Annotated in this window: 54 protein-coding genes (2 of these 54 cut by a window edge); 17 read left to right on the forward strand and 37 right to left on the reverse strand. The window is 62.4% G+C overall.

Annotated elements, in window-relative coordinates:
* The 4 genes from OIM99_RS07620 to OIM99_RS07635 all read right to left on the reverse strand — a co-directional run.
* Positions 1–288 carry the 5' portion of an LLM class flavin-dependent oxidoreductase gene (locus tag OIM99_RS07620; RefSeq protein WP_311849731.1) on the reverse strand. It extends 837 nt beyond the left edge of the window, so the window shows 288 of its 1125 coding nt (coding positions 1–288); the start codon lies at positions 286–288; the stop codon falls past the left edge of the window.
* Between the two features lie 151 nt (positions 289–439).
* A complete protein-coding gene (locus OIM99_RS07625) occupies positions 440–592 on the reverse strand; it encodes a hypothetical protein (RefSeq protein WP_311849732.1) in 153 nt (50 codons plus the stop codon).
* Positions 589–828, reverse strand: a complete 240-nt coding sequence (locus tag OIM99_RS07630; protein ID WP_311849733.1) for a hypothetical protein — start codon at positions 826–828, stop codon at positions 589–591. Before OIM99_RS07630 ends, OIM99_RS07625 begins: the two co-directional genes overlap by 4 nt.
* 73 nt (positions 829–901) lie before the next feature.
* Positions 902–1156 (reverse strand): hypothetical protein, encoded by a 255-nt coding sequence (locus OIM99_RS07635; RefSeq protein ID WP_311849734.1) that lies wholly within the window; start codon positions 1154–1156, stop codon positions 902–904.
* Positions 1157–1406: 250 nt separating this feature from the next.
* Here OIM99_RS07635 and OIM99_RS07640 point away from each other — a divergent pair, with 250 nt between their 5' ends.
* From OIM99_RS07640 to OIM99_RS07650, 3 genes are all read left to right on the forward strand, one after another.
* A complete protein-coding gene (locus OIM99_RS07640; RefSeq protein WP_311849735.1) occupies positions 1407–2141 on the forward strand; it encodes a response regulator transcription factor in 735 nt (244 codons plus the stop codon).
* Positions 2141–3508 carry an ATP-binding protein gene (locus OIM99_RS07645; RefSeq protein WP_311849736.1) on the forward strand — a complete coding sequence of 456 codons (1368 nt, stop codon included), beginning with the start codon at positions 2141–2143 and terminating at the stop codon, positions 3506–3508. The genes OIM99_RS07640 and OIM99_RS07645 overlap by 1 nt, the downstream gene beginning before the upstream one ends.
* An 85-nt stretch (positions 3509–3593) precedes the next feature.
* A complete protein-coding gene (locus tag OIM99_RS07650) occupies positions 3594–3815 on the forward strand; it encodes a hypothetical protein (RefSeq protein ID WP_311849737.1) in 222 nt (73 codons plus the stop codon).
* A 12-nt stretch (positions 3816–3827) separates the two neighbouring features.
* Here the strand turns inward: OIM99_RS07650 and OIM99_RS07655 are convergent, their stop codons facing one another.
* The 7 genes from OIM99_RS07655 to OIM99_RS07685 all read right to left on the reverse strand — a co-directional run bounded on the left by OIM99_RS07655 (position 3828) and on the right by OIM99_RS07685 (position 11311).
* Complete coding sequence (locus OIM99_RS07655; RefSeq protein ID WP_311849738.1) at positions 3828–4877, reverse strand: aromatic ring-hydroxylating dioxygenase subunit alpha; 1050 nt, start codon at positions 4875–4877, stop codon at positions 3828–3830.
* Between the two features lie 176 nt (positions 4878–5053).
* Entirely contained in the window at positions 5054–6433 is a 1380-nt protein-coding gene (locus OIM99_RS07660; RefSeq protein WP_311849739.1) for an MFS transporter, read from the reverse strand.
* A gap of 39 nt (positions 6434–6472) precedes the next feature.
* Positions 6473–6889 carry a Rieske (2Fe-2S) protein gene (locus OIM99_RS07665; protein ID WP_311849740.1) on the reverse strand — a complete coding sequence of 139 codons (417 nt, stop codon included), beginning with the start codon at positions 6887–6889 and terminating at the stop codon, positions 6473–6475.
* On the reverse strand, positions 6886–7992 hold the full coding sequence (locus OIM99_RS07670) for an amidohydrolase family protein (RefSeq protein ID WP_311849741.1): 1107 nt from the start codon (positions 7990–7992) through the stop codon (positions 6886–6888). The genes OIM99_RS07665 and OIM99_RS07670 overlap by 4 nt, the downstream gene beginning before the upstream one ends.
* Positions 7989–9092: an amidohydrolase family protein gene (locus OIM99_RS07675; protein WP_311849742.1), complete on the reverse strand. Its 1104-nt coding sequence runs from the start codon at positions 9090–9092 to the stop codon at positions 7989–7991. Before OIM99_RS07675 ends, OIM99_RS07670 begins: the two co-directional genes overlap by 4 nt.
* Before the next feature lie 171 nt (positions 9093–9263).
* Positions 9264–10172, reverse strand: a complete 909-nt coding sequence (locus OIM99_RS07680) for a LysR family transcriptional regulator (protein ID WP_311849743.1) — start codon at positions 10170–10172, stop codon at positions 9264–9266.
* 164 nt (positions 10173–10336) lie between these two features.
* Positions 10337–11311 carry a tripartite tricarboxylate transporter substrate binding protein gene (locus tag OIM99_RS07685; RefSeq protein ID WP_311849744.1) on the reverse strand — a complete coding sequence of 325 codons (975 nt, stop codon included), beginning with the start codon at positions 11309–11311 and terminating at the stop codon, positions 10337–10339.
* A 168-nt stretch (positions 11312–11479) separates the two neighbouring features.
* Between OIM99_RS07685 and OIM99_RS07690 the strand changes: the two genes are divergently transcribed.
* Positions 11480–12364, forward strand: a complete 885-nt coding sequence (locus OIM99_RS07690; RefSeq protein WP_311849745.1) for a LysR substrate-binding domain-containing protein — start codon at positions 11480–11482, stop codon at positions 12362–12364.
* Here OIM99_RS07690 and OIM99_RS07695 read toward each other — a convergent pair.
* From OIM99_RS07695 to OIM99_RS07745, 11 genes are all read right to left on the reverse strand, one after another.
* The gene (locus OIM99_RS07695; RefSeq protein WP_311849746.1) at positions 12361–13560 is read right to left on the reverse strand and encodes an FAD-dependent monooxygenase; all 1200 of its coding nucleotides are present in this window, start codon (positions 13558–13560) and stop codon (positions 12361–12363) included. The two genes, OIM99_RS07690 and OIM99_RS07695, sit on opposite strands and share 4 nt — an antisense overlap.
* Before the next feature lie 182 nt (positions 13561–13742).
* Positions 13743–14708 carry a small ribosomal subunit Rsm22 family protein gene (locus tag OIM99_RS07700; protein ID WP_311849747.1) on the reverse strand — a complete coding sequence of 322 codons (966 nt, stop codon included), beginning with the start codon at positions 14706–14708 and terminating at the stop codon, positions 13743–13745.
* Positions 14709–14736: 28 nt separating this feature from the next.
* A complete protein-coding gene (locus tag OIM99_RS07705; RefSeq protein ID WP_311849748.1) occupies positions 14737–16473 on the reverse strand; it encodes a tetratricopeptide repeat protein in 1737 nt (578 codons plus the stop codon).
* Between the two features lie 188 nt (positions 16474–16661).
* Complete coding sequence (locus tag OIM99_RS07710) at positions 16662–18281, reverse strand: AMP-binding protein (protein ID WP_311849749.1); 1620 nt, start codon at positions 18279–18281, stop codon at positions 16662–16664.
* Positions 18281–19429: an acyl-CoA dehydrogenase family protein gene (locus OIM99_RS07715; protein ID WP_311849750.1), complete on the reverse strand. Its 1149-nt coding sequence runs from the start codon at positions 19427–19429 to the stop codon at positions 18281–18283. The genes OIM99_RS07710 and OIM99_RS07715 overlap by 1 nt, the downstream gene beginning before the upstream one ends.
* Before the next feature lie 2 nt (positions 19430–19431).
* Positions 19432–20244, reverse strand: coding sequence for an enoyl-CoA hydratase family protein (locus tag OIM99_RS07720; protein ID WP_311849751.1), 813 nt, complete (start codon positions 20242–20244; stop codon positions 19432–19434).
* Positions 20241–20714, reverse strand: a complete 474-nt coding sequence (locus tag OIM99_RS07725; protein WP_311849752.1) for a MarR family transcriptional regulator — start codon at positions 20712–20714, stop codon at positions 20241–20243. The genes OIM99_RS07720 and OIM99_RS07725 overlap by 4 nt, the downstream gene beginning before the upstream one ends.
* On the reverse strand, positions 20708–21466 hold the full coding sequence (locus OIM99_RS07730) for an SDR family NAD(P)-dependent oxidoreductase (protein WP_311849753.1): 759 nt from the start codon (positions 21464–21466) through the stop codon (positions 20708–20710). The genes OIM99_RS07725 and OIM99_RS07730 overlap by 7 nt, the downstream gene beginning before the upstream one ends.
* Before the next feature lie 22 nt (positions 21467–21488).
* Positions 21489–21881, reverse strand: a complete 393-nt coding sequence (locus OIM99_RS07735) for a RidA family protein (RefSeq protein ID WP_311849754.1) — start codon at positions 21879–21881, stop codon at positions 21489–21491.
* 11 nt (positions 21882–21892) lie between these two features.
* Positions 21893–24226, reverse strand: coding sequence for a bifunctional salicylyl-CoA 5-hydroxylase/oxidoreductase (locus tag OIM99_RS07740; RefSeq protein ID WP_311849755.1), 2334 nt, complete (start codon positions 24224–24226; stop codon positions 21893–21895).
* Positions 24227–24256: 30 nt separating this feature from the next.
* Complete coding sequence (locus OIM99_RS07745) at positions 24257–24487, reverse strand: hypothetical protein (protein ID WP_311849756.1); 231 nt, start codon at positions 24485–24487, stop codon at positions 24257–24259.
* Between the two features lie 16 nt (positions 24488–24503).
* Here OIM99_RS07745 and OIM99_RS07750 point away from each other — a divergent pair, with 16 nt between their 5' ends.
* Positions 24504–25085 carry an invasion associated locus B family protein gene (locus OIM99_RS07750; RefSeq protein ID WP_311849757.1) on the forward strand — a complete coding sequence of 194 codons (582 nt, stop codon included), beginning with the start codon at positions 24504–24506 and terminating at the stop codon, positions 25083–25085.
* Positions 25086–25094: 9 nt separating this feature from the next.
* On the opposite strand, the gene OIM99_RS07755 is transcribed toward OIM99_RS07750, so the two are convergent.
* A complete protein-coding gene (locus OIM99_RS07755) occupies positions 25095–25871 on the reverse strand; it encodes a cyclase family protein (protein ID WP_311849758.1) in 777 nt (258 codons plus the stop codon).
* 291 nt (positions 25872–26162) lie between these two features.
* On the opposite strand from OIM99_RS07755, the gene OIM99_RS07760 reads away from it, so the two are divergent.
* The 3 genes from OIM99_RS07760 to OIM99_RS07770 all read left to right on the forward strand — a co-directional run bounded on the left by OIM99_RS07760 (position 26163) and on the right by OIM99_RS07770 (position 29527).
* Entirely contained in the window at positions 26163–27392 is a 1230-nt protein-coding gene (locus OIM99_RS07760; RefSeq protein ID WP_311849759.1) for a VOC family protein, read from the forward strand.
* Positions 27393–27444: 52 nt separating this feature from the next.
* Positions 27445–28353, forward strand: coding sequence for a fumarylacetoacetate hydrolase family protein (locus OIM99_RS07765; protein WP_311849760.1), 909 nt, complete (start codon positions 27445–27447; stop codon positions 28351–28353).
* A gap of 163 nt (positions 28354–28516) precedes the next feature.
* Entirely contained in the window at positions 28517–29527 is a 1011-nt protein-coding gene (locus OIM99_RS07770; protein ID WP_311849761.1) for an amidohydrolase family protein, read from the forward strand.
* Here the strand turns inward: OIM99_RS07770 and OIM99_RS07775 are convergent, their stop codons facing one another.
* The 10 genes from OIM99_RS07775 to OIM99_RS07820 all read right to left on the reverse strand — a co-directional run bounded on the left by OIM99_RS07775 (position 29528) and on the right by OIM99_RS07820 (position 43957).
* Entirely contained in the window at positions 29528–29797 is a 270-nt protein-coding gene (locus tag OIM99_RS07775) for a hypothetical protein (protein ID WP_311849762.1), read from the reverse strand. It lies immediately after the preceding gene.
* 145 nt (positions 29798–29942) lie between these two features.
* On the reverse strand, positions 29943–31103 hold the full coding sequence (gene bcsN / locus OIM99_RS07780; protein ID WP_311849763.1) for a cellulose biosynthesis protein BcsN: 1161 nt from the start codon (positions 31101–31103) through the stop codon (positions 29943–29945).
* Position 31104: 1 nt separating this feature from the next.
* Positions 31105–33750 (reverse strand): hypothetical protein, encoded by a 2646-nt coding sequence (locus OIM99_RS07785; RefSeq protein ID WP_311849764.1) that lies wholly within the window; start codon positions 33748–33750, stop codon positions 31105–31107.
* Positions 33735–34880 (reverse strand): glycosyl hydrolase family 8, encoded by a 1146-nt coding sequence (locus OIM99_RS07790; RefSeq protein WP_409371485.1) that lies wholly within the window; start codon positions 34878–34880, stop codon positions 33735–33737. The genes OIM99_RS07785 and OIM99_RS07790 overlap by 16 nt, the downstream gene beginning before the upstream one ends.
* Entirely contained in the window at positions 34880–37738 is a 2859-nt protein-coding gene (locus OIM99_RS07795; RefSeq protein WP_311849766.1) for a cellulose biosynthesis cyclic di-GMP-binding regulatory protein BcsB, read from the reverse strand. The genes OIM99_RS07790 and OIM99_RS07795 overlap by 1 nt, the downstream gene beginning before the upstream one ends.
* An 89-nt stretch (positions 37739–37827) precedes the next feature.
* Positions 37828–40110 (reverse strand): UDP-forming cellulose synthase catalytic subunit, encoded by a 2283-nt coding sequence (bcsA, locus tag OIM99_RS07800; RefSeq protein WP_311849767.1) that lies wholly within the window; start codon positions 40108–40110, stop codon positions 37828–37830.
* 279 nt (positions 40111–40389) lie between these two features.
* Positions 40390–41139 carry a cellulose biosynthesis protein BcsS gene (bcsS, locus tag OIM99_RS07805; RefSeq protein ID WP_311850370.1) on the reverse strand — a complete coding sequence of 250 codons (750 nt, stop codon included), beginning with the start codon at positions 41137–41139 and terminating at the stop codon, positions 40390–40392.
* A 180-nt stretch (positions 41140–41319) separates the two neighbouring features.
* A complete protein-coding gene (locus OIM99_RS07810; protein WP_311849768.1) occupies positions 41320–41733 on the reverse strand; it encodes a Rieske (2Fe-2S) protein in 414 nt (137 codons plus the stop codon).
* A 2-nt stretch (positions 41734–41735) separates the two neighbouring features.
* Positions 41736–42848, reverse strand: coding sequence for an amidohydrolase family protein (locus OIM99_RS07815; protein ID WP_311849769.1), 1113 nt, complete (start codon positions 42846–42848; stop codon positions 41736–41738).
* Complete coding sequence (locus tag OIM99_RS07820) at positions 42845–43957, reverse strand: amidohydrolase family protein (protein ID WP_311849770.1); 1113 nt, start codon at positions 43955–43957, stop codon at positions 42845–42847. Before OIM99_RS07820 ends, OIM99_RS07815 begins: the two co-directional genes overlap by 4 nt.
* A 275-nt stretch (positions 43958–44232) precedes the next feature.
* On the opposite strand from OIM99_RS07820, the gene OIM99_RS07825 reads away from it, so the two are divergent.
* A complete protein-coding gene (locus OIM99_RS07825; RefSeq protein WP_311849771.1) occupies positions 44233–45264 on the forward strand; it encodes an extracellular solute-binding protein in 1032 nt (343 codons plus the stop codon).
* Between the two features lie 3 nt (positions 45265–45267).
* The gene (gene maiA, locus OIM99_RS07830) at positions 45268–45912 is read left to right on the forward strand and encodes a maleylacetoacetate isomerase (RefSeq protein ID WP_311849772.1); all 645 of its coding nucleotides are present in this window, start codon (positions 45268–45270) and stop codon (positions 45910–45912) included.
* A 192-nt stretch (positions 45913–46104) separates the two neighbouring features.
* Here the strand turns inward: maiA and OIM99_RS07835 are convergent, their stop codons facing one another.
* Positions 46105–46992, reverse strand: a complete 888-nt coding sequence (locus OIM99_RS07835; RefSeq protein ID WP_311849773.1) for an alpha/beta hydrolase — start codon at positions 46990–46992, stop codon at positions 46105–46107.
* A 24-nt stretch (positions 46993–47016) separates the two neighbouring features.
* The gene (gene efp / locus OIM99_RS07840) at positions 47017–47586 is read right to left on the reverse strand and encodes an elongation factor P (RefSeq protein WP_311849774.1); all 570 of its coding nucleotides are present in this window, start codon (positions 47584–47586) and stop codon (positions 47017–47019) included.
* 151 nt (positions 47587–47737) lie between these two features.
* Here efp and epmA point away from each other — a divergent pair, with 151 nt between their 5' ends.
* From epmA to OIM99_RS07870, 6 genes are all read left to right on the forward strand, one after another.
* Positions 47738–48781 (forward strand): EF-P lysine aminoacylase EpmA, encoded by a 1044-nt coding sequence (gene epmA / locus OIM99_RS07845; protein ID WP_311849775.1) that lies wholly within the window; start codon positions 47738–47740, stop codon positions 48779–48781.
* A 69-nt stretch (positions 48782–48850) separates the two neighbouring features.
* Complete coding sequence (locus OIM99_RS07850) at positions 48851–49147, forward strand: type II toxin-antitoxin system HigB family toxin (RefSeq protein ID WP_311849776.1); 297 nt, start codon at positions 48851–48853, stop codon at positions 49145–49147.
* The gene (locus tag OIM99_RS07855; RefSeq protein WP_311849777.1) at positions 49147–49539 is read left to right on the forward strand and encodes a transcriptional regulator; all 393 of its coding nucleotides are present in this window, start codon (positions 49147–49149) and stop codon (positions 49537–49539) included. The genes OIM99_RS07850 and OIM99_RS07855 overlap by 1 nt, the downstream gene beginning before the upstream one ends.
* 70 nt (positions 49540–49609) lie before the next feature.
* Positions 49610–50725: a lysine-2,3-aminomutase-like protein gene (locus OIM99_RS07860; protein ID WP_311849778.1), complete on the forward strand. Its 1116-nt coding sequence runs from the start codon at positions 49610–49612 to the stop codon at positions 50723–50725.
* 64 nt (positions 50726–50789) lie between these two features.
* Positions 50790–53174 (forward strand): DUF3772 domain-containing protein, encoded by a 2385-nt coding sequence (locus tag OIM99_RS07865; protein WP_311849779.1) that lies wholly within the window; start codon positions 50790–50792, stop codon positions 53172–53174.
* The gene (locus tag OIM99_RS07870) at positions 53175–53705 is read left to right on the forward strand and encodes a CAP domain-containing protein (RefSeq protein WP_311849780.1); all 531 of its coding nucleotides are present in this window, start codon (positions 53175–53177) and stop codon (positions 53703–53705) included.
* Positions 53706–53717: 12 nt separating this feature from the next.
* Here OIM99_RS07870 and OIM99_RS07875 read toward each other — a convergent pair whose 3' ends face one another.
* Both OIM99_RS07875 and OIM99_RS07880 read right to left on the reverse strand, forming a co-directional pair.
* Positions 53718–54455, reverse strand: coding sequence for a glutamine amidotransferase-related protein (locus OIM99_RS07875; RefSeq protein WP_311849781.1), 738 nt, complete (start codon positions 54453–54455; stop codon positions 53718–53720).
* Between the two features lie 96 nt (positions 54456–54551).
* Entirely contained in the window at positions 54552–55325 is a 774-nt protein-coding gene (locus OIM99_RS07880; RefSeq protein ID WP_311849782.1) for an SDR family oxidoreductase, read from the reverse strand.
* Between the two features lie 154 nt (positions 55326–55479).
* Between OIM99_RS07880 and OIM99_RS07885 the strand changes: the two genes are divergently transcribed.
* Positions 55480–56806 carry the 5' portion of a xanthine dehydrogenase family protein molybdopterin-binding subunit gene (locus OIM99_RS07885; protein WP_311849783.1) on the forward strand. It continues 989 nt past the right edge of the window, so the window shows 1327 of its 2316 coding nt (coding positions 1–1327); the start codon lies at positions 55480–55482; its stop codon lies beyond the right edge, outside the window.

A 56806-nucleotide genomic window follows, 5' to 3' on the forward strand; every position in this document is an offset into this window, starting at 1 on the left:
GAGCTGGTTCATGCTCTCGACCAGGCGGACGGGGTGGTAATAGGGGATCGAAAGCACGCCGAAGCCGAGATAGCGATCCGGGCCGATCTGCGGCGCGATATAGGCGGCGAACTGGATCGGATTGCTGTGCCAGGCGCCGCGGAAATGATGTTCGGTGAACCAGGGATTGTAGCCAAGCTCGGCGGCCAGCAGGGATTGTTCGACGGCGATGCCGAGAATGCGTTCGTCATTCGCCGGGCTGTCGTCGACCGCGGTGTACATCGTCAAAACCATGGTCGAGAAATCCATCGCGTGGCATCCCCATTGCTGTGTGTATTTTAGTGTGAAGCTGAAGGTAGTAGACTAGGCGGTACCAAATGTACATGCAGCGGGCGGGCGCCTCGCCGTTTTGTGACATGGCTTGTAGGGCTTGAAAGCCGGGCCGACGCCGATAGAACCGTCAGTCCCGCGTGGAACGATAGGCTGTGATCAAAGCCGCGGCCGTGACCGTTCCGATGATGACGAACGAGCCGAGATAGATCAGGAAATCCCGCTCGTCGCGGACATCAAGCGGATGCCATGCAAGCGTGATCGCGTACAGCATGCCGGTCATTTGAGCCGCTGATCACGCTGCCGCAGGCCGTTCGCCGTGAGGCAATACCAGCCGCTGGGATATTGGGTGATATAGCCCCGCAGGCCCGCGATCAGGTAGCCGCCAAAGCAGATGCAGATCGTTCCGATCGATGTAGCGTAGCGATCGGAGATGCGGAAAACGCAGGTCGCATCGTCGGCCGCGCCATGCATGAGAATGGCCGTGACGCCGTCCTGCCAACGCAGTTTCGGCTTCATTTGCGGTTCCACTTGCGGCTCCACATGACTTCTCCTGCATTCAGATGGCTGCGGCGCCGGGACGACATTGGTCTCAGTCAGGCTTTTGCAGGGGAGCGGCCTGTCGGGGCGGGCTGGCGGGGCGGTCCAGCAGCTCTTCGACCAAAGCGAAGATTTCGAGTTCGGAAATGTCGGCGCCGTCATCGGCCAGTGTCTGCGCTGTTTGATTCAGCCGGCGGATAAATCGTGCGCCGAAGCTTTCGTCCGTCTCCTCGATCGTCCGAACCAAGCACAGGATGAGGGCTACAAGAGCGGACTTCGTGGATTCGAGTTCGTGTCCAAGGTTCATGCGATCTGGTCTTGCCGACATGCCAATGCCGTTCGCTGGGAGCACCGAGGCGTCCGATATGCGTCCGAGATTTTTGGTGAGGTTTCTTCGAAAGTGCGTAGACGCGAGTGTACGGCGGGCCAGTCGCGTGCCGTGTTAAGAAATATTAAGAAATGTACTGGTGGTTGCGTCGCAGCGTTTTGTAGGACTACGACTGGCTCAGGGCTTATGTGCTATAACCCTTCCACAGCCAAGTCAGGCAACGTCTCTCGTGTCCACGCCATCCTCCGCACAGGCAGGCAAAAGAATACTCTGCGTCGAGGATGACGCGGAGATCGCGCGCATGTTGGCGGAAACTTTGGACGCGAACGGCTTCTCGGCCGCCTTCGTCGGTTCGGCGAAACTGATGGATCAGCGCCTGCTGCAAGATCGCTACGATCTGATCCTGCTCGATATCATGTTGCCGGGCGAAGACGGGTTGAGTATTTGCCGGCGCCTGCGCGCCAGTTCGAACATTCCCATCATCATGGTCACCGCGCGCGGTGAGGAGATCGATCGCATCCTCGGTCTTGAGCTGGGCGCCGATGATTACATCACAAAGCCGTTCAGCTCGCGGGAGCTTGTCGCGCGTGTGCGCGCGCTGCTGCGCCGGACGGAAACGTTCGCCATCTCCATCGGCCTGCAATCGCGCACGCTCTCCTTCGCCGGCTGGTCGATCAATCCGATGACGCGGGAGCTGCATGATCCCACCGGCTTGCAGATTACGCTGACGAGCGTCGAATTCGACCTGCTGCTGGCGCTGTGCCGGAATGCGGGCAAGCTGATGTCGCGCGAACAGTTGATCGAACTCGTGCACGGCGGTCTCGCAAATTCCATCGAACGCAGCATCGACGTTCACATCAGCCGCATCCGCCAGAAGATCGAGCCTGATCCGAAGGGCCGGTCGATGATCAAAACGATCAGGCTCGGCGGCTATCTGTTCTCGCCGAAAGTGGATGTCGTCTGATGCGTTGGCCGGATCGCCTGACGCCGCGCAGTATCACCGCCCAGATCGGGGTCGTCGTTGCCACTTCCGTTTTTCTCGGCCTCATCGCCTTCGCTTTGATCTTGTTTTTTATGATCGGTCCGCCGCCCAATCCGGGAAGTCCGCCGTTCTTGGGCTTGCGGATCGCGCAAATATCGAAACTGATCAAGGCGGCCAAGAGCGATGAGGAGATCGCTCTCATCGAGCAGTCGTTTCAGCATAGCGAGCTGTCCGTTAAGCGTGTGACGCTGGACGAGCTTGCGCCGATCGAGCAAGGGGGGCGTTCGCTATGGTCGCGCCTCGTCTTGCGGCGCGTGCTGATGGAGCCTGGCGTCGAGGTTCTCGACGGCGTTCGCTATCCCCATGGGCGTCCCGGGCAGATCATCGTGCGGCTGGATGATAAACATGCCCTGGTGTTTGGGACGGCCTTCGAACCGAGCCTGTTGCCACATGTTATCACCAAATCGGCGCTGTTGCTGATGATCGTGATGATTTCCGTTTTGCTGATTTCGATTTATGCGCTGCGCTGGATCATCGCGCCGCTCAAACAGCTTGCCCGCGCGGCATCGGCCTTCGGTCAGTCGCCGTCGGCCTATCAACTGCTGGACCGGAAAGGGCCGCGCGAAATCGTGCGCGTGACCGATGCGCTGAACGACATGTCGGCGCGCATCCAAACGCTCATCGACAATCGCACGCGGATGCTGGCGGCCATCAGTCATGATCTCAGGACGCCGCTGACGCGATTGCGGTTGCGCGCCGAGAAGGTGGGAGAGGATGGGCTGCGCGCCGGCATGCTGGACGATCTCGTCAAAATAGGCCGCATGATCGACGAGACCCTGGAATTTCTGCGCGACGATTCTCAGTCGGAGACGGCGTCACGCATCGATCTTTGCAGTTTACTGCAAACGATCTGCTCGGAATTTTCCGATGTCGGCTATACCGTCCGTTTCGAAGGGCCGGCCAGAATGGCCTATCAAGGGCGCCCGCGTGCTTTGTCGCGCGCGATCACCAATATCGTCGAGAATGCCACCAAGGTCGGCAGCGAGGTCATCGTTCAACTGTCGATCGCGCCATCAGGAGATATCGATATCGCCGTCAGCGATGACGGCCCCGGCATTCCCGAAGAGCTGCACGACAAAGTGTTCGAACCGTTCTTCAAAGCAGACGATGCGCGCTCGGCCGAGCCAGACAGTTTCGGTTTGGGGCTGTCGATCGCCAAGGACATCATCAGACGACACGGCGGCCGTATCGATCTGCGCCAGCGTGAGCCGAAAGGGCTGCAGGTTGCCGTTGTCCTGCCGCATGCCGATGACGTGCCGCGCGAGACGGAAAGCGGCGCGATCGCTTAACATAATTAATATAGCATCACTTGAGAGACCGGTCGTTCGAGGGCAAGAGGCGATGGCCTAACGCGTTGCTCCGGAACATGGCCTGATGAATGCCCACGAGTCGCCCGATACGCCGACAACCTGTGATACAGCCGATCATCGCGACTGTCGGCGCGGCGTGATCGGTACCTTGTTCGCCAAAGCTTTCGCTCTCATCCTCGGCGGCTCTCTGCTTTGGTTCGACTCTATCGAAGCGGCTTTCGTCTGTTTTGGCGCAGCCTTTCTGTTTCTGGCTTTGGCCGCCTTTCTCTGGCGGGAGGAGGCGTAGCGTGAACGACGATCAGGCCGCCTGTTCCTCCGTTTCCGCTTCGATCAGACGGGCGATAACCTTGCGCATCGCCGCGCCACCCTGATCGCCCTGGAAATTCATCAGCGGCCGGCCGCTGCGATCGGCGCGGATCGCCTGCTGCTGGCGTTCGAGCATGTCGGCGTCTTCGTCGAAGGCGAGGCGGGTCAGCCGGTACATTTCGTCGGTGATGTGTTGATCGTCCAGCGCGACGGTGCGGCAGACCGACCAGAAATAATGGCTGGTTTCCTCGGTCTCGGGCGTCACGGAATTAAGTACAATGTGATGCGGCCGTTGCATCTCCTCGTGCGTGCCCGCGTGTTCGCCGCCGAGCACCACGGTGAAGAAGGCCGGGGCGAAGAAGTCGGAGGTCTGGAAACGATCGATCTTGTCGGTCGGCGCGAAGCGGCTGGTCATCAGCATGAAGCCCGAAGGCGAAATATCGCGCATGGTGCGGGAGCTGTGCACCCTGTCCCCCTCGATGGTGACGCGCAGCGGATTGTTGAACCAGCCGGTGCGCCCGCTGGCGCCAATGGTCGAGCGATGCACGAAGGCGAGATGGGTGAGGTCGGCCAGGTTGTCGAGAACCAGGAGGTAATTGGCCTTGACGTGATGATAGCCATGCACCGCCGTCCAGTCCGCGTAGGTATTGGCGCTCCAGATGTCGGGAATGCCGTCCGGTGTCGCGCGCTTATCATCGCCGATCCAGGCAAAGATCATGTCGTGGCGCTCCAGTGCCGGGAAACGCGTCACCGTCATGCCGCGCGGCGGGATCACATCCTGGCTCGGGATATGGATGCAGCGGCCGTGAGCGTCGAACTGAGCGCCGTGATAGCCGCATTCGATCGCGCCATCGACGACGAAGCCCGAGGAAAGCGGCGCCTTGCGATGCGGACAGATGTCCTCCAGCACGGCGACCGCGCCGGCCTTGTCGCGAAACATGACGATGGGCGTATTGCAGATTGTGCGTGCCAGCGGCTTTTCGGTGAGTTCCGCCGAGGTGGCGATCGCATACCAGTGATTGACCGGATAGGAGCGGGCCATGGCTTTGTCCTTCGGTAGGAGTTCAGCGAAATCGTTGGGCCGTCATTGCGAGAAGCGAAGCAATCCAGGGGCGCGTGGTAGGGCATCAGCACATGCCGGTGGCTCAGTTACATATGCGTCCACGATCCTACATCGTGACCCCTGGATTGCTTCGCTTCGCTCGCAATGCCGGTCAGCTATCGTTTGTCGAGAATGGGTGTGGCCGCCTGAAATGCCGGCTCGGAGACCGCTGCGCGTCGCCGGCTGCCAAGGATGAGCAAGCAGAGGAAGACGACGATCTCGGGCAAAGCCGTGGCCAGAAACAAAGTGCTGCGATCGACTTTGGCGGCGATCAAGAGGCCGCCGAGTAGCGGCCCAAAGATGGCGCCGAACTTGGCTACTGCCAGCGCGAGGCCAACACCATTGGCGCGCCGTTCGCTCGGATAGAGCTTGCCCACCGTGCTGTTGAGACCCTGGTGCGAACCGACGACGAAGAAGCCGGTGACGAAGACGACGACCAGATAGAACAGGGTGTCGAGCCTGATATAACCGAGGCTGGCGGCGATCGGGCCGGCGATCAGCGGCATGATCATCAGGCCGAGCGCGCCGTAGCGATCGACGATATGGCCGGCGAGCAGTCCGCCGCAGGCGCCACCCAGCGAGAGGATCGTCAGCGCAATGGCGGCTTCCGAGACGTTGCGGCCGAAGGATTCGATCAGCACCGGCATCCAGCTGATCAGAAAGAACATGGTCAAGGAGCTCGCGATATAGGCGAGCCAGATCACCGCCGTGCTGAGGCGCAGGTCCGGCGAGAACAGCGAGCGGACGATGGCGATCACGCTGGTGTCGGCGGCGGTTTGGGCGTCCTGGCTGGAGGTGAAGGCCGTGCCGACCGGGACGGGGCGGCCGGTGATGGCGCTGACGATGGAGGCCGCCTGGGTGGAACGGGGATCGCGGCGGATGAGGAATTCCAGCGATTCCGGAATCCACTGATAGGCGACCAGCAGCAACAGCAGCGCGGGAATGCCGCCGGCGATGAACACCGCGTGCCAGCCATAGGAAGGAATGATCCAGGCCGCCAGCAGGCCGCCGAGACTCGACCCCAAGACATAGCCGAACATGATGACGGCGATGATGAAGCCGCGCCGCTGCGGCGGCGTATATTCGATGCACAGCGCATAGCAGATCGGCGTCAGCCCGCCGACGCCGATGCCGGTGAGGAAGCGCAGGCCGAGAAGATGTTTGAGGTCAGACGCGAAAATCGTCGCCGTGGTGAAAATACCGACGATGGCGATGGCGAGCAGAATGGTCGGGCGGCGGCCGAGGCGGTCGCCGAGATAGCCAAACAGAATGCTGCCGACCATCAGGCCGGCGAGGCCGGCTGAAAAAACCGGGCCGAACAGCGAGCGATCGACCTTCCAGTCGGCGATGATGGAGGGAGCGGCGAAAGCGATGGTTTGCAGATCGAAACCGTCGACGAGCATCAGAAGCGTCGAAATGACGATCAGCCGGGTGACCAAAGCATTGCGGGATTGCGTGGCGACAACGTCGGCCACGTTGATGGGCTGCGCCTGCATAACTTCCTCCCTTTTAGGCCTTAGTTGTGCGCTGCCCCCTCAGCAGTGCACAACCACGTAGAGATCATCGAGTGAGACTTTGATCGGTTCGGCCTTGTAGGGCCCCTCCTGCAAGGCGCCGCCGCTCTTGACGGCGACGTCATAGCGGGGCGTGCGCGTCTTTCTGGGATCGCAATAGGATTGGCCGGTCTTGATATCGAATTCCCAGCCATGCCACGGGCAGCGCAGGAATTGATTGTCTTGCGTCATGTCGTATTCGCCAGGCTCCGACGAGACGACGAGGCCGCCGAGACGGCCCTTGCAGAGTTCCGCGCCTTCATGCGGACAGCGATTCAACAAGGCGTAGAATTCATCCTCGACGCGGAAGACGACGACGGAACGGCCGTTGACCTCGACGACCTTGCGCGTGTTGGGCGGAAAGTCGTCGATATGGGAAATCACCTGGGACGCCGTCATAGTCTGTAAGCCCGCCGCGCGTTGCCGGAGAAGATCATCTGCCGTTCCTCATCGCTGAGGCGCAGTTTGAACGCATATTTGGGGTCGTCGTAATCCCAGTGCGGATAGTCGCTGGAATAGAGAATGCGATCGAAGCCGATCCATTCGATGATCTCGCGCAACTGGCCTGGCGTCCGGCATTCTTCCATCGGCTGCGTCGTGAACCAGGTGTTGTTGCGCATGTATTCTGAAGGCTTCTTCTTCACGTGCGGCACTTCGCTGCGCATGCGCTCCCACTGGCGATCGAAACGCCAGGTCATATGCGGCACCCAGGTGAAGCCGCCTTCGACGAAGACCACTTTGAGATCGGGGAATTTCTCGAACACGCCTTCGAACACCAGGCTCATGGCGATGTTCTGGTAGAGCGGGCCGGAGGTGTAGTGATCCTGGATGTAGAAGGTCGGCCAGCCGATGCCCGACGAGGCATGGCCGCCGCCGGGGATGACCGGATGGAAGACCACAGGCAGGCCGGCGCGGCAGGCCGCTTCATAGATCGGCCAATAGCGCCGCCGCCCCAAGGGCTCGATCGGCTTCGGCGACAGCATGATGTGCGAGAAACGCTTGTCGGCCGCCCAATAGTCGATTTCGGCAACGGCCGCCGCCGGATCTTCCTGGGTGACGATGATGCCGGCATGCAGGCGCGGATCGGGTTCGACCCAAGCGGCCAACTGCCATTGATTGACGGCGCGCGACAGCGCCGCGCCATACTCCTGATTGCGCTCGTCACTGACGGCGGTGCCGAGTGCGATCAAGGTGCCGGCGCCGATGTCGTTGGCATCGAGATGCTGGCGTTGCATCAGGCCGAGGTCCGAGCCAGCCGGGCCGGTTTCGGGGAAGGCATCGAGCCGCATGCCGCGGCCGTCCATGCGCGGATGGATTTCCTGGCCGGTGATGCCCTGGCGGATGTGCGGGCCATAGTCGCGCATATGCGCCTGCCAGCGTTGCGACAGGAAAGGCAGCAGATCGTTGGGCGAGCGCGGGGTCGGATGCAGATCGCAATCGACGGTGGCGAGCTTCGCCGGCGTGGCGGCGGCCGGCGCCGCTGTATCAAGCGTGAGGGTCATGCGGAAGCTCCAACCGGCTGGGCGGTGTCGGTGGCGAGCGCGAGACGCGTATAGGTCTCGGCCGGATTGTCGATGGCGATGCGCTGGATCAAGGCTTCGGACAAACCATCGGGCAGCGCGTTCAAACCGTCGAAATGGGCGTGCGGATAATCGGTCGAGAACAGGATCACGCGGTCGGAATCGAAATGGTCGATCAGCCGTTTCATCGCCACGGTATCCTCGGGGCCGTCGAAGGGCTGCAAGGTCAAGCGCACGCGTTCATTGATGATTTCGTGCGGCACGCGTTCGATCCACGGCACTTCGCGGCGCGTGGCGCGCCACATGCGATCGTTGCGCCACAACAGCGCCGGATACCAGCTAACCCCGGATTCCGCCAAAACGAAGGTGAGCCGGTCGAATTTACGGAACACGCCTTCGGCCAGCAGACTGACGAGAACATTTTCGAACGCCGCCGATTGGGCGATGTAATCCTCGACGAAATGCGAGGGCCAGCCGCCGCCCGTGGTCGCCGTGCGATGCAGGCTACCGGCGTGAATGCAGATCGGCAATTGCAGGCGCTGCGCCGCCTCGAAGATCGGCCAATAGATGCGCCGTCCCAGCGGCAGTTCGCCCATCACAGGCAGAAGGATCTGCACGAAACGCTTATCCTCGCCGAGCCGTTCGATTTCCGACACCGCATGGGCGGGATCTGTCGGCGAGACGAGGATCGAGGCGCGCAGGCGCGGATCGTTGGCAAGCAGATGATCGCGCGTCCAATCGTTGACGGCGCTGATGATCGCAGCGGCCATGTCCTGATGGAACAAAGCGATCGAGCCATGCAGCACGTTGCAGATGGCGAAGCGCAGTTTGAACGGCTCGAGCAATTCCTGGCGCAGGGTCGGGACGATGTTGGCGTCCTCTTCCAGCGGCGCGCGCCAATCGGCGCGGCGCGACAGGGGCACGTTGGGCTTGGAACTGGTGAAGGTGAAATTCACCGTATGCAGCGCGCGTTCGACGAGCTGCGTGCGCCAGTAAGGCGTCATATAGGGCAGCAGGCTCTTGATGGACGGGGCCGCCGGATGGGTGTCGCAGTCGATGGCGCCCGCGAATGGCAGTTGCATTCAGTCCTCCCTGGCCGGATGGCCACGATCTGCCAACAGAGGAACCACACGCAAAACACGGGGGGCAAATAACCGGGGCTAATGACGCGAATTAGCAAATCGAATTTCGCAGCCGCGAAAGCGATGAAAGATCAATAAAATCAACCGTTATGGCGCGTGCCGCGCCGATCGCTACTTGCGCATCCAGAGCTGCGCGGTGAGCTGGCGCAACCACTTATGCGCCGGGTCCTGATGCTTCCGTCGATGCCAGATCTGGCGGATGTTCATCATCGGCGAGGGGAACGGCAGCGGATAACGCACGATACCCTTCTGTTTGGAAAAGTGTTTGCAGAGGAAATCGGAGGCGATGACGAGGAAGCCGGCGGAGGGCAGAATCACCGGAATGCTGACCAGATGCGGCAGTTGCAGCACGATGCGCGGGCGCAGCCCCTGTTCCAGCACCATCTGATCGTAAAGCGTGCGCAGTCGGCCTTCCATGCCGATCAGCGCATGATCGAACGTGCCGAACGCTTCCGGCGTCAGTCCTTCCTTCGGGACTTTCAGCGATTCGCTGGCGAGACAGCCGAGCCCGTGATGGAACAGCGACTGCTGCATGTAATTCGGGCTGGTCAATTCGGGCAGATAGCCGATGGCGAGATCGACGGTGCCATTGTCGAGCAGATCGTCGATCGATTGCGTATCGGCCGGCACGACGATGAGCGAGGAGCGCGGCGACAAATGGGTGATCTGTTTGATGAGATCGGGGAGGCAGGACAATTCGCCCAGTTCGCCGGTCGAGACGACGAAACGGCGTCCGTCGTTCAACGGATCGAAGGTCTCCTTCTGCAACAGGCCGCCATCGACCAGATTGAGGATTTCCGCCACGGGGCCGGCGAGCGACAGCGCGCGCGGCGAGGGTTCGAGGCCGCGCTCGGTGCGCATGAACAGCGGATCGTCGAACAGGATGCGCAGGCGATTAAGGGACTGGCTCACCGCCGGCTGGCTGATGCCGAGATGTTTCGCCGCCACAGTGCCGTTGCGATAGCGCAGCAAGGCATCGATCAGCTTCAGATGCCGTATTTCAAGATCCTGAACGTCCATCACTTTCCCCTGGAAGGATGTCATACAGGAGTTTGGTGGCCATTGCGACGCCGACACGGCGTCTGTCGCCAGGCGAGCCACGGCATATCGATCTGAAAGCCAACAAAAAACCCCGGCGGAGGATCGGCTCCGCCGGGGTGTGGAAAGCTGGGTCGCAGGAGGGACTAGGGAATCCGCGCCTTGGACAGCTTCACCACATTCTCCATCCGGGCCGATTCCTGCGCGATGAAGGCTTTGAAATGGTCGGGTGTGTCGCCGATCACCGTCAGGCCGAGGGTGTTGAGACGCTCCTTGACGGTGGGGTCCTGCAACGCTTCGACCGTCGCCTTGTTGAGCTTCTCGATGATGTCGCGCGGGGTCGCCGCCGGGGCGACCATGCCGTACCAGATGCCGGCTTCGAGGTCCGGCAGGCCGGCCTGTTTGGAGGTCGGCACCTGCGGCAGTTGCGCGTTCGGCTCGCTCGCGGTGACGACGATGGCCTTCAGGTGGTTGCTGTTGACGTAAGGCACGACGTTGGAAAGGTTGTCGCAGATCATCGACACGCGGCCGCCGAGCACGTCCTGAATGGCCGGCGCCGGCCCCTGATAGGGCACGTGAATGAGATCGACACCGCCCATCACCTTCAACGCCTCGCCACAGATGTGGCTGGTGCTGCCGTTGCCGGCGGAGGCAAAGGTGAGTGTGCCGGGCTTTGCTTTCGCTTCGGCGATCAGCTCCTGCAGCGTGTTGGCTTTCACCGTCGGATTGACGACGATGATGTTGGGCGTCGAGGCAATGTTGACGATCGGCGCGAAATCCTTCTCGGGCGCATATTGCGGCGAGGCATAGATCCACTGGTTGATCGCTAAGACGCCAGTGGTGGCGAGCAGCAGCGTATAACCGTCGGCCGGCGAATTGGCGACGCGCGTTGCACCGAGCGAGCCATTGGCGCCGGCGCGATTTTCGATGACGACCGAACCGCCGAGCGATTTCGAAATCAGCGGCGCCAGCATGCGCGGGATCGTGTCGCTTGAACTGCCGGCCGGGAAGGGCACGACGAGAACGATGGGCCTGTCGGGATAGTCCGCTTTGGCCATCGGCATGGAAGCGAACGTTGCAAAGGACGCTGCGGCCGCGACACAAAACGCCTTGAAGTTCATGATTGCTCTCTTGGTTGTTTTTAAAGGCTATGGCCAAAGGCTCGGGTGAGAGCAAAGCCTAAAATTGCTGTACAATGCGGGCAAACAAGTTAAGTTGAAGAGGTCTTGAGTTTTCGGCAAGATCTCAAAAACACTCGGGAAAGTGCCATTCGCCGCCGCATCCCTAGCATGAATGCGTTGCTCGCTTTTGAGGCAACTGCACGCCATGAGAGCATCACAAGGGCAGCCAATGAGCTGTCTTTGACCGAAAGCGCCGTCTCTCGTCAAATCTCCCTGCTGGAGGACCATCTCAGCGTCCGTCTGTTCAATCGCGTGAAGAAGCGCCTGTCGTTGACGCGCGCCGGCCGAGCTTATGCCAATGACATCAGCCGCGCCTTGGAACGGCTCGAACGCGATACGCTGAAGGTGATGTCGCTGGAAGGCGCCGGTGGCAATCTCGAAATCGCGGCACTGCCGACGGTGGGCTCGTCCTGGCTTGTGCCACGGCTGTCGAGCTTTTACGAACAGCATCCTGACGTCACGATCAATGTCAGCGCGCGCAGCGAACGCTTTCTGTTCGACGGCACCGATATCGATGGCGCACTGTGTTTTGGCGATGCCAACTGGCCCGGCGCTTTGTCGGATTTCCTGTTCGAGGAAGATCTGGTGCCGGTGGCAAGCCCGAAGATTTTGACCGGGCGGCGTAGCGGCCAATTGGAACGGTTGATCCGCACGCGCATGCTGCATCTGAAGACGCGCCCCGGCGCCTGGCAGGCATGGTGTCTCGCCAATGGTCTGTCCGATCTCAATTTCATGAGTGGGCCGCGCTTTGAAATTCAAGCCATGCTGATCGGCGCTGCTTGCGCCGGCCAAGGCGTTGCGCTGCTGCCGGAATTTCTGATCGAAGCGGAGTTGCGCTCAGGCGCGCTGAAGATTCTGTCGGACAAAGCGGTGCGCAGCAAAGGCGCCTATTATTTCGCTTATCCGGAGTGGCGCGCGGATGAGCCGCTGCTGAAGCATTTCCGAACCTGGCTGCAAGACCAGGTTCGGTTGTTTCGCGGAAGCGACGATTAAAGCTTCGCGGCGCGTTCGAGACTGTCGAACATGGCGATGCGGCGCAGGAAGGCGCGGGTGTTGTCGAGGCTCGACAGGGCGGTCTTGATCTCATCGCGGAACGCCTGCCGATCCTCCGGCGTCTTGGCTTCGAGATTGCGCTTGTTGCGGATCGTGCCGTTCTGAATGGCGTCCATGGTGACGGCGCGGCGCTGGCGCTCATAGGCCTCGAGCGTCGATGCATCTGCCTCGCCCTTGATCACCGGCCCCAGCAAATGGGTGAGATTAAGCGCGTCATGCACGCCGCCATTCATGCCCATGCCGCCCAATGGATTGTTGATATGAGCGGCATCGCCCGCCAGGAATGTGCGGCCCTTGCGGAAGTGATCGGCGACGCGCTGATGCACGCGATAGAGCGTGGTGTGCAGGATCGGCGCATCCTTGGCTTTCGGCAGAATGCTCACCAGCATGTCGCGGGCAAAGCCGGTGCTGGTGACGGTGTCGTCGGGAATATCCGGCGGCACCGGGATCATGATGCGCCAGGCGCCCATGATGCGCAGGAAGAAATGCCAGCGCTGCGGATCGGCCCAATAGCTCACCGAGGTGACGCCCGGGCGCTCAGCTTCCACGTCGGCCGGCGTGGTGATGACGAGAAAACGCTCGGCCCAAGTGAAGCCCTCGAAGGGAATGTCCTGGCTGCGGCGCACGATGCTGTTGGCGCCATCGGCGCCGATGAGCCAGGCACAGCGCAGCGTCTCGTCGCCGTTCGGTCCGGTGAAGGTGAGGTCGACACCCTGTTCGTCCTGCGACAGGCCTTTGAGTTCCGCGCTAAAGCGAATGGTGAACAACGGATTGTCGCGCAGGGCTTCGAGAATGATGCGCGTCAGCTTGAATTGCTCGGCCTGCAAACGGAAGGGATGGCGGGTCAGATCGGCGATGTCAGCGAAATCGAACGTGCCGAGTTGGCCGTCGATCATCGAGGCATATTGCACCTGCGGCGCCTTCAGGCCTTGCGCGATCAAGGTTTTGGCGAAGCCGAGATCATCGAGCATGTCCAGAGTTGGCGGATGGAAGGTGGAAGCGCGCGATTCGCCGCTCAGTTCAGCACCGGCTTCCAGCACCGTCACTGGTACACCCTGGCGCACGAGATCGGCGGCGGCGACCATGCCGACGGGGCCCGCGCCAGCAATCACGACGGGCAGCGCATTCTTTTCCATCACGTCATCCTCATATTCATCGGGATGATCGCGACGTTCAGCGCGCTTTCAAGCGCGGACGAAAGAGCTGGACCATCCGCCTCGATGCTTAAAATTCAGGCGCGGAAGATCAATTGATGTTTCCCGAACAGAACTTGAGTTTCGCTCAAGTGGGTGGCGGCTGGGCCGGCGGAAAACAGAATTTATAAGACGTCGCCCCAGTCGAGCCGTCGCGCCACCTTGAAGGCGTCGCCGTCGCGGCGGGTCAGCAATTGATCGCGCAGGCTGCCGTCTGATACGCAGAGTTTCAGGCGCACGCGGCCGCTCGCCGTCTGCGGCGGGGCCAGCACGCGTGCCGCCGCGGCTTCGCGCGCGGGATGGCGTGAGGCGGCGATGAAGATGAACTTCTCGTCTTCCCACGGCACGTCGCCGCTCTTGGCCAGCCGGTGCAGGCGCGAGCGCGCGACGCGGCGCGCGAAATGGCACCAGTCGGGCGCAATGAGCGGGCAGGGCTCTTGATGCGGGCAGGGCGCGATGAGATGGGCGCCTCGCGCGAGCAGTTGGGTGCGGGCGGCGAGAATGCGCTGCCAGCCGGCCGGTGTGCCGGGCTCGATGATAACAAGCATATCGCCAGTGAGCGCCCACAGGCGATCGACCAACGGTTCGATCTCAGCCGGCGGCAGTTCGTCGAGCACATAAGCCAGCGTCACGAGATCGGCGGCGGCGAGGTCCGGCCAGCGGCCGGTGACATCGGCGGAGAGATAAGTGCTCGCCACCGGTGCGGCGTGACGGGCGAGATCGGTACCGATCGCGTGGATCGCCGGGCTTGCTTCCAGCAAAGTGGCTTGCGCAAGATGCGGCCAGCAATCCCGCGTCGCCCACAAGGCCGTGCCGGGGCCAGCGCCGACGTCGATCAGCGAGCGTGGCGCAAAATCGCCGCGCGCCTCTTCCACCGCCGTGAAACTGGCGCGCACCGCCGCATAGGTCGCCGGCAGGCGCGTCGCCAGATAGGCTTTTGCCGCCAGATCGTCGGCGAGATGCAGCCGGCCGTCGCGGGTCTCGGCACGATAGCGCCGCGACAAGGTCTCCGCCGCCTGTTTCAGCGTGGCAAGCGGCACGCCCTCGAGCAGGGTATCGACCGCCTGGCGCAGCGCGGCGGGCAGTTCCATGTCGTTTCAGTCCTTGTCGCCCGTTCGATCAGCGTCCGGCCTGCGCCTTGCGCTTCACCGCATCGGCGCGGTTCTCGATGGCGCGCAGATAATCCGGGTTCAGCTTGATCGCCCGATCATAGTTTTCGATGGCGCGGTCATAGTCGCCTTTGCGGAAATAAGCGAGGCCACGGTTGTTATAGGCCAGCGCGTAATTCGGATTGATGCGGATCGCCTGATCGTAATCCATAATGGCGCGATCCTGATCGCCCTTACGGCTGTAGATGAGGCCGCGATTGTTATAGGCGATGACGTAGTCGGGCTTGTGATTGATGGCCTGATCGTAGTCCTGCAAGGCCTGATCGCTCTGGCTCTGATTGTTGTAGGCGATGCCGCGATTGTAGAAGGCCTTGGTGAGATCATCCTGCGGCGGTCGAACGGCGCTTATGACGCCGCTGCAGCCTTGAATCGTCTGTTCGTCGCTCGAAGCATTGCTGTTGCACAAGGCTCTGAGCTGGCCGTAATTCTGCGGAATATCGCCGACGGCGGCGGCTTCGCGCAGCTTCACGGTTTCAGCGCGATTATCCGTGGCTTTCTGATATTCGGGCTGAATGCGCAGGGCCTGTTCGAAATCCTCCAAGGCGCGATTGAAATCGCTCTTGTTCTGATAGCTGATGCCGCGATTGTTGAAAGCCAGCGCATAGTCGGGCTTCAACCGGATCGCTTCGCTATAGTCGCCGACGGCCCGGTCATAGTCCGCCTTGCGATTATAGGCATAACCGCGATTGTTGTAGGTGATCGCCATGTCGCCGGCGGAGACATTCGCGGCGGCGGCGATCACGCCATTGCAGCCTTCGATGGTCTGATCGTCGGTCGAGGCGTCGCTGTTGCACATCGCCTTGAGCTGCCCGAAATTCGCCGGAAGACCGCCGCTCGCCTGTTCTGCGCGCACCTTGATGGCGCGGGCGCGGTTGTCGATGGCCTTCTGATAATTCGGCCGGAATTTGATCGCCTGATCGAAATCCTCGATGGCGCGGGCATAATCGCCCTTGTTCTGATAGGAGAGGCCGCGATTGTTGAAGGCCAGCGCATAGTCGGGCCGCAGCCGGATCGCCTCGCTGTAATCGCGGATCGCCTGATCGTACAGGCTCTTGTTGTTATAGGCGTAGCCACGATTGTTATAGGCCGGCACTAGGTCGTCCTGTGGCGTCTTGCCGGGGACGATCATGCCGTTACAGCCGGCGATGGTTTGATCGTCATTGGAGGCGTTGCTGTTGCACATCGCCCGTAGCTCGCCGTAATTGCCGGGCAGGTCGCCCTTCGCCTGCGCGTCGCGGATGACCAGCGCGCTCGCTCGATTGTCGAGCGCCTTCTTATAATTCGGCTGAATCTTCAGAGCCTGATCGTAGTCCTGGACGGCGCGCACATAGTCGCCCTTGTTCTGATAGGCGAAGCCGCGATTGTTGAAGGCCAGCGCATATTTCGGATCGATGCGGATGGCTTCGCTATAGTCCTGGATGGCGCGATCATATTGCGCCCTATTGTCATAGGCATAACCACGATTGTTATAGGCGGTCGCCAGATCGCGGCGTCCGGGCTTGCTGGCGATCACGCCGTTGCAGCCGAAGATGGTTTGATCGTCGGTCGAATCGTCGCTGTTGCATAGCTTCTTGAGATCTTCATAAGACTGAGTTTGCGCAGAAGCGGAGACCGCGCCGAAGAGGGGCAGGGCCAGCACGGCGGCCGTCGAGAGCAATCCGAGGGCACGCGCCTTCGTCCGTGTCATTGTCTGTCTCCAAAATCATTTTGGTTCTACGAAACTTTGGGATTCGTAGCTGAAATTTGGATGACAGGCCATATTCGCGATGTGCGTTATGAAACAGACGCCGATCATAAGCGTCTGTTTTGAATTTGTTAGATTTCCGGCGAAAGGCTTATCGGCATTGAGCGAATCCGATGGGTCGCAGGCCGAGGTTACGCGCCCTCGCGCAACCGGAAACGCTGGATCTTGCCGGTCTGCGTCTTCGGCAGAGCGTCGAGAAACCTGACCGCGCGCGGATATTTATAGGGCGCGATCACCGCCTTGACGTGATCCTGCAGTTTCTTGATTTCCAAGGCATCCGGCGTCACGCCCTCGCATAGGACGACATAGGCGGCGACGATCTGGCCACGCTCGGGATCGGGGGCGGAGACGACGGCGCATTCCTTGACGTCCTCATGCGACAGAAGTGCTGCTTCCACTTCCGGACCGGCGATATTGTAGCCGGCGGAGACGATCATGTCGTCGGAGCGGGCGGCGAAGTGGAAGCGGCCGTCCTCGTCCTGCACGAAGGTGTCGCCGGTGAGGTTCCAGCCGTCGCGCACATAGGCCTTCTGGCGGTCGTCGGCGAGATAGCGGCAGCCCGTCGGTCCACGCACGGCGAGGCGGCCGGGCGTGCCGCGCGGCACTTCCTTCATGTCATCGTCGACCACCATGGCCTGATAGCCGCTGACAGGGCGACCGGTGGAACCGGGCGCCATGTCGTCGAAGCGATTGGTGATGAAGATATGCAGCATTTCGGTGGAGCCGATGCCGTCGAGCATCGGCTTGCCGGTTTTCTTCACCCAATCCTCGAAGACCGGGGCGGGCAGGGTTTCGCCGGCCGAGACGGCGACGCGCAGCGACGACAGGTCGGCGCCTTTTTCCATGGCGGCCAGCATGGCGCGATAGGCCGTCGGCGCGGTGAAGCTGACCGTCGCCTTATAGTTTTCGATGATTTCGATCATGTTGGGCGGCGAAGCGTTTTCCAACAGGGTCGCGGCGGCGCCGAAGCGCAGCGGGAAGATGGCGAGGCCGCCGAGACCGAAGGTGAAGGCGAGGGGTGGCGAGCCGACGAACACGTCGCTCGACTGTACGTTCAGCACTTCGCGCGCATAGCCATCGGCGATGATCAGGAGATCGCGATGGAAATGCATCGTCGCCTTGGGCTTGCCTGTCGTGCCCGAGGTGAAGCCGAGCAGCGCGACATCGTCGCGACCGGTCTTCACCGCATCGAATTTCACCGGCTTGTCGAGGGCGATGCGGTCGAGTTCGGCATCGTGATTGGCGGTGCCGTCGAAGCCCACCACCTGTTTAAGATATTGGCTTTCCTTGGCGCAGGCGACCAGTTCGTCCTTGATGCGCGTGTCGCACAGAGCGAGTGTGATTTCCGCCTTGTCGATGATCTGCGCCAGTTCGCCCGACCGCAGCATCGGCATGGTGTTGACGACGACGGCGCCGGCCTTGGTGGCGGCGAGCCAGCAGGCGACCATGGCCGGATTGTTGGCGGAGCGGATCAGCACACGATTGCCCGGCTTCACGCCATAGACCTCGACCAGCGCATGGGCGAGGCGGTTGGTCCAGTCGGACAGTTCCTTATACGTGCGGCGCCGACCGTTGCCGATCAGCGCCGTATTGTCGCCGAAGCCGCGTTCGACCATGCGGTCGGTGAGTTCGACGCCGACATTGAGATAGTCGGGATAGTTGAAGCCGCCCATGAGGAGCTGCGGCCACTGATCGGGCGGCGGAAGATTGTCGCGGGAGAAGGTATCGATATGCGCGGTGGGGCCAAGCATTATGTGCCTCCCATGATCTGACGGGCGATGACGACTTTCTGCACGTCCGACGCACCTTCATAGATGCGCAGCGCACGGATCTCTCGATAAAGGCTTTCGACGATATGGCCGTGGCGGACGCCGTCGCCGCCATGCAATTGCACCGCCTTGTCGATGACGCTTTGGGCGCGATCGGTGGCATAGAGCTTCGCCATCGCCGCCTCGCGGGTGACGCGCGGCGCGCCGCTGTCCTTGGTCCAGGCAGCGCGATAGATCAGCAGGGCCGAAGCATCGACATCGAGCGCCATGTCGGCGAGATGGCCTTGCACCATTTGCAGATCGAACAGTGGCGCGCCGAACAATTCGCGCTTCGTCGCGCGCGTCAGGCTTTCGTCGAGCGCGCGGCGGGCAAAGCCGAGCGCGGCGGCACCGACCGTCGAGCGGAAGACGTCGAGCACGGACATGGCGATCTTGAAGCCATCGCCGGGCTTGCCGATCAGAGCGGACGCCGGCAGGCGGCAGTCCTTGAAGGCGAGGCGGGCCAGCGGATGCGGCGCGATCACCTCGATGCGTTCGGCGATGCTGAGCCCTTTGGTGTCGGCCGGCACGAGAAAGGCCGAGAGGCCGCGTGCCCCCGGCGCTTCGCCGGTGCGGGCGAAGGTGATGTAGAAATCGGCGATGCCGCCGTTGGAAATCCAGGTCTTCTCGCCGTCGAGCACATAATGATCGCCGTCGCGCCGCGCCGTCATGTCCATATTGGCGACATCGGAGCCAGAGCGCGGTTCCGACAAAGCGAAGGCGGCCAGCGCTTGGCCGGCGCGGGTCTTGTTGAGCCATTGGCGTTGTTCGGTCGTGCCGTAGAGGCTCAGGGCGCCGGTGCCCAGCCCCTGCATGGCGAAGGCGAAATCGGCGAGGCCATCGTGGCGGGCCAGAGTCTCGCGGGTCAGGCAGAGGGTGCGCACGTCGAGCGGCTTGGGATCGGCCGGATCGATGGCGGTCGGAAGCAGCCAGCCGTCGCGGCCGAGCATGGCGACGAGTTCGCGGCAGGCGGCATCGACATCGCCGTGATCGAGGGGCAGATGCTTGGCACACCAGGCGTCGAGCTTGTCGGCGTGATCGCGATGGCGATCCTCGAAGAAGGGCCAGTTGAGAAAGGAACGATCCGACATGATCAATTTCCTTCAAAGACGGGTTTGCGCTTGGCGACGAAAGCTTCATAGGCGCGGTTGAAATCTTCGGTCTGCATGCAGATCGCTTGCGCCTGCGCTTCCGATTCGATGGCTTGGTCGAGGCTCATCGACCATTCCTGGTTCAACTGCGTCTTGGTGATACCGTTGGCGAAGGTCGGGCCGGAGATGATGCGTTTGGCGAGGTCGATCGCTTCCGCGTCCAATTGTTCAGGCGCGACGAGCCGGTTGAAGAAACCCCAGCGCTCGCCCTCGTCGGCGCTCATGGTGCGGCCGGTGTAGAGCAGTTCGGCGGCGCGGCCCTGGCCGATGATGCGCGGCAGGATGGCACAGGCGCCCATGTCGCAGCCGGCGAGGCCGACGCGCGTAAACAGGAAAGCGGTCTTGGCCTGCGGCGTGCCGAGCCTGATGTCGGAAGCCATGGCGACGATGGCGCCGGCACCGACCGCCACGCCGTCGACGGCCGCAACGATCGGCTTGCCGCAATGGATCATCGCCTTGACGAGATCGCCGGTCATGCGCGTGAAGGTGAGCAGGCCCTTCATGTCCATTTTGATCAGCGGGCCGATGATGTCATGCACGTCGCCGCCGGAGCAGAAATTGCCGCCGTTGGAGAGAAACACCACAGCGTCGATGTCATCGGCATAGACGAGATCGCGGAACGTATCGCGCAGCTCCGCATAGGATTCGAAGGTCAGCGGATTCTTGCGCTCGGGCCGCAACAGTTTCACCCGGGCGATGCGGTCGGCCACTTCCCAGAAGAAATGTTGCGGCTTCAATGCGGCCATGGATGTCATGTCTCGGCTTCCCAATTGCTGCGGAATGATTGCAAGACGGAGGCCAGTTCACGCGCCTCGTCTTCGTCGATGTCGGCGAAACGGGCGTTGACCCAGCCTTCGTGAACGGCGGCCATTTTGGCAAAGAACGTGCGGCCGGTTTTGGTCAGGCTCACCACCGACGTGCGCCGGTCGCCTTCACGCAAGGCACGCACGACAAAACCGTCGGCGACCAGGCGATCGATAATGCCGGTGACATTGCCATTGGAGACGAGCAGATAGCGCGACAGATCGCTCATCAGCATGCCGTCGGGCTCGCGATAGAGCGCGGCCATCACGTCGAAGCGCGGCAGCGTGGTGTCGAATTCGGTTTTCAGCTTGTCGCGCAGTTCCGCTTCGATCAGGCGCGACACGCGGAGAATGCGAACCCACAGGCGCAGCCGCTCCTTGCCTTGCTGCGGGGCCAGCGTGGCATGACGGGCTGCTACCATGTTTCGCCTCCGGAGATGGACAGGGTCTGGCCGGTGATCGATCGGGCGCCGTCGCCGATCAGCCACAGCACGGCGGAGGCGATTTCTTCTGGTTGTATAAAGCGGCCCTGCGGATTGACGGCGGCGAGCTCGGCGCGCGCTTCCTCGGCGCTGCGGCCGGTCTTGGCGGTGATGCGCTCGACCGAATCGGCCAAGAGTTCGGTTTCGGTGAAGCCGGGACAGATGGCATTGACGGTGATGCCGCTCTTGGCGGTCTCGGTGGCCAGTGCGCGCATCAGGCCGACGACGCCATGTTTGGCGGCGACATAAGGCGCCACATAGGCATAGCCCTTAAGGCCCGCCGTCGAGGCGATGAAGATGATACGGCCGCTCTTGCGCTTGTTCATGCCCGACAGCGCCGGCTTCACGGTGAGGAAAGCGCCAGTGAGATTGACGGCGAGGCTCGCCTGCCAATCGGCCAATGATGTGCGGGCAGCAGGTCCGCTCATCGCCATGCCGGCATTGGCGACAATGATATTGAAGGGCACGCCGTCGGCTTCCGCTTTGGCATGCACGGCCGCCATGGCCGCTTCATCGGTGACATCGGCCACGGCAATGTGGATGCGGGAATTGTCCTTCGCCACCGCTTCGAGCGGGCCAGCGCGACGGCCGGTGATGGTGACGTCGATGCCGGCTTGCGCCAGCGCCAAAGCCACCGCCTTGCCGACGCCGGTGCCGCCTCCCGTCACAAGAGCATGCCGTTTGCCGTTCATCATCCCTCCCTTGTGCTGTCGGTTATGGAACGACGGCGGTGGCCTGGATTTCGATCTTGGCGCGATCCTCGATGAGGGCAACCACCTGCACGCCGGCCATGGCCGGATAATGCCGGCCGATCACCTCGCGATAGGCAGCGCCGATGCCTTTCAGATTGGCGAGATATTCGCGCTTGTCAGTGAAATACCAGGTCATCGAGACGATGTGCTCGGGCTTTGCATTGCCGGCAGCGAGCACGTCGACAATGTTCTGCAAGGTCTGGCGCACCTGGCCGACGAAGTCGTCGGTCTCGAATTCGCAATTGCCGTTCCAGCCGATCTGACCGCCGACATGAATGGTGCGGCCTTCGGCGAGAATGCCGTTGGCGTAACCGATAGGCTTCTTCCAGCCGTCAGGTTGCAGGATCTGGTGCATGAGTTCTCTCGTTACTTCGTGCGCGCCGGTTCGGCGCGGGCCAGCAGGGTCTCGTATTGCGATTTGCCGGAATAATATTGTTTCGGCCAGGGGATCGAGGTGAGGCCAATCTTGGCGGCTTCGTGCAGGGTCCAGGCGGGATCGGACAGATGCGGCCTTGCGACGGCGCACAGATCGGCGCGGCCGGCGGAGATGATCGAATTGGCCTGATCAGCATCGGAAATGGCGCCCACCGCGATGGTGCCGATGCCGACTTCGTTGCGGATGCGATCGGAGAAGGGTGTCTGCCACATGCGGCCGAACACCGGCGCTTCTTCCTTCACCACCTGGCCGGTCGAACAGTCGATCATGTCGGCGCCGGCTTCCTTGAACAGGCGCGCGAAGATCACCGCATCATCGGAGGTGTTGCCACCATCAGCCCAATCGGTGCAGGACAGACGTATCGAGATCGGCTTGTCCTTCGGCCACACGGCGCGCATCGCCTTGAAGACTTCAAGCGGATAGCGGGCGCGGTTCTCGTGGCTGCCGCCATATTCGTCGTTGCGCAGATTGGTCAGCGGCGACAGGAAGCTGGAGAGCAGATAGCCGTGGGCGCAGTGCAGTTCGAGCCAATCGACGCCGGTGGTGGCGGCGAGTTCGGTCGAGCGGACGAAATCGGCCTTGATGCGCGCCATGTCCTCTTGCGTCATCGCCTGCGGCACCTGGCTGTTGGGCAGATACGGCAAGGCGGAGGCGGAATAGAGCGGCCAGTTGCCGCTGTCGAGCGGTTGGTCGATGCCGTCCCAGGCTAGTTTGGTCGAGCCCTTGCGCCCGGCATGGCCGATCTGAATGCCGATCTTGGCGCTGCTGTTATGATGCACGAAATCGGCGAGGCGGCGCCAGCCGGCGGCCTGTTCCTCATTCCACAGGCCGAGGCAGCCCGGCGTGATGCGACCATCGGGCGAGGTGCAGGTCATCTCGGCGAAGACGAGGCCGGTGCCGCCCATGGCGCGCGAGCCGATGTGGACGAGATGGAAATCGTTGATCAGCCCGTCCTTGGCCGAATACATGGCCATCGGCGACATGACGATGCGGTTGGGCAAAGTGGTGCCGCGCACCGTGAAGGGCGTGAAGATCGGCGGCAATCCTCGTTCATTGCCGCGTTGCTTTTTATCCTCGCCCTTCAGGCCGGCGCGTTCGGCGTACCAGTGTTCGAAACCTTCGAGCCAGGTCTTGTCGCGCAGGCGCAGGTTCTCGTGGCTGATGCGCTGCGAGCGCGTCAGCATGGAATACATGAATTGTTCCGGCTCGAGCGTGTCGGCATAGCGCTCGCCGACCACTTCGAACCATTCCATCGCATTGCGCGCGGCATTTTGGATGCGGGCTACATCGACGCGACGGATTTCCTCGTAGACCTTGAGGACTTCGGGAATGTGCTCTTTGCCGTGGCCGTGGGTCTGGAACTGGCGCGTCAGCTCGATGGCATCGTCGATGGCGAGTTTGGTGCCCGAGCCGATGGCGAAATGAGCGGTATGGGCGGCGTCGCCCATCAGCACCACATGGGACTGGCCGTTGAAAAGGCTCCATTGGCCGCAGATCAGCCGGCTGAAATTGATCCAGGCGGAGCCACGGATGTGGCGCGCATTGGTCAGGAGCGGAGCGCCTTGCAGCGTGTCGGCGAAGGTCTTTTCGCAGAAGGCGATCGACTCGTCCTGGTCCATCTTGTCGAGGCCATGGGCGAGATAGGTCTCTTCCGTCGTCTCGATGATGAAGGTCGAAGTCTCGGCGTCGAACTTATAGATATGCGCCTGGAACCAGCCATGTTCGGTGCGCTGGAAATCGAAGGTGAAGGCGTCGAACAGTTTCTTCGTGCCGAGCCAGATGAAGCGGTTCGGCCGCACTACGAGATCGGGTTTGAAATCGGCGACGTAGCGGTTGCGGATCTTCGAATTGACGCCGTCGGAGGCGATGATCAGATCGGCGTCGGGGAATTCGAGATCGGAATTGACGTCGCGTTCGAACACCAGTTCGACATCGAGCGCCTCGCAGCGCCGCTGCAGGATGTTGAGCAGTTTCTTGCGGCCGATGCCGACGAAGCCGTGCCCGGTGGTGCGCAGCTTCTTGCCCTTGAACACCAGTTCGATGTCGTCCCAGTGGTTGAAGGCGTCCTCGATCTCGGCGGCGCTCTCCGGGTCCCAGGCGCGCATGGCTTCCATGGTGGCGTCGGAAAAGACGACACCCCAGCCGAACGTGTCATAGGGACGGTTACGCTCGACCACCGAAATCGAATGTTCGGGGTGCAGCTTCTTCATCAGCAGGCCGAAATAAAGGCCGGCCGGTCCTCCACCAATGCAGACGATACGCAACGGCATCTCCCCAGTCTGGGCGCTGCTGAATTATTTCAAGCTTAAAATATCTAGGCTTAAAATATTGTCAAGGGCCGCCGCAGCAGGACGTTGGTCTATTTTAACGAGCGGATCGCGACATGCGCTGGCGATATTGCGCAGCATGACGCACTGGCATTCGCCGCCGATATGGCTTATCGCGCAGCGGACAAAAGTAGCGGGAACCGTTGATATGCTTTCATTTTTCTCATTCCAAACTGGTGCGAAGGCTGTCGCCGCCATCGTGGGCGTGGTGCTTATGAGTGGCGTCGCGCTGGCGCAGCAGCCGGCGGCCGAGCCGTCGAGCGAAGATACGGCAGCCGCCATGGAGCGGCTGCGCCGCGCCGCGCAGAACATTCCCGCCGGCACTCTGGCACCGACCGGCAATGCGCTGGCCAATGGCGCCTCGGCGATTAACGAAGTCTATGAGGACTGGACCGTCGATTGCCGGGTGGCCAATGAGCGCAAGCTCTGCCGTCTGTCGCAGGCGCAGGGCAACGGCCAGACCCGCCAGACCGTGTTCGCCATCGATCTCGACGTGCCGCGTGACAATAATCTCAGCGGTACTGTGCTGATGCCGCTCGGCGTCAAGCTCGATGCCGGCGCCATCGTGCGGCTCGATGACAAGCCGTTCGGCCAGGGCCTGCGGTATTCGGCCTGCGTCGCCCAGGGCTGTATCGCGCCTTTGACGGTACCGGCCGCCTCGGTGGACACTTTGCGCAAGGTGCAGAACATCAGCATCGCCTCGCTCAATCTGTCCAACAACGAGCCGGTGGTGTTCCGCATTTCCATGAAGGGCTTTTCGCCGGCGCTCGATCGCCTTGTCCAACTGGCCAAATAGACCAGTGACTTAATCCTCGAAAATGGCGACGGCGCGGGTCCATCCGGCGGACCCGCCCTTCACCTTCACGGGGAAGCAGGCGACCATGAAACCCTTGTCCGGCAGGCCTTCGAGATTGTGCAGCTTCTCGATGTGGCAGTAGCCGATCTCGCGGCCTGCCTTGTGGCCCTCCCAGATGATGCTGGCATCCTTGGTCTCAGCATAGCGTTTGGCGGTGAAGCCGAAGGGCGCGTCCCATGACCAGGCATCGGTGCCGGTGACGCGCACGCCGCGTGAGGTGAGGTACAGGGTCGCCTCGCGGCCCATGCCGCAGCCGGTCGGCACATAATCGGGCTGGCCGTAATGGGTGCCTGCCGCCGTATTGACCAGAACGATGTCGAGCGGGCGCAGCACATGGCCGATGCGCGCCAGTTCCTGTTCGACATCGGCTGCGGTGGCGACATAGCCGTCGGCGAAATGGCGGAAGTCGAGTTTGATCGCCGGCTGAAAGCACCAGTCGAGCGGCACTTCGTCGATGGTGATGGCGCGTTTGCCGCCGTCCATGGTCGAGGCATAGTGCCAGGGCGCGTCGAGATGGGTGCCGTTGTGGGTGGTGATCTGGCAGTGTTCGATCGCCCAGCCTTCGCCATCAGGTAAATCTTCGGGCTTCAGGCCTGGGAAATAACGGGCGACGGCGGGTGCCTGTTCCTTGTGGTCGATATATTGAATTTTCGGTTCGAGGCCTGGCGGGTCCGAGGCGATCCCGGCTTCCAATGGCACGGAAATATCGACAATGCGGCGACCCATGGCATCCTCCGATTCTTGCTCCCGTTCGAGCTTGCTGCCAGTTTCGCCATATCGGCGGCTTTGTCGATGCAGCAAAATCGCTGTCCAACGGCGATCGCTCTGCTGAAAGTGTCGGCAGCAGTGGGCTTTGTGCCTTCTGGCTGTGGACAAGACCGGGTGTGACTCGCTAGGTTCGCGCGCTGCCAACGCGTGTGGATCGCAGGCAGCGCAGCGCGGATGACCAACTCGAACCGGAAATGATCTTCCTGCAAACCAAGACCGAGGGTCCTGCGCGCGACAAGGGAGGACGATATGCCTGAAGATATTCGGGTGGGAGAACGGCAGTTTAACGTCGGCGGCACGGTGCTCGACCGGCCATTCCAGATCCGGCGCCTGGGTCATTTTGGTTTGGACGTTCACGACGTCGATGCCGGGATCGCCTTTTACACGCGCATGTTCGGATTGAAGATCGCCGATCCGATTGATTTCGGCGCCCGCATGCCGGCCGAAGAGCAGGGCAAGCATGGCACGGGCATCGGCTATTTCATGCGCCATGGTACCGACCATCATTCCTTCGTGCTGTTTCCGCGTCGGGTGCGCCGCGTGCTGTTGAAGCATCTGGCGCCGCATATGACCGTCAACCAGATTACCTGGCAGGTCGGCAGTCTGCGCGAAGTGGTCGAGGGATCGACCTGGCTGAAGGGTGGCGGCGTGCGCGTCGCCCGGGCCGGCCGCGACAATCCCGGTTCCAACTGGCACGCCTATCCGGTCGATCCGGAAGGTCACACCAATGAAATCTACTACGGCATCGAGCAGATCGGCTGGGACGGGCTGAGCAAGCCCAAGGGCATGCACCGGCGCGACTATCACGATTCACCGACCCTGCCGCACCGCTCCGAATTCGCCGAGGTCGAGGAAGGCCTGGCCGCCAACATCGCCGTCGCCGACGGCTATCGCTTCAAGGAACCGCTAGACGAAAAATACGATGTCGGCGGCATTCTGCTCGGGCGGCCGTTCAAGGTGACCAAGATCGGGCCGATCCGACTGTTCGTCGAAGACGTGGCCGCGGTCACCGCCTTCTACCGGGACACGATGGGCCTGCGCTTCACCGATGAGGTGGTGTGGAACGGCCATCGCTGCACGTTCCTGCGCGCCAATACGGAGCATCACTCGCTGGCGCTCTATCCCGTGGCGCTGCGCCAAGAACTTGGCCTGAGCGCCCATACGTCGCTGTTCTCCTGCGGCTTTCAGGTCGGCGACTATACGCAGCTGCGCGACGCGGTAACCTTCTTGCAGGAGCAGGGCGTCACCGTGCGCAAACTGCCGCCGGAGCTTTTCCCCGGCATCGATTTCAGCGCCTTCGCCATCGATCCCGATGGCCATGCCATTCAGCTCTATCACCACATGGAGCAGATTGGCTGGGATGGCCGGCCGATGCCGGCGGACTTGCGCCGCAAGGTCGATAATGCGAACTGGCCCCAGACATTGCCGATGCAGAGCGACAGCTTTAATGGCGAGGTTTATCTCGGGCCTTGGAACTGAAAGAAATTCGGGACGGTCATCGTGACCGGATCGCAATGATGAGGACGAAAACGTGAAGTTTCTGACTTACAAATCCGGTAAAGAGTTGAAGGTCGGCGTATTGGACGAAGAGAATGGTGTGCTCGACGTCGTGCTGGCGGCCAAGAAGCTTTTGAAGACCGAACTGCCGGACACGCTGCGCGAAATCATCGCCGCCGGTCCGAGCGCTCTGTCGACGGCCAAGAAGGCCCTCAAGGCGGCGCAGGCGAAGCCCAAGGGCATGTTCACGCCGCTCAAGAAAGTGAAGATCGCGACGCCGCTGCCGGGCGCCACGAAGAACGTGTTCTGCGTCGGCCGTAACTACAAGCTGCACATCGAAGAAATGGCCGCCAAGCGCGGCGGTCCGGTGAACTATCCGAAAATGCCGGAATTCTTCTCCAAGCCGCCGACCACCATCGTCGGTCACGAGGACAAGGTCGAGCGTCACGCCAAATACACCGACGAACTCGATTACGAAGTCGAACTGGGCCTCGTCATCGGCAAGAAGGGCCGCAACATCTCCGAAGCCAATGCGCTCAAGCACGTGTGGGGCTATACGGTCGTCAACGACGTCACCGCCCGCGACGCGCAGCGCAATCACGGTCAGTTTTTCAAGGGCAAGAGCTATGACTCGCATTGCCCGATCGGTCCGTACATCGTCACGGCCGACGAATTCGGCAAGCCGGATGGCCATCGTCTGACCCTCAAGGTCAATGGCAAGATCCGCCAGGATTCGACCACGTCCGATCTTTATTTCGGCGTGCCGCGCATCATCGAAAGCCTGTCGGGCGCGCTGACGCTTGAGCCGGGCGACATCGTCGCCACCGGTACGCCGTCGGGCGTTGCCGCCGGCATGCCGAAGCCGGAATTCCTGCAGGTCGGCGATATCGTCGAAGCCGAGGTCGAAGGCATCGGCGTGCTGCGCAACAAGATCGTCGACTAACAGCAAATCGCGTTTTCGCGATTTTGCTGATACGACTGAGACCGTGCCCGCTCCGGCGGGCACGGTTCTCCAAGCTGGATCAACCAGCGGATAAACAGAGGGGAACGGCGTCCCAGACCAAATCGTGTTCGTGATTTTGGTAGGACGTTCAGGGAGCACGCCCATGACCATCGACATGCACGCGCATTGGGTTCCGGAAGCATTTTGCGACGCCATGCGAGCGCGCAGCACGCCGCCCTTCATCCGCCGCAAGGAGGATGGCCGCGAATATCTCGAATCCTCCTTCAATTCCTCGCCCTTGGCGCAGCGCGAGAGTGCCGCGCAGCGCATCGCCGAGATGGACAAGGCCGGTGTCGAACGCGGCGTTCTCTCGCTGACCACTGTCTATGGCGTCGAGCGTCTGCCCAGCGCCGAGGCGGTGCCGCTCTGCCAGGCATTCAACGATGCGGTGGCCGCCGCCTGCGCGCAATATCCCGATCGTTTCAACGGTTTGGCGGCCCTGCCGGTGGCCGACATGGACGAGACGCTGGCGGAATTCCGTCGCGTCATGGCCATGCCCGGCATGGTCGGCGCGCTGTTGCCTGGAGACGGTTTTCTGTCGATCAAGCGAGCGGAAAAATTCCAGCCGCTGTTCGAGGCGGCCGATGCGCTGGGCGCCATCTTCCTGGTGCATTACGCCAAGATCGCCGACGACCCGGAGGCACCGAAAGTGGATGCGTCTGACAACGGCCATTCGCGGGTTGGTACGCTCGACATGCAGGCGCGCCTGTCGTCGAATATGGTCACCTTCTGCATGACCGACTTTCTCAAGGCGTTTCCCAACGTCACGGTGCTGTCGCACAATCTCGGCGGCAATATTCCTTTCGAAGTCGATCGTCTCGACCATCGCAGCCTGCTCGACCGGCCGCAGGACGAACTGCCGTCGAAGCGGATCCGCGAGGCGTCGGTGCTGGTCGATTGCAATTCGCTCGGCGCGCGGTCGATCGAACTGGCGGTCGAATGCTACGGGCCGGAGCGGATCGTCTATGGTTCCGACGGCACGGGCTTCGGCATGGAATGGACCAACAAGGCGATTTCCGAAGCCAGGATTTCCGACGCGGATAAGGACGCTATCCGGCATGCGACGGCCGCCCGCGCCCTGGCGCGGGTCCGCAAGTCGCAAACTATTGGGTGACTACGGTTCGAAGAACAGGCGGATGATGTCGGCGTCGCCGGAATCGACCACCGGGATGTCGCCGAACTCTCCGTCCATGTCGGGATAGAATTCCTTCGACAGATGGATTTCCGTCAGCGGCGTATTGGCACGCTCGCCGGACAGAACAGCCTTTTCAAGCAAGACGAGCAGTTCGCCTTCGTGGCGCGGCACTTCCGTCAATGTCAGCGACGTCTTGCCCGTACTCGGCAGGACCGCGTGCAACATCTGTTCGAACTCAGGTATCGACATGGGTACTCCCAGGCGCGACGAACCCGGGCCAAATAGGCTCTCCGCCGCCGAATGCAACAGGTATAAGACGTTCGACCGACGGTTTGGTTTCGGTCAAGTTTGCCGCAAAGATGGGCAGCGGCAATAAAATCCCTTTTTTGTCAGTTTATTGACGGAAATTTGGCGGCCGGTACGGCTCCTGCGACGTTGGGCCGCGATAGGCCTGGGCCGGCAGGTTCGGGTTGAGCCGCTGCGGCACCGGCGCGGCGGAAGCGCCATAGCCGCCTGTCGGAGCTGCCGGCGGCGTCACGGCCTGCTGCGGCACTGGGCCGAGGTAGCGCGGTCCGGTCGGCTGGACGGGCTGCTGCGGTACGATCGTCGTGGCCGGCGGTGCCTGTGGAGCGGGTGCTGCGACCTCGCGCGGCTCCTCCTGCTGGTCCCTGGGCTTGTGGCGGACGATACGGCGGGCTGGGCGGGATTGTGCGGCGACCTGCTGCCGGTTTTCCGCGGCGGGGCGGCCGGCGCCGCTCAAGGCGCTTTCCAGGCTGCCGACGCGGGTCACCGGCGCGGTCACGGCCGTCGTGCGGCCACCGCGTCCGTTGTCAACGAAAGCGCCGGGGTCGATGTTGCGGCGATCCATCGTCAGGATACGCACGGTGGCCTCAGGCTCGCCCATCTGCAAGGCTTCGACATAGCCTGCCAGTTGATCGAGGTCCTTGGTGCCGCTGCACAGGCGGATGCGGATGGAAGCGGGCGCGCCGCGGCCGGCCAGCACCGCGCCGAAACGGGCCAGGCCCGAACGGTTCGGTCCGGCATCACGAATGTTATCGACCCATTGCCAGGCGAAGATGCAACGATGGCCGTTGCCCTGCTTGCCGATAGCCAGGCCAAAGGGGCCAAGCGCGTTCTGCATCGGCTTGGTGACGATGTTCATCTGGATGCCGCGAAAGCGCGACAGGATTTCCGACTGGATACCGCGCTCCGACGGCTTGCCCATCTGCAGCATATTGGGGCCGCCCGGCGAGGCTTCGGTCTCGATGCTGACTTCCAGCACGTTCTCGGACTTGGTGCCGGCATCGAAGCCCATCACGATGTCCTGGCGCGTACCGTTGGGATAGTTGCGTTCGCGGATGCGCGTCACGGCGCCGGCCTCGATCGGCAGCAGCATCATCGCCTGTTGGAAGCTCGCATCGCCGGTGGGATTGGCGGTGACGGGAACGGTGGCGGCGGCGGCGCTCTCGTCGCGTGACAGGTAGCGTTGCTCGCTCGAAGTTCTGCCGCAAGCGGCGGCGAGCAACGCCAGAGGCAGGATCAGCCAGCGTTTCATGTTAGTGGCCCTCCTCTTGCGTGGGCGTGGTGACGATGAATTCCGCCGTGGCGAGCGGCGGCGGCGAATTAAGATGGTCGAAGACCTGCCGGGCCTCGCCGAGACGGCCGAGATTGAGCAGCGACCAGCCGCGCACGAGCCGCAGCTCCAGCGGCTCGAACAGAGTTTTGGCGCGACGGTCGAGCATGGCGAGTGCGGCGGCGTAATTCTTGTCGTTGTAGCGCGCGACCGCTTCGCGGCCGGCGTCGTCGCTGACCTTGGCGAGTGGTGCGCGCATTGGCGCGGCCGGCAGCGCATCGGGATCGGTCGGGCGCGGCTCCAGGAACGCCAGCAGCGACAGGGTGCGGGCCGCCGGCGAGGAGCGTTTGGGGTCGCTCATGCTGCGTGCGATCCTGGTCACGCCGCCCGTCGGCGTCATGTCGATCTGCGAACGGCGGCCACCGCCCGGCGAGAATTGCTGCATGGTCGGCTGCTGTTGGATCGGCATGAAGGGTGCCGAGGTGCCGGTCGCCGCGGCCGGTGGCGGCACGCGCGGCAATTGGCCGAGCATGCCGGCGATGCCTTCGAGGTCCTGGCGCACACCGTCGCCGCCAGCGCCTTGCGACGTGCCGCGCGTAGCGCGCGCATCTTCCGCCTGCTGCGTCGTCCAGATCGTGCCGTCCGGTGCTTTCTCCGCCGTATGCGGTTCGCTCGCCTGGGTGGCGCCGTTCCAGCCGGGCAGCAGAGCGAAGCCATAGCGTTCATAGGGCATGGCGCCGACGCCCGGCACACGGCGCGCCACAAGCGGGAAGGGGCCACGATAATATTCAGGCGCCATCGGCGTCATTGCCATCGTGCCGCTGGCGGCGATCGCCATCGGCTTGCCGAACAATCGGCCCGACGAAGCAAAGCGCAGCGGATTCTCCGGGCCGATGGCGACGGGGAATTCCTGCGGATTCAATTTCGGCATCGGCGCCGCCGCCGTCTGCCACGTCGCATAGCCCTGCTGCATCGGCGTGAACTGCTGCACGTTGCCGCTGCGCATGCCACCGGGGCCCGGGCCAGCAGCGCGTGGCGCCTGCTGGCCGAGATACATGTTCTGCTGGCCGGCATAGGCGTTCTGCGTCGCGTAATAGCTGTTCAGCATCTGCTGGCGCTGTTTCGGCGAGGCGCTCTGCAGATCGCAGGGCGTCGGCGGGCGGCGGATGCCGTCGGGGAAGACCAGTTCGACGACTTTCGGAAACAGGCCGTCGTAGCGATTGATCAGTTCGACATAGTCCTTCATCCGCTTGGTGCGGCGTGCCGAAACGGCGAGGCCGTAGATGGTTCCTTCCTTCGGATACCAGGCGGCGGCGCGCGAAAACCATTCGTAAGCGGTGTCGAACTGGCAGGCATTATAGGCGTACCAGCCGAGCGCCTGGGCACCTTCGCCGGAACCCAGATCCATCGTCACCTGCGCGTAACGTAGCAGCCGTTCCGGCTCGATATAGGGCGGGATCTCCTTGGTGAGATCGCGCTCCAGAATATCGATGAACAGGATGGCGTTGTTGATCAGCGGCTGCCGCCAGGCATAGGCGACTTCCTCGGTCTCGCGATACATGCCGAGTTCGCGCAGCGAATGGGCGAGGCCATGGGCGATCATCGCATCGCCGCCGCGTTCCAACGCCAGCTTGAACCATTCCAGCGCTTCGCGGAAAGCCTTCGCCTTGTAATAGTACCAGGCGACGAGGCCGGCCTGATTGGGATCGCTGGCGCTGCGCGCGTAATCCTCGAAGGCTTTCAGCTCAGTGCCGGGCACTTCGTCTTTGCGCTCGTCATGCAGATAGGCGCTGATGCGCATGCGTGTGATGTCGGTCTGGATCGGCGCCCATTCGTTGGCGCGGCCCATGGCGATCAGCGGCTCGACATCGGACATGCGCAAGGCCGCCATCGCCTTCTGGATGGTGGCGAGCCGCACGTCCGATTCACGGTTCATCGTCAGGATCGATTTGTAGGTCTGAACCGCGTCCTGGGTCTGCTTGGTTTTGGCATAGGCCTCGGCTACCGCCCAGAGGACGTCGACGTCGGTCTCTTCCGGATTGAAATTGTCTTTCTTGAGTATGTCGAGCAGGTCTTGCAGCTTGCCGCCGTTGAAGAGCGACAGGATCTGATTGCGCAAGGTCTTGCGCGCCAGTTTCTGCGTCAGCTCGGCTGAGGGCTGCCAGCCCGGCTCGGCGCGCATGCGCAGATCGATGGCGGCTCTCAGATCGTCGAGCTGATCGGCGGCGAACAGATCCCAGAAGGATTGCTCGTCTTCGCCACCTGCTCTGTTCTGCTCATAGAGATCGGCCGGCGGTTCCCAGCCTGGATAAAGCCGTTGCAGACGGCGCATTTCCGTTTGCACGCGCTGGGTCTGATTGAGCGAGGCGTAATAACGCAGAGCGGAATCGTCGACCGTGTCGCCGGGGCCAAGCGGCAGGCCGAGCCCTGGAACGGGTTGGATCGCTTGCGGCGTGGCGCGCGGCGCGTCGATGGGGCGGTTGTTCGGGGCAGGCGTCGGCGCGATGCCGGGGCGCGGCCGCGCGCCCTCGACAATGAAATCGCTCTGACCAAACGCCACCGGCGCCGCGATGAAGGCGGCTGCGCAGAGGCCCAGGCTCAGAAGATGCGATTTCAGTTTCTGAGGCATGAAGCATACCTCATTTGAATCGCCAGCAGCGCCATCATGTGCAGCGTCGTCGGATAGTAGTTATCGGCATCGCGCGGCGCGCGGAGATTGGCGGGGATCGGCGCCTGATCGACGGCGCACGACAGGAGCGCGGCGATGCTGGAATAGCCGGCTTCGCCAAGCTGTTCGACCTCGCGGCCGGAACTCACTTCGATCGCGGCGACGCTGCCGCGCTTGCGCGTCGACCAGGCATAGAAGGGCGCATAGCTGTCCCAATCGCCGACGCCAGCCCAGGCCATGTAGAGCGGAATGCGGATCGAATTATAGGAGAACTGCGCCGGAAAGCCGTCGGCCGGCTTGATGCCGTTGTCGCGGATGGAAATCCATTCGGTCGGCAGGCTTTGCGGCCCAAAGCGCGCCGCCTTCATCAGATCGAGACCGGTCTGCGTCAGTCCGTTCCAGTCGAGCTCCGGCGCGACGAGATAAAGCCGCGCGAAGGCGGGGAAGACGTAATAGGACAGGTTGATCACGGGGCCATCAGGCCGATCACCGGCCGAGAAGCCGTTGACGGCGGGCAAGAGCAGCGCGCCTTGTTGCGCCTTGAACAGAACGAGCTTGCGGCCGACCTCGACGGCGATGCGCCGCCCGGCAATATAATAAGAGACATCGGCCCAAAGCTCGCCCGCTTCGGCGAGCGCCCAGGCGACGAGAATGTCGCCGTCGCTGGCGTTGTTCATGTCGGACACGCCGGGACGATGATTGGGCGACCAGCGCCAGGCCATGAGCTGATCGTCGCGTACCATCAGATTGGCGCGCGTCCACGTCCAGATACGATCGAAGGTCGGGCGGTCGTTGGCGGCCACCGCCAGCAGCATGGCATAGCCCTGGCCCTCGCTGTGGCTGATGAGATCGTTGGCGGTATCGACGACGCGGCCGGTGTTGGTGACGAAGCGCGCTTTATAGGCCTGCCAATATTGCACCGCCTTGAACGTGCCGCCGAGCGGCATGGCGCGGGCGTCGAGAGACAGAACGCGTCGCGGTTCGCTCACCGGCACATTGGCCGGCGTCACGCCCTGTGCCTGCGCCCAGGACGCGATCGTCGAAGACGCAAGCAACAGAGAGGCGGTCGCGATCGCCTTCAGGATACGCATCATGTACTCCGACCCACGCCCTTCAAGAACCAGTGCGTGGCACACGCCAGAACCAGCGCCAGTATGAAGGCCAACAGAACGTAAATATTTCGATTCAGCGACAACCAGCCGGCAGCGATCAGGCGCATGTTGTCGATGGAGAGCGGTTGTGTCGCCACCAGCCGGGCGTTCTCGACGGGAATGTCGACGATGGCGCCTTCGGCGGCGTTCAACACGGAAACCTTGCCGCTGATCTGCTGCCAGACGCGCGGATCGACCAGGCAGTTGACCGATTGGGCGAGCATGGCGGCATTGGGCGCGGTGACCAACGTGCGCACGCTGTCGGGCGTGCTGCCGGTCAGATCCTGCGCCATGACCAACGAGGCCTGTCGGGTCAGCACGGGACGGCGGACGCGGACTTCGAAATGATCGCCGATCCAATTGCGGGTGTCGCCGTAAAGCGAGCTGCCCCAATCGAGCGCGCGTCGATAGGTGTTGAGCGCCTTGCCGAACATGCCGTCCTGATTACGAATGTTGGAATCCCATTCGTCGTAAAGACCCTTGTCGGCATCGCCGATGGCGCCGACGGCGGTCGGATCGATTTGGAATTTGGCAGAGGCCTCGGCACTGCGGAAGCCGCCTTGCGGTGTCGGCATGTGACAGGCGGCTGGGAAGTTGCGCTGCAGGACGAGGCGGTGGCGTGCCATCGCCTCGGTGCGCGACAGTTGCTCGCTCTGCGGCGCGACTTCCGCGTTCACCGCTTCGCTCCAGTTGTCGAGAATGATCTGCTGCTGCAGGCCGACGGACTTATAAGTGTCGTTTTGGACGGACAGCGCCGGTGCGACGATCAGGGCCGGGCCTTGTTCAGGTGTCGGCTCGTTCAAGGTCAATTCAAAGTCGATCGGCTTTCCGGCCGAGGTGGCGAGATGGGTGGCGAGCGTCGCCGCCGCGCCGATCGCTTCCTTGCTCGGTGCCGGTACATAAAGCACCGGGCGCTTCTCGGCGCTGGCATAGGGAAAGGCGCCGGTCGCTGTCACCGCGAGATCGGGCATGCGGCCGATGCGGGCGATCTTCGGCAGTTCGATCTCAGTCGAATCGAGCAGCAGGAAACGCTTACGGCCGGAAATGGCGGCGATAGGATCGCAAGCGGTGTCACTTGGCACGGCGAGCTGCGCTTCGATTTCGATGCGGTTGAGGCCTGGCCGCAGGCTACCGAGCGGCAGCGGAATCGGATTGCGCTGGAAGACGTCGCCGCTGCTCTTCGGCAGCGCCAGGCTGACGGCGGTGCGCGTGTTGACGTTGACGACGATCTGCGCGCCGGTGCGCAGGCCCGGCGCATAGCCGCCGGCGAGATCGAGCGTCACTTTCGCATAATCGGCGGAGTAAAAATCCGGCGGCAGCACGATATTGAAGCCGACGCGGAACATGCGGCCGCTGAATTCCTGGCTGATCACGCCAAGGTCACGCAGCTTGACGCGCTCGCCACCGAACAGGCGATAGCCGGGGAAAGCCTGCGCGGCGCGAATGCCTTGCGGCGTGCCCTTCAGCTCCGACGAAATGGAAAACTGGCGCAGCGCCGCGTTGACGTCTTCTTCTGTGCGGCCGGTGAAGACCACGGTGGTGCGCTTGCCGCCGGAGGCGGGAATGATGACGACGCGCGGCCCCAGCACCTGGCCGACATTCATCGCGCCGAGCTGGCTGCCGATGTCGTTGATGGTGCCGATGGCGAGATTGATGCCATGCAGGCCGTCGGCGAGCGGGCCGACATCGACGGAGGTCTGCTGGAAACGGCCATGCAGCGCCAGCATCTGGGTCGCACGCATGACGCGATCGATGCTGGCGACACTGGTCTTGCCGGGGATGACGGCGCGGATCGGCATGGCGCCTTGCTCATCGACCGGCAGAGCGGCGAGATCGGCGATATTGGTGACGGCGCCGGTGCCGCTCAGCACCAGGCCGGTCTGGGTCGGATCGATCTGCGTCCACAGTTCATAGGTCGCCTGGAGCGAGCAATCGACGCGATGGCGCTGCTCGGCCATGATGCGGATCGAGTTGAAACCCGCTTTCATCAGGCCGTCGGAAATATCGAAGACGGCCGTGCGCACGCCGCGCGAGCCGGTGATATTGGTGCGGCCGACCGTCTGATCGTTGACCATCAACGTCAGATAAGAGGCCTCCGGCATGACCGAGACCGCCGACAGGAAGCCGATCTGGAATTTCAGGCCGCGCTGAATCTGGTTCTCGGTGAGATAGAGGGGCCATTCGGACGAGCCGATTTCGCCGGACAGGCGGAAGCCCTGCACATTGTTGGCGAGGTGGCGCAGCAGAACGCCATTTTCCTTCAGCGATCCACCGCGCGTGGCGATGGTCGGCTTCGGCTGGGTTGTCGGCGTAAACGGTTTCGGCGCCGCCATTTGCGGCGTCACCGGAATGGCGAGGGGCGCCATGCCGGATGTCGGCGCGGTGGGCGCCTGCGCGATGGGGGCTTGCGCGATCGGTGCCGGCTGCGCGGCCGGCGACGGCTGAACAATGGGAGCCTGCGCGACGGGCGCGGGAGCAACGGGGACTTGTGCAACAGGGACTTGTGCAACAGGGACTTGCGCAACAGGGGCCGGTGCAACGGGCGCCGGCAATTGTGCGGTCGCGGGTTGTTCAGCCGGCGCAGGTGTGGGGCCGAGCGGAATCTGACGCGGCGGCGGACGCGTCTCGGTGCTGGCGGTCGGTGGCAGCGAGCGGCGCAACTGCTGCACGCCATAGAGATCGGAGGGCTTTTGCGGCGCGGTCTCGGTCGGTTGCGGTGACGTCGGCTGCAGGCGTTGCAGGCTCGGCGGTGCCGTCGTGAATATCGGCTGCGCAGGCGCAAGGGTGCTCGCGGCCATGAGCATGACCGCCGCGAGCGTTTGCGTCGCTGCAAACGATATGGACCTGCTGATCAGCATTTTCTTGTGTCTGGTCCCTTGATCCTGTGTCACGCAGCCTTGGTTTCGATCGGCTTCCCGTCGTTGGCGGCGGGCTTGCCGCCGTTGGCCATTTCGACGAGCTTCTTCAGCATTTCGACGGACATCTCCGGCGAGGTTTCCGTCTTCTCGACAGTCTTGCGGCCGCCGATTTCCTTGCGCAGGTACGAGTAAGCGCGGAACGGTTCGAGCAGGCCCCACCAGATGAATTCGAACGTGCCCGAGAAGACATTCTTGTGCGAGCGACGCGTTGCCAGGAAGCGCGGCAGGGCATCGGAATCGGCATACATCAGATCGGCGAGCACATAATATTCGCGCGGCGTCAGGTCGGCGAAGGCAAGGCCGTGAACGACGACACCGTTCACCGAGCGGCCGGGCTTCATGAGCACCGGCAGGGTTTCCGTCGTGATGATTTCGCCCATCGGGGTGATGCTCAAGCGGCCGACGGCGCCTTCATCGGCCTGCGGCGGCGCCTCGTCTTCGAAGGTGATGGCGCAGCCGCCCGCCGAGACGTTGACGATCTTGGCGGGATATTTCTTGCCGTCGATTTCGATCTCGCCGCGGCGGTCGATGATGAGACGCGGATGACGGTCGAGCTGCTTGCGCTCGGCGACCGCGCCCAAGGCGACGCCGGCGATCATCAGATTGAACGCATTCCACGCGCCGACCACCAGCATGAGATCGCTGACGCCGGGCTCGAACATATAGCGCCAGGCGGCCATCAACGCGCCGGCGAACAACAGGCCATGCAGGGCGAAGAACGGCCAGGCCAGTTCGGAAATATGATCGTTGTCGAGGGACAGACCTTTGGCCGTGACGTTGAACGTCGGCTTGCGCGGGCTGAGCGCGACCGAGAACAGGGCCTTCGAGAGAAAAACGCCTTGCAGATATTCGTAGAGTTCCGACATCCACGGCCAGCGCACATTGCCGTAGAGGTAGTTCTGCAGCATCAAGTTTACGACGATATAGGTCGTCGTATAGGCGAAAGCTTCGTCGACGTTGGAGACAAAGATTTTTACGTCGAAGAAAATGTAGGAGAGCGGCGCCAGCATGAAGGTGAGGCGCGGCAGCGGGAAGAACCAGAAGGACATGCTGGAGAGATAGGCGAGGCGCTGAATGCCATGCAGGCCGCGCTTGAACAGCGGGTTCTTCAAGATGAGAATCTGGAACATGCCCTGCGCCCAGCGTGAGCGCTGGCCGATGAAGGACACGAAGGTTTCCGGTTGCAGGCCGGCGATCAAAGGCTTGTCGACGAAGACGCTGGTCCAGCCCGAGGAATGCAGATCGAGCGCGGTTTCACAGTCTTCGGTGATGGTGACACCGGAGAAGCCGCCGACCGATTCAAGTGCCGTGCGACGCAACAGGGCGGCCGAGCCGCAGAAGAATGAGCCGTTCCATTTGTCGAGGCCGCGCTGCGTCACCGAATAGAACATTTCGTTCTCGGAGGGCATGCGGTTGAAGGTTTGCAGGTTCTTCTCGATCGGATCGGGATTGAGGAAGACGTGCGGTGTCTGCACCAGGAACAGTTTCGGATCGCGGGCGAAATAGCCGACGGTCTCGCGCAGGAAGGCGCGGAAGGGCGCGTGATCGGCATCGAAAACGACGACGACCTCGCCGCGCGAGGCTTTCAGGCCGTTGTTGAGATTGCCGGCCTTGGCATGTTCGTTGCGGGCGCGCGTCAGATATTTCGTGCCCATCTGGGCGCAGAGCGCCTGCAGATCGGCGCGGCGCTGACGCGCCACTTCGGCTTTCGCCGGATTGGGGTCGTTGCACTTTTGATCGGTGCCGCCGTCATCGAGCAGCCAGACGGTCAGCTTTTCGCGCGGATAATCCATCGACATGGCGGCGGCCATGGTGGTGGCGAGAATATATTCGTCTTCGTTGTAGGAGGGGATGAACACGTCGACGGTCGGCAGTTCGGTGTCTTCCTCGCGCGGCAGCGGCTGGCGCTTCAAAGGGTCGGCGTTGATGATCAGACTGATGAACAGGATCATCACGCAATACATCTCGGCAAGGAGCAGGAAGAGGCCGAGAGAAAAGCCGATCATGTCGGTTGCCGGCGGCAACGTGCTGGTGAAACGCCAATAGAGATAACGCAGGACCACGAACGTGCCGAGCGCCAGGAAGATTTGTCGCGAGAGTTTGCCGTGGCTGAACTTCCACACCGCGATCATGGCGACGATGACGAAGCAGCCGAGCGTGAATTGCGCGCCGGTACTGACAGGCTGAGTCAAAAACAGGACCGCGGCCAGTCCGGACGTCAACCAGGCTGCGGTACGCAACACAACATGCATCTAACCCGACTCCAACGCGACCCGTTAACCCTACTGGGAAAGATGTAACGAAGGGTTTAATGCCCTGACTCTCTTCAGATTTCGGGCGATATTTATTGTTAACGGTGTGTTGCCCCATGCCGGCAAAGCACCTGATTTCGCATCCATCAGTGAGAGGGGTTCGGGTTAAGAGTCTGTTAATCGCCGCTCATGCGTTTCGCTCTTTGATGGCGGTCAGGGCCACAAAGGCGAGTCATAACAAGGCGTCACGCCATCGTGCGTTTGTTACGAAAGGCCGCCTTAGAAGGTGATGCGGGCGTCGAGGATGCCGTAGAAGCCGGTGCCGCGAACGCGATCGCTGACATAGCCGCCCGAGAGGCCAAACTGTAGCGCGCCGAATCGCAGGCCGCTGACATGGGCGCCGGCGCGCCATTGGCTGTAGAAATTATCGCCGAGGAAGAGCACTTCCGGGCCGACGAAGATGCGATCGACGATGGCGATACCCGCCTTCAGGCGAGCATAATAGGACATATGCGCCGTGGAGAAGGAGAAGACACCGGAGACCATCGTGTAATCGGTCGGATTGGCATAGAAATCGGCCGAGACCTTCAAGCCACCGGCCATGCCAGCCGATTTGTTCTGAATGTCGACCTTGTCGAGATTGTTGTTGTTGATTTCGGCGCCGATATAGCCGGCGAAGGTGGCGGTGCGGGTCACCCATTCATAGCCGACGAGGAGCGAGCCGCTCGCCTGCGTGCCCTGGACGCGGCCGACGCCGGCCGTGGTCGATATATAATTATAAGAGCCGAGCAGGCCGCTAAGGCGCAGGCGTAAGCCGGTTTCCTCGAGCTTGCTGAACGGCGCGATCGTGCCGATCAGGGTGCCGGTCTTCGAATCCTGCGAACTGCCGGTCAGCGACAGGTCGATGGCGACGCTGGGCCGCGTGTCGTTCTGCGGCGTGCGCGCCGCGCCCGTGTACCACTCCTGCGCCTGGGCGCTCGTGGCGCCGGCGAGAAGGGCCGCGGAAAGAATGAGAACTCGACAACGCATCACGCCGATAACCCGTACCCATCCCGGTGCGCGCCGGAGCCATCCGGCGCAGGAAACCTTGGTATTCGGGTCGACTATCGGGGGTGGACTTTACGCGGGAGTTAATTGAAGGCGGTCAGGATTTATTATCTCTAACGAGAGGTAAACGCTGGCCGCTTCAAGCCCTCCCATATTGAGACATCAAAGATTGATGACGACGTAATCGTCCTCGACCGTCACTTTGAAGGTCTCGGCGACATAAGGGCCTTTGTTGAGCTCGGCGCCCGGTTCGACCTTGGCGTCGTAGGCGCGCACGCGCGTTCCCGTCGGATCGCACCAGGACTGGCCGGTGCGGATGTCGAACTCCCAACCATGCCAGGGGCATTTGATGAATTCGCCGGATCGCGACAGGCGATATTCGCCGGGCACGTCGGCCTCGGCCAGGCCGACGAGACGGCCTGAGCAGAGCGAGCCCGCTTCGTGCGGACACTTGTCGCCGATGGCGAAGAATTCCCCTTTCAGATTGAATAGAGCGATCGGGCGTCCCTTCACCGTGACCAGTTTGCGGTCTCCCGGTTGAACATCCGCGACTTTTGCAACGACATGCCGATCCATAATCACTTCAATCCGTACAATGCTCGGGCATTGCCCGCCAAAATCGCCTGCTGTTTCTCCGGGCTCAGGGTGAGCTTGCTCAAAACGAAACGCGGGTCGTCGAAATCCCAGTGGGGATAGTCAGTCGAGAACATGATGCGGTCGCTGCCGACCAGTTCGAAGGTCTCGGCGAGATCGCTGTCCTTGTCGGGCTCGTCGAGCGGCTGCGTCGTCAGCCAGATGTGGTCGTGGATATATTCGGACGGCAGGCGCTTGAGATGCGGCACTTCGGCCTTCAGGCGCTTGTAGTGCTTGTCGAGCCGCCACTTCAGCGCCGGCATCCAGGCGATGCCGCCTTCGACCAGCACGACGCGCAATTGCGGGAAGCGTTCGAACACGCCTTCCAGCACCAGGCTGGTGACGAGCTGCTGCATGCCCTGCACATTGGTGTGCTGTTCCTCGATGTAATAGGACGGATAGCCACTGGCGGTGGCGGGATAGCCATTGATGCCGCCGACATGCAGCGCCAACGGCCGCTTGGCGGCAACCGCCGCTTCATAGATCGGCCAGTAGCGCTTGCGGCCGAGCGGCTCCAGCGAGCGCGGCGGCAGCATGATCTGCGCGAAGCGTTCGTCGCCGGCCCGCTTCTCGATTTCGGCGATGGCGGCTTCCGGATCTTCCTGCGTCACGACGATGGAAGCGCGCAGGCGCGGTTCCGGCGTCACCCATTTGGCGATCTGCCAATCGTTGACGGCGGTGGCGAGCGCTGCGCCGTATCCGAGATTGCGTTGATTGCCGGGGCCGCGATTGAGCGGCATCAGCATGCCATATTCGACGCCATTGGCATCGAGATGCTGGGCGCGCATGAATTCGAGATCGGATCCGGGCGGACCTTTCGGCGGCCAGGCATCGGCGCGCGAGACTTCCGGCGCCATGCGCGGATGGGACAGCGTGTCGGCGAAGGCCTGGCGATAATGGCCGCCGAAAGTCTTCACATGTTCGCGCCAGCGCTCCGGCAGGAAAGGGTGGATTTCATCGGGTGTCGAGAAGCCCGGATGGATGTCGCAATCGACGACGCTGAGTTTCTGGCGCTGCGGGCGCTGGGCTTTCGGCCGTTCGGCGGTAACTATGCTCATGGCGAAATCTCCTTCGGCGCGAAGGCCGGAACCGATGTGGTCTCGGTGAGGCGCGGATAGGTATCGAGCGCGTTTTGATAGAGAATCTTCGGCGCGAGCGGCGACGACGGGCTGAGTGGCAGAGCATCCTTGCCGTCGAAATGCCAGTGCGGAAAGTCGGTCGAGAACAAGATGAGCTGATCGGACTGCATCTGTTCGACGAAACGCTCCAGCCGACCGCTGCCTTCCGGTTCATCGAAAGGCTGCAAGGTGAGGCGAATGTGCTGGCGCACTAATTCACTCGGCACCTGCTTTACCCAGGGAATTTCCGGACGCACGCCGCGCCAGGTCTTGTTCAGGCGCCACATGCTGGCGGGGAGCCAGGTGACGCCCGATTCGATGAGCACGACTTTCAAGTCGGGGAATTTGGCGAAAGCGCCTTCGCAAACCAGGCTCACCACCTGATTTTCGAAGGCGAAGGCATTGGCGACATAATCTTCGAGGAAGAAAGAGCCCCAGCCATTCAGGGTCGGATGGTGATAGAGGCCGCCAGCATGGACGCCGATCGGCAGGTTATGGCGCACGGCCACTTCATAGATCGGCCAGAGGCTGCGGCGGCCGAGCAATTCATTGCCCATGGCGAGCAGAGTGATCTGGACGAAACGCTTGTCGTGGGCGCGACGTTCGATCTCCTCGACGGCCAGTTCCGGCGATTGCTGCGGCACCAGGATCGAGGCGCGCAGGCGCGGTTCCTTGTCGAGCCAGGTGTCGGCGACCCAATCGTTGACCGCCTTGCACATGACGGCGGCGAGATCCTCGCTATGCAGTGCCATGCCGCCGAACAGGCAATTGGCGATCGCGAAGCTGGAGCCGAAGCCATCAAGCGCCTGGCTGCGCAGAAGCTCGAGGTCGCTGCCGGGCTTGCCGGACTTCGGGCGCCAATCGGGGCGCGCTGCCAGCGGTGTGTTCGGCGGATCGCCGGTCAGCGTGAAGCTCGTTTTTTCGATGCCGCGCGAGCGAAAGGCGTCGTACCAATAGGCATCGAGATAGGGCATCAAGGCAGCGGTGTTCGGCACGGCGATATGCACGTCGCAATCAATCGCCGGATGGCCGAAGATGGAGTTTGGCATTGCCAAAATAGCGGCTCCTGGTTTCCACGTTTCCAGAGTTTACGTTTCCTTGGGGGCGGTGCTGAAACGTCATGCGGCTTGCGCCAGCTTGGCGTTGGCGGCCCTCTGGTTGCCGCGATCTTACCGCAACCGTTTTCATGAAACCAGCGCGCTAGACAGGCAGGCTGACAATGTTAATGTCGCGCCGACCCGTCATGCGGTTTGCCTTACGGCACCGGCTTGCGTGGCATGGCCCGATTTTCTTGGCCCAATTTTCCGGAGTGGGAGGGATACCAATGACCGCCAAATTCAACCGCATGCTCGCCACAGGCCTTGTGGCGCTGTTTGCTGCGCTGCCGGCGCAGGCGCAAGAGAACGCGCAACAGAACTGGGATGCGGTGGTCGCGGCGGCCAAGAAGGAAGGTTCGATCGTCGTCTATCACGCGCAGCTCGGCGCGGCCCATTGGAAGGACGTGGTGCGTGCCTTCGAGAGCAAATACGGCATCAAGGTGCAGGAATATGATGCGCGCGCCAGCGAATTGACCGAGCGCATCCGTGTCGAGCAGACCTCGAAGCGCTATGTCGCCGACGTCGAATTCCACGGCAAGGCCTCCATCGCCCAGCAGCAGATCGAGACCGATTTCATCGCCGAGATTGGCAATATTCCGAACGCCAAGAATCTGCGCGACGACTACCCGGCCGACAAATATTCGGTTCCGGCCTGGAGCCAGATCGTCTGCATGCTGTCGAACACCAATCTGATCAAGCCGGAAGACGAGCCGAAGAATTGGACCGATCTGCTCGACCCGAAATACAAGGGCAAATTGCTGGCCGACGACATGCGCGCTGTTGGCTCCGGTCAGACCATGTTCGGCGTCACGTTCAAGAAATACGGCGCTGAGTTTCACAAGAAGCTGAACACGCAGGATCTCGTGTTCAATCGCGACCTGCAGATCAATTCGCGCCGTATCGCACGCGGCGAGAATGCCATCTTCATCCATCAGATCATCGCCTTCGCGTCCGAACTGAAGGGCCTGCCGGTGAAAGTGCTGCTGCCGACCGACGGTTGTCCCTATACGGGCATTCGCGGCGCCATTCTGAAGGGCGCGCCGCATCCGAACGCCGCGCGGGTCTTCATCAACCATTTCCTCGAATTGGATTCGCAGGTGCGCTACGCCAATGCCTGGATGGGCACGGTGATAAAAGGCGTCGCCGAAAAGCTCACCGATGCGGATGCCAAGCGTTATGCGGATGTGAAGCTGATGGGCGAGATCGACTACACCGAACGCGACGCCATGCTGAAGGCAGCCGTCGAAATCTATAAGTAGATCATGGTCGACACTTATCTCGTTCACGGCGCGGTGCGGTCCTCGGCGGCCTACCGCGTCCGCATCGTGATGAAACTGAAAGGTCTCGCCTATCGCGAGATCTTTCTCGATCTTGCCGGCGGCGAGCAGAACCAGCAGGACTATCGCGCCGTCAATCCGCAGGGTCTGGTGCCGGCACTGGTGTGCTCCGATGGTGCCGTGCTCAACCAGTCGATGGCGATCATCGAATATCTCGACGACATGCATGCGGAAGTTCCGGTGATGCCGCGCGATGCGCGTGGCCGCGCCCGCGTGCGCGCGCTGTCACAGATGGTCGCCTGCGACATTCATCCGATCAACAATATGCGGGTGCGCAATCATATCCGCGATCTGTTCCCCGATGATCCCGATGCGGTGGCGAACTGGATGGAGATTTGGAGCAAGGCGGGTTTTGATGCGCTTGAAGCGCGGCTCGCCAGCGACACGCAGACCGGCCGCTTCTGTCATGGCGACACGCCGACCATGGCGGATGCCTGTCTCGTGCCGCAGGTCGCCAATGCGCGGCTGAGCCAGCGCGATCTGTCGCCCTATCCGACGATCCTGCGCATCGCGGAAGCCTGCGAGGCCCTGCCGGCTTTCGAAGCGGCGCGGCCGGACAAGCAGGTTTAATCGTTCTCACGCATCTTGGTTTCATCCCGGACACGCGCAGCGTGATCGGGGAGCCAGGGGCAAGCGGTAAAGCCTGCGATCACGGCGCTGATGCGGCTTTCGCAACAACGAAGATTTCGCCACACGCCCCTGGTTCCCGGATCACTTGCTGCGCAAGTGTCCGGGATGACACCAAGGCGGCGGCTGAAATCCCTACAGCCCCACTTCGCGCAAAAACGCCTTCGTCTCGCGCACGCACACGTCAGGCTTTTCCACCTGCAGCATGTGATTGGTGCCCGGCACGATCACATGGCGGATGCCGTGATGGGCGGCGGCTAGAGGCCCGACCTTGGCGGGGGCGAGCGGGCGGGGCACGTTGGGGTCGGCGCCCAGGATCATCGTCGTGGCGCGCGGCAGCGAGGCCATCGCCGCCCAGGATTCGGTGCGCGCATTGTTGAGATAGATGCGCGCTTCATATTCGCCAGGGCAGGACAGTTCGAAACCGCCTGAGTCCGCTGGGCGCGTCGTGCCGTCGGCCATGTCGAAGGCGGCACCCTCGACCCAATCGCGGGCGAGGCGCACACTGTAGATGTCGGCCAGTTCCTCGACGCGCTCGAAACGATGCTGCCGCTTACGGGCGTTGTCGGCAAAGACATTGTCGACGCCTTGTCCATTGGCGCGTAGCGCATTGCCATCCGGCGCGATCAGCGGCGGATCGTAAAGCACGAGTGCGTCCCAAGGCGTGGCATAGAGATGCACCGCCACGATCGCGGCGATCGACGAGACGGAATGAAACAGGCCGGCCGTCGGCCGCTTGCCGTAAGCGGTGTTGATCGCTTCCAGCACGCGGCCGTGGTCGATCGCCATGTTCTCGATCGTGTGGTGCTCCACGTCATGCAGCGGATTGCGGCCGTGGTTGCGCAGATCGTAGACGACGACCTCGTAATCGTCGGTCAGCCGTTCCCAGAACTTGCGATAGCCGTCGATGCCAAAGCCGTTGCCGTGCGACAGCAACAGACGCGGCGCGCCGTCCTTGCGATAGCGCCGCGCCAGAATGCTGGCGCCATCGCAGGCGATCGTCAGATGTTCGGGGGCTGACACGATGGGAGCGCTTTAGTCCTTATTTTAGTCCTTGGCGCGCTCGACATAGGCGCCGTCTTCCGTCTGGATGACGATGCGCGTGCCGGTCTGGATGTGCGGCGGCACCATGACGCGGGCGCCGTTGGAGAGCTTCGCCGGCTTGTAGGACGACGAGGCGGTCTGGCCCTTCATCGCCGGTTCCGTCTCGACCACTTCGAAGGTGACGCGCTGCGGCAATTGCACGCCGACGGCGACGCCGTTGAACATCGAGAGCATGACCTTCATGCCTTCCTGAAGATAGACGGCGCTGGAGCCGATCGTGTCTTCGGGCACGGCGATCTGTTCGAACGACGCATTGTTCATGAAGTGATAGCCGTCGCCATCGTTGTAGAGGAAGTCGAAATCCTGATCCTCGACATGGGCGCGCTCGACCTGTTCGGTGGTCTTGTAGCGATCGGTTGTCTTCACGCCGTCGGAGAGGCGCCGCATGTCGATCTGGGTGGTCGGCGTGCCTTTGCCCGGATGGAAGCTTTCGGCCGACAACACGACATACAACTGTCCGTCCTCGCGCTCGATGATGTTGCCTTTGCGAATGGAACTGGCGATGACTCTCACGAGGGTCTTCCTTTGATGTAACCGGCCAAGGCCCATGCCTTGGGCCTATGCCCTTGATGGTGCAGGCCGGAACGGCCTATGACCGGGCAGATCTCCTGCCCGGTGAAATCGGGCGCACAATACTCATTCAGGCGCGAATCGCTAGCCGTCCATGACCAATAAACGACAGCCCCCCGCTGCCTCGCCCTGGTGGAGCCCCTCTCTCCATGCCGACCGCCGGCCCTTTCTGATGGCCCGCCAGGGGATCGTCGGCGCCTGCCGAGCGTGGTTCGCGCAGGCGGGGTTTGTCGAGGCAGAGCCCGGAATTTTGCAGATTTCGCCGGGAAATGAGGCGCATATCGCTGGCTTTGCCACGAAAATCATCGATCCGGACGGGACAAAGCGGCCGCTTTACCTGCATTCCTCGCCGGAATTCGTCTGCAAAAAGCTGCTGGCGGCGGGCGAGGAGCGGATTTTTGCGCTCTCGCGGGTGTTCAGGAACCATGAACGTGGCCCTTTGCACCATCCGGAATTCACCATGCTCGAATGGTATCGGGCCCGGGCGCCCTATGACCAATTGATCGCCGACTGTCAGGGCTTGGTCGCGGCCGCGGCGCGGGCGGCGGGCACGCAGGTGCTCGTCTGGCGCGGCCAGAGCGCCGATCCGTTTGCTCCGTTCGAGCGGTTGACGGTGGCCGAGGCGTTTCAGCGCCATGCCGGGATCGACCTGCTGGCCTTGCTCGATGATCGCGACGGGCTGGCGGCCGCCGCTGCCGGAGCTGGCCTGCGGATCACGTCAGATGATTCCTGGTCGGACGTCTTCAGTAAGGTAATTTCCGAGAAAATCGAGCCGAATCTGGGGCTTGGTCACCTGACGGTGCTCGATGAATATCCTCTGTCCGAGGCGGCCCTGGCACGGCCCAGCGCCCGCGACGGGCGCGTGGTGGAGCGGTTCGAGCTCTATGCCTGCGGTGTCGAACTGGCCAATGCCTTCGGCGAATTGACCGATGCGGCCGAGCAGCGCCGGCGTTTCGAGGCGGAAACGGCTGAGCGGCAGAGAATTTATGGCGAAAGCTACCCGCTGGACGAGGATTTTCTCGACGCACTGGCATCCATGCCGCCGGCCAGTGGCATCGCGCTCGGTTTCGAGCGGCTGGTTATGCTGGCGGCCGGCGCCCAGCGCATCGAACAGGTGATCTGGTCGCCGGTGCCATGAAGGGAACAAATGTTCCCATAACGGGAATATTTTGTTGTTCCCATTCTGGGAACGTGCTAATGCTTTTCCATGCAAGTCATCGCGCTTCGCACCCTAAGGGCGTTTTGGGCCTTGCATCCTCAAGCGGAGATACCGCTGAGGGCTTGGTATGCCATCGCCAGCACCGCGCAATGGAATGCGCCCGCCGACGTCAAAACGGCTTTTGGAACCAATGTCGATTTCATCGCGGACAAGCGCATCATTTTCGACATTGGGGGAAATAAATATCGCCTAATTGTCAGGGTTTCCTACGAGTACAAACGAGTTCTGATCAAGTTCATCGGCACGCACAAAGAATACGATCAGATCAACGCGGAGACAGTGTAATGACCGACATTCATCCTATCCGGAGCGATGATGATCTCGCGTCAGCCATCGCGGAAATCGACAGTCTGTGGGATGCCCCCGCAGGCTCTCCCGAGCGCGATCGCCTCGATGTCCTCTCTATTTTGGTCGAGGCCTATGAAAGCCGTTTCCACCCCGTGCCGGAGGCCGATCCTATCGAAATCCTCCTTTTCGCGATCGAGGATATGGGACATTCGCAAGCCGAACTTGGGGAGGTTCTAGGTTCGCGTTCGCGCGCCTCTGAAGTTCTCAATCGGAAGCGTGCGCTCAATCTCGACATGATCCGCAGAATTAGCGAAGCGTGGCACATTCCGATTGCGGCGCTCGCTAAACCATATCCCGTCCTGGCGGAAAGAGAGCTTGGGCCGGTTTGATGAATGATGGGCGCAAATGCGATTGAGCGGCGGTTTGCCCCGGCAATTCACCTCTTCTACATAGGCGACCATGGACGACACATTTGGCCAAGCCTCTGGCCTTGCCCTCACCCGCACCTTGCGCAATGCCGCCGATCTTCTCGATGCCCATCTGATCGGACCGGATCGGCGCGATGCGGTCGCGCGCGTCAATGAGGTCTATTCGATCGCCATCACGCCCGATATCGCGGCGCTGATCGATCCCAATGATCCCAACGATCCGATCGCCCGCCAGTTCGTGCCCGACGCGCGCGAACTCGACCGGCTGCCGCAGGAGCTGGACGATCCGATCGGCGATGAGGCGCATGCGCCGGTCGAGGGCATCGTGCACCGCTATCCCGACCGGGTGCTGCTGAAACTGCTGCACGCCTGCCCGGTCTATTGCCGCTTCTGTTTCCGGCGTGAAAGCGTTGGCGATGGCGGCAGCAATATTCTGTCCCCACAGGCCCTGGGGGCGGCGCTCGGCTATATCGAGGCGACGCCTGATATTTGGGAGGTGATCCTCACCGGCGGCGATCCCCTGTTTCTGTCGCCCCGGCGGCTGCGCGAGGTCATGCAGCGCCTCGGCGCCATCGCCCATGTCAAAATCATCCGCATCCACACGCGCGTGCCGGTGGCTGATCCCAGCCGCGTCGATGACGCGCTGATCGGCGCGCTGCGGGCCAGCGGCAAGACCGTCTATGTGGCCGTGCATGCCAATCATCCGCGCGAACTGTCCGAGACGGCGCGCGCCGCCTGCGCGCGGCTGGTCGAGGCTGGCATTCCGCTGGTGAGCCAGAGCGTGCTGCTGCGGGGGGTCAACGACGGTATCGAGACGCTCTCCGCCTTGATGCGCGCCTTCGTCGAAAACCGCATCAAGCCCTATTATCTGCACCATCCCGATCTGGCGCCCGGCACGTCGCATCTGCGCGTCGACATCGCCACCGGCCAGGCTTTGATGCGCGCCCTGCGCGGCCGTGTTTCCGGGCTTTGCGTGCCCGAATATGTGCTTGATATTCCGGGCGGCCACGGCAAATCGCCGATCGGTCCGCGCTATCTCGGCGATCTGCCGGAGGGAACCCGGGACGGAGCGGTGGCGGTCGAGGACTGGCAAGAGCGGCGCCATGTCTATGTTGACGCCTCGGCAAAACCACATTCGACGGATTGAAAGCGTCGCGCGAGCGGAACGGGTCTTCGCTAAACTGGCGCGGCTGATTCGCGGGAGATGACACTTGTCCACGAGGTTCCGGCCGCTGCTCGCCGCGGTGTGCCTTTTGTTCGCCACCTGCCTCCTGACCGCCGCTCCGGCATCGGCGCAGCAGCAGCCGACCGTCGCCCAGGCCGCCAGTGCCAAGCTTGATGCGGCGCGCGCCAAACTGACCGTCGTCGAGAAGATGCTCGCCGGTCAGGATATCTCGGACACGGCGTTGCAGAGCCTGCGCAACGATCTCGACCCGGTAACGCAATCGGCCCAGGACACGCTGAGCGAATTGCAGCCACGGCTCGATGAAATCAAGACCCGTCTCGATCAGCTCGGTCCCAAGCCGGCGGCGGGCGCACCGCCCGAGGCCGCCGCTGTCGCCGGCGAGCGGGACGAGCAGCAGAAGCGCTTCAACGATATCGACGAGCAGGTGAAGCGCGCGCGCTTGCTGCTGGTGGAGACCGAGCAGGTCGGCAATTCGATCGTCAACCGCCGGCGTGCCACCTTCCGTCAGGCGCTCTTTCAATTGTCGTCGAGCATTCTCAGCCCGTCGCTGTGGATTTCGGCGGTGAGCGAATTGCCGCGCGATGCGCAAGCGGCCCGTTCGGTCATCGGCGATTGGCTCGACAATGCCATGACGCAATTGCGCGGCGCCAACGGCTGGTTCATGGCGCTCGTGGTCGCGGCGATCGCGCTTGGCTATGCCATCGCCAAAATAGTGGCGAACCGCATTCTGTCGCGCAAGCCGACGATCAAGGAACCGACGCGCCTGGCCAAGGCGCTGGCTGCGATCTGGGTGGCGATGGTGACGGCCGTCGTGCCGATCGTGGCGATGATGCTGCTGATCGAGGCGGCGCGCGCTTTCAACATCGTCACGCCGCGCACCGAACCGGTGGCGCAGGTGATTTTCGAAGCGGTGCGCCGCATCGCCATCACCGCCGGTGTCGTGCGTGGCTTGCTGGCGCCCAACAATGGCGATTGGCGCCTGCTCGATCTGACCGATGAAACCGTCGAGCGGTTGGCGCGGCTCGCCATCGCCGTCGCCTTCATCGTGTCCGGCCTCAAAGTCATCGAAGCCTTCAACGATCTCGTCGCCGCCAATGTGCGCGTGTCGGTGCTGTTGCGGGCCGTCGTTTCGGTGATGGTCGCCGTCCTGATGATCCGGGCACTCTATGGCGTGGCGCCGCCGCCCGATCCGGCGGACGATTGTTTCGGGCCGCCGATCGTGCCGCAGCGTGATTGGTATGCGATCTGGCGTGTCTGCGCCTGGGCCGTCATCGCCATCATTTTGGGGGCGTCGCTGATCGGCTATATCGCGCTGGCGACCTTCTTCGTCGATCAATTGATCTGGGTGACGTTCGTCGGCGCCGCCGCTTTCCTCCTGCATATTATTGCCGACGATGGTTTGGCCGGGGCTTTCCAGCCGCAGGCCGCCGTCGGACGGGCGATCATGAACAGCATCGGGTTCAAGGGCGACGGGCTGTTGCAGCTCTCCGTCGTTCTGCGCGGCCTTGTCAGCGTCATTCTGTGGATCGTCGCGGCCCTTCTCGTTCTGGCGCCGTGGGGTATCGAATCCGACGACATGCTCGGCAGCGTGCGCGCCGCCTTCTTCGGCTTCCAGGTCGGCGATCTCACCATTTCGCTGGCGACCGTTTTCTCGGCGCTGCTGCTGTTCATCCTTGGTTTCCTGATCACGCGGGCGGTGCAGAACTGGCTCGAGGGCAGCCTGCTGCCGCACACTCATCTCGATCTCGGTCTGCGCGCATCCATCCGCACCAGCGTCGGCTATGCCGGCGTGCTGCTGTCGCTGGGCATCGCCTTTGCCCATGTCGGCATCGGCCTGGAGAAGATCGCCATCGTCGCCGGCGCGCTCTCCATCGGTATCGGTTTCGGCCTGCAATCGATCGTCAACAATTTCGTCTCCGGCCTCATTCTGTTGTGGGAGCGGGCGGTGCGGGTCGGCGACTGGATCGTCGTCGGCGACGAACAGGGCTATGTCCGGCGCATCAACGTGCGTTCGACCGAGATCGAAACCTTCGACCGCGCGACGATGATCGTGCCCAATTCCAACATGGTTTCCGGCGTGGTGAAGAACTGGGTGCGCAGCGACCGGGTGGGGCGCATCAAGATTCCGGTTGTCGTCACCATGGCGGCCGATCCTGATCAGGTGCGCGAGGTGTTGCTCGAAGCGGTGAAGGGCCAGGAGATGGTGCTGAAAACACCAGCGCCGAACGTGGTGTTCGCCTCGATGGAAAACGTGCTGAAGTTCGAACTCATCTGCTTCGTCAGCGATGTGGAGAAATCGGCGAAGGTGCGCAGCGACCTCAATTTCAGCATCCTGCGTTGCCTGCGCGACGCGAAAATCGAAATGAACGCGCCGGCACCCGCCCCCGTCGTCGTCAAGCTGAGTAACTGAATGTTAACCCTGTCTGCTCACACCGGCCGTATGACACCCTGTATTCCCTTCCTCGCCGCGCTCGGCCTGGCGGTCGCTGGCTGTGCCGAGAAGCCGGCGCCGCAATCGGCGACGCCGGCCTTCTATCGCTCGCTCGCCGAGCCCGGCGCCGCTATCGATCTGGCGGCGGCACGCGACATGATCTCGATCTATCGCACCAACAACGGTCTGCCGGTGTTGACTGTCGATCCGGCCTTGCAGCGGGCGGCACAGCAGCGGGCGCAGGAGATGGTGAAGGCGGGCGCCGCCTCGCCCGACACGCCGCAGAAACTGAAAGCCCGGCTCGCCTCGGAAGGGGTGACGGCAGGTGTCGCGGTCGAGAATGTCTCGGCTGGCTATCACACTTTGGCCGAAGCCTTTTCGGGCTGGCGCCAGTCGTCTTCGCACAATGCCAATATGCTGAACCGCTCGGCGACGCGCATGGGCATCGCCACGGCCTATGCGCCTGACAGCAAATACAAGGTCTATTGGGCGCTGGTGCTGGCGAACTGAGGCGCGCTCGCCTCAGGCGCTCAGGGCCATCGGCTGCTTCGTCGCCCAGGCGGCGAGGAAGGTGTGGGTCCATTGGGCGATGGCGCGGTCGTAGAGGAACCAGCCGTCGAAATGGTGATCGAGCGGCTGCGCGCCGGCGCACATCATCCGCTCGCCGGCCCGGGTGGTCCAACGGCAGATGGTCGAATAGCTGACCTCCGGATGGAACTGCAGGGCGACGGCGCTACCGTAGGCGAAGGCCTGGATCGGGAAGTCCTCGCCGCCGCGCGCCAGGAGCCTGGCGCCCTTGGGCAGGTCGAAGCCTTCGCGGTGCCACTGATAGACCGTGCGCGGGCAAGGCATCGGGCAAAGCTTGTCGCCCTCTGGCGTCGGGTCGATCGGGTAGTAGCCGATCTCGGCGCGGCCCTGCGGATGCGGGCCGACGCGCTCGCCGAGATGCCGGGCGATGAGCTGGGCGCCGAGGCAGATGCCGAGCAGGGGTTTCTCTTCCTTCAGCGCGAGGCCGACGAAATCGGTCTCCCGACGGATATAGTCGAAATCGTCGTTGGCGCTCATCGGGCCGCCGAAGATCACCACGCCGGCATAGCCGGCTAGGGTGGTGGGCAGCGGGTCGCCACAGCTCGGGCGGCGCTCGTCGAGAAGGTAGCCTTGATTCTGCAAAATCCGGCCGACCCGCGCAGCCGAGGACGATTCCTGGTGCAGGATGACGAGAATTGTGCCGGAAGGAGAATCAAGGACGGGCAGATACATGATCGTGCTGTTCTCGTGGCTGTCGAATCCGAAATCAAGCAAACATCGTGCCGCAGTCGGATAGACAGCTATCGTGGCGAGAACCCGGCAGCGAATCTATTTTCGGCGGCCCGTTTGCAAATGTTGCAAAAAAGACATGAACAGAAAGTGAGGAATGACACCCGACACGCCGGCGAGCAGGCGATTATGCCAGCCGGGCACCACCACGCGGCGGCCGGCCATGAGGGCGCGATAGCCGGCTTCGGCCACCTGGAGCGGTGACATCGGCCGCAGCGCCTTGATCAGCTTGGGGTTGATGCCGGCCCGGTCGAAGAAGGCGGTGGCCGTGGTGCCGGGGCAGAGCACGGTGACGCCGACCCCCTCTTGTTTCAGCTCTTGATGCAGGGCTTCGCTCAGCGACAGCACATAAGCCTTGCTGGCGTAATAGGCGGCCATGCCGGGCCCCGGGAAATAGGCGGCGGTGGAGGCGACGTTGAGAAGCCGGCCCTGGGTGGCGACGAGATCGGGCAGCAGCAGATGGGTGAGTTCGGTCAGCACCCGCATGTTGAGGTCGATCATGTTGAGTTGGCTGGTGCCATCGAGTTCGGCGAAGCGGCCGGCGAGGCCATAACCGGCATTGTTGACCAGGATGCCGGCGCGAACGTCGTTCTGGCGCAACGTGTCGACTACACGCTGCGCTGCGCCGGGTTCCGTCAGATCGGCGGTCAGGACGATGGGCTTCGTGGCGCCCGTGAGTTCGGTGGCCAGCGCTTCAAGCGCCGCTTCGTTGCGCCCGGTGAGCAGCAAACGATGGTTGTTGCGGGCGAAAACGCGGGCCAGCTCCGTGCCGATGCCGCTGGAAGCGCCGGTGATGACGGTGACATGATTCATAATTCATCCCGCGTTCGTGACATTTCAAAACCGGTCCATCGCCTGCTAAAGGACATCTTGTGGTGATGTCTAGCAAATGCCGACGCGTTGACTGGCGCCGTCACCGAGACGCCAAAATACAAAATCAAGAAACCAAAAGCCTGGAGGAAATCCCATGGGTGATTATGCGCTGGGGCAGCCGGTGCCGCGTTTCGAGGATCCACGCCTCATTCAAGGTGGCGGACGCTATACCGACGATGTGTCGATGGAGGGCCTCGTTCACGGTGTCGTGCTGCGTGCCCGCCATGCTCATGCGAAAATCCTGAAGATCGAGACGAGCCGCGCTCTGGCGGCGCCGGGCGTGCTGGCGGTGCTGACCCATCGGGATTGGGCGGCGTCTGGCTATGGCGATCTGCCGCGGCCGAAGGGCAAGACCAAGCGCGATGGCTCGCCGATGTATGCGCCGCCGCTGCCGGGTTTTCCCAAGGACTATGTGCGCTGGGTCGGCGATTTCGTCGCCTTCGTCGTCGCCGAGACGCGCTGGCAGGCAATGGATGCGCTGGAACTGATCGATGTCGATTATGAGGTTCTGCCGTCGGTGCTGACCGCCGAAGAGGCGATCAAGCCCGGCGCGCCAGCGGTGCATGCGGACAATCCCGGCAATGTCAGCTTCACCCATCTGGAAGGCGATAAAGCCGCTGTTGATGCGGCCATCGCCAAGGCCGATCATGTGGTGAAACACACATTCTATATCAACCGCGTCATGGCGGCGACGATGGAGCCGCGTGCCTGCGTCGCCCATTACGATCCCGCCGCCGACCGCTACACCGTCTATACGACCTTGCAGCGGGCGCTCGATTATCGCGAGCGGCTGTCGCAATCGCTGCGCATTCCCGAAAGCAAGATCCGCGTCGTCGCCGGCGACATCGGCGGCAGTTTCGGCATGAAATCGGGGGTGTTCAACGAAGTGGCGCTGGCCATTCTGGCCTCGAAGAAGCTGCACCGCCCGGTGAAATGGACATCGACCCGCAACGAAGCTTTTCTCGGTGACGCGGCGGCGCGCGACAATCTGACGACGGCGGAACTGGCGCTCGATAAATCCGGTAAATTCCTGGGGCTGCGCGTCACCACTCTGGTCAATCTCGGTGCCTATCTGCAAACCGGATCGGAGACGGCGCTCTACAGCAACATCGGCACTCTGGCGGGCGTCTATACGACACCGGCCATTCATGTCGATACGACCGGCGTGCTCACCCACACCCATTGGATGCGGCCCTATCGCGGCAACGGCCGGCCGGAAGCCGCTTACATCATCGAGCGCATCATCGATATCGCCGCCGATGAGTTGGGCTTCGATAAAGTGGAGCTGCGCCGCAAGAATCTGATCCCCGAGGATGCCTTTCCGTTCAAGACCGGGCTGTCGTTCATCTATGACAGTGGCGCGTTTGAAAAGAATATGGACCTGTGCCTGAAAATGGCCGACTGGCGGGGCTTTGAAGCGC

This window comes from Methylocella sp. CPCC 101449 (assembly GCF_031921685.1).
Taxonomy (GTDB): Bacteria; Pseudomonadota; Alphaproteobacteria; order Rhizobiales; family Beijerinckiaceae; genus Terripilifer.

Coding starts and splice junctions, on each gene's coding strand:
- OIM99_RS07625 (WP_311849732.1), bottom strand. CDS start 592: ATGACCGGCATGCTGTACGCGATCACGCTTGCATGGCATCCGCTTGAT.
- OIM99_RS07630 (WP_311849733.1), bottom strand. CDS start 828: ATGAAGCCGAAACTGCGTTGGCAGGACGGCGTCACGGCCATTCTCATG.
- OIM99_RS07635 (WP_311849734.1), bottom strand. CDS start 1,156: ATGAACCTTGGACACGAACTCGAATCCACGAAGTCCGCTCTTGTAGCC.
- OIM99_RS07645 (WP_311849736.1), top strand. CDS start 2,141: ATGCGTTGGCCGGATCGCCTGACGCCGCGCAGTATCACCGCCCAGATC.
- OIM99_RS07650 (WP_311849737.1), top strand. CDS start 3,594: ATGAATGCCCACGAGTCGCCCGATACGCCGACAACCTGTGATACAGCC.
- OIM99_RS07655 (WP_311849738.1), bottom strand. CDS start 4,877: ATGGCCCGCTCCTATCCGGTCAATCACTGGTATGCGATCGCCACCTCG.
- OIM99_RS07660 (WP_311849739.1), bottom strand. CDS start 6,433: ATGCAGGCGCAGCCCATCAACGTGGCCGACGTTGTCGCCACGCAATCC.
- OIM99_RS07665 (WP_311849740.1), bottom strand. CDS start 6,889: ATGACGGCGTCCCAGGTGATTTCCCATATCGACGACTTTCCGCCCAAC.
- OIM99_RS07670 (WP_311849741.1), bottom strand. CDS start 7,992: ATGACCCTCACGCTTGATACAGCGGCGCCGGCCGCCGCCACGCCGGCG.
- OIM99_RS07675 (WP_311849742.1), bottom strand. CDS start 9,092: ATGCAACTGCCATTCGCGGGCGCCATCGACTGCGACACCCATCCGGCG.
- OIM99_RS07680 (WP_311849743.1), bottom strand. CDS start 10,172: ATGGACGTTCAGGATCTTGAAATACGGCATCTGAAGCTGATCGATGCC.
- OIM99_RS07685 (WP_311849744.1), bottom strand. CDS start 11,311: ATGAACTTCAAGGCGTTTTGTGTCGCGGCCGCAGCGTCCTTTGCAACG.
- OIM99_RS07690 (WP_311849745.1), top strand. CDS start 11,480: ATGAATGCGTTGCTCGCTTTTGAGGCAACTGCACGCCATGAGAGCATC.
- OIM99_RS07695 (WP_311849746.1), bottom strand. CDS start 13,560: ATGGAAAAGAATGCGCTGCCCGTCGTGATTGCTGGCGCGGGCCCCGTC.
- OIM99_RS07700 (WP_311849747.1), bottom strand. CDS start 14,708: ATGGAACTGCCCGCCGCGCTGCGCCAGGCGGTCGATACCCTGCTCGAG.
- OIM99_RS07705 (WP_311849748.1), bottom strand. CDS start 16,473: ATGACACGGACGAAGGCGCGTGCCCTCGGATTGCTCTCGACGGCCGCC.
- OIM99_RS07710 (WP_311849749.1), bottom strand. CDS start 18,281: ATGCTTGGCCCCACCGCGCATATCGATACCTTCTCCCGCGACAATCTT.
- OIM99_RS07715 (WP_311849750.1), bottom strand. CDS start 19,429: ATGTCGGATCGTTCCTTTCTCAACTGGCCCTTCTTCGAGGATCGCCAT.
- OIM99_RS07720 (WP_311849751.1), bottom strand. CDS start 20,244: ATGACATCCATGGCCGCATTGAAGCCGCAACATTTCTTCTGGGAAGTG.
- OIM99_RS07725 (WP_311849752.1), bottom strand. CDS start 20,714: ATGGTAGCAGCCCGTCATGCCACGCTGGCCCCGCAGCAAGGCAAGGAG.
- OIM99_RS07730 (WP_311849753.1), bottom strand. CDS start 21,466: ATGAACGGCAAACGGCATGCTCTTGTGACGGGAGGCGGCACCGGCGTC.
- OIM99_RS07735 (WP_311849754.1), bottom strand. CDS start 21,881: ATGCACCAGATCCTGCAACCTGACGGCTGGAAGAAGCCTATCGGTTAC.
- OIM99_RS07745 (WP_311849756.1), bottom strand. CDS start 24,487: ATGGCGGCGACAGCCTTCGCACCAGTTTGGAATGAGAAAAATGAAAGC.
- OIM99_RS07750 (WP_311849757.1), top strand. CDS start 24,504: ATGAGTGGCGTCGCGCTGGCGCAGCAGCCGGCGGCCGAGCCGTCGAGC.
- OIM99_RS07755 (WP_311849758.1), bottom strand. CDS start 25,871: ATGGGTCGCCGCATTGTCGATATTTCCGTGCCATTGGAAGCCGGGATC.
- OIM99_RS07760 (WP_311849759.1), top strand. CDS start 26,163: ATGCCTGAAGATATTCGGGTGGGAGAACGGCAGTTTAACGTCGGCGGC.
- OIM99_RS07770 (WP_311849761.1), top strand. CDS start 28,517: ATGACCATCGACATGCACGCGCATTGGGTTCCGGAAGCATTTTGCGAC.
- OIM99_RS07775 (WP_311849762.1), bottom strand. CDS start 29,797: ATGTCGATACCTGAGTTCGAACAGATGTTGCACGCGGTCCTGCCGAGT.
- bcsN (WP_311849763.1), bottom strand. CDS start 31,103: ATGAAACGCTGGCTGATCCTGCCTCTGGCGTTGCTCGCCGCCGCTTGC.
- OIM99_RS07785 (WP_311849764.1), bottom strand. CDS start 33,750: ATGCCTCAGAAACTGAAATCGCATCTTCTGAGCCTGGGCCTCTGCGCA.
- OIM99_RS07790 (WP_409371485.1), bottom strand. CDS start 34,880: ATGCGTATCCTGAAGGCGATCGCGACCGCCTCTCTGTTGCTTGCGTCT.
- OIM99_RS07795 (WP_311849766.1), bottom strand. CDS start 37,738: ATGGCCGCGAGCACCCTTGCGCCTGCGCAGCCGATATTCACGACGGCA.
- bcsA (WP_311849767.1), bottom strand. CDS start 40,110: ATGCATGTTGTGTTGCGTACCGCAGCCTGGTTGACGTCCGGACTGGCC.
- bcsS (WP_311850370.1), bottom strand. CDS start 41,139: ATGCGTTGTCGAGTTCTCATTCTTTCCGCGGCCCTTCTCGCCGGCGCC.
- OIM99_RS07810 (WP_311849768.1), bottom strand. CDS start 41,733: ATGGATCGGCATGTCGTTGCAAAAGTCGCGGATGTTCAACCGGGAGAC.
- OIM99_RS07815 (WP_311849769.1), bottom strand. CDS start 42,848: ATGAGCATAGTTACCGCCGAACGGCCGAAAGCCCAGCGCCCGCAGCGC.
- OIM99_RS07820 (WP_311849770.1), bottom strand. CDS start 43,957: ATGCCAAACTCCATCTTCGGCCATCCGGCGATTGATTGCGACGTGCAT.
- OIM99_RS07825 (WP_311849771.1), top strand. CDS start 44,233: ATGACCGCCAAATTCAACCGCATGCTCGCCACAGGCCTTGTGGCGCTG.
- maiA (WP_311849772.1), top strand. CDS start 45,268: ATGGTCGACACTTATCTCGTTCACGGCGCGGTGCGGTCCTCGGCGGCC.
- epmA (WP_311849775.1), top strand. CDS start 47,738: ATGACCAATAAACGACAGCCCCCCGCTGCCTCGCCCTGGTGGAGCCCC.
- OIM99_RS07850 (WP_311849776.1), top strand. CDS start 48,851: ATGCAAGTCATCGCGCTTCGCACCCTAAGGGCGTTTTGGGCCTTGCAT.
- OIM99_RS07855 (WP_311849777.1), top strand. CDS start 49,147: ATGACCGACATTCATCCTATCCGGAGCGATGATGATCTCGCGTCAGCC.
- OIM99_RS07860 (WP_311849778.1), top strand. CDS start 49,610: ATGGACGACACATTTGGCCAAGCCTCTGGCCTTGCCCTCACCCGCACC.
- OIM99_RS07870 (WP_311849780.1), top strand. CDS start 53,175: ATGTTAACCCTGTCTGCTCACACCGGCCGTATGACACCCTGTATTCCC.
- OIM99_RS07875 (WP_311849781.1), bottom strand. CDS start 54,455: ATGTATCTGCCCGTCCTTGATTCTCCTTCCGGCACAATTCTCGTCATC.
- OIM99_RS07880 (WP_311849782.1), bottom strand. CDS start 55,325: ATGAATCATGTCACCGTCATCACCGGCGCTTCCAGCGGCATCGGCACG.